The following is a 57,671-nucleotide window of genomic DNA, read 5'->3' as shown; positions in this document are numbered from 1 at the left end:
ACGTTGGACTGGAACCCTTGGTCTTTCAGCGAACGGGTTTTTCACCCGTTTTGTCGTTACTCACGTCAGCATTCGCACTTCTGATACCTCCAGCAGACTTCTCAATCCACCTTCATCGGCTTACAGAACGCTCCCCTACCACGTATACAATGTATACATCCGCAGCTTCGGCACATAGTTTTAGCCCCGTTACATCTTCCGCGCAGGCCGACTCGACTAGTGAGCTATTACGCTTTCTTTAAAGGGTGGCTGCTTCTAAGCCAACCTCCTAGCTGTCTATGCCTTCCCACATCGTTTCCCACTTAACTATGATTTTGGGGCCTTAGCTGGCGGTCTGGATTGTTTTCCTCTTGACTACGGACGTTAGCACCCGCAGTCTGTCTCCCGGATAGTACTCATCGGTATTCGGAGTTTGCATCGGTTTGGTAAGTCGGGATGACCCCCTAGCCGAAACAGTGCTCTACCCCCAATGGTATTCGTCCGAGGCGCTACCTAAATAGCTTTCGGGGAGAACCAGCTATCACCAGGCTTGATTAGCCTTTCACCCCTATCCACAAGTCATCCCCTGGCTTTTCAACGACAGTGGGTTCGGTCCTCCAGTTAGTGTTACCCAACCTTCAACCTGCTCATGGATAGATCGCCTGGTTTCGGGTCTACACCCAGCAACTATACGCCCTATTAAGACTCGGTTTCCCTACGGCTCCCCTATGCGGTTAACCTTGCTACTGAATGTAAGTCGCTGACCCATTATACAAAAGGTACGCAGTCACATCACAAAGTGGCTCCCACTGCTTGTATGCATGCGGTTTCAGGATCTATTTCACTCCCCTCACAGGGGTTCTTTTCGCCTTTCCCTCACGGTACTGGTTCACTATCGGTCAGTCAGGAGTATTTAGCCTTGGAGGATGGTCCCCCCATATTCAGACAAGGTTTCACGTGCCTCGCCCTACTCGTCATCATTATGTGTGCCCTTTCGTGTACAGGACTATCACCCACTATGGTTGCACTTCCCAGAGCATTCCACTAAAACACACATAACTTAATGGGCTGTTCCCCTTTCGCTCGCCGCTACTGAGGGAATCTCAATTGATTTCTTTTCCTAAGGGTACTGAGATGTTTCACTTCCCCTCGTTCGCCTCAATACACTATGTATTCATGTATTGATACCTACCTTATGGTAAGTGGGTTTCCCCATTCAGACATCTCCGGATCAAAGGATATTTGCCGCCTCCCCGGAGCTTTTCGCAGGCTATCACGTCTTTCTTCGCCTCTGACTGCCAAGGCATCCACCACATGCACTTAATTACTTGACTATACAACCCCAAACAGTCGTTAATCCCTACAAGTAGGATTAAGACAATTAAATAAATAATCAATTATCTATTTAATCTACAGTTCGAAGTCTCGTGCACTTAAGCACCGTACAGCTTCAATCTAAATTCATATACCAAAACGCTTGATTCAGTTAATTTGCTAGTTCTCAATTCAATCTACGTTCATCAACCCGTCATAACAACGCGTTAACGTATATTGATTGAGTGAACAATTTATTTCAGACTCAATTTTGCCAATCTGTTAATGATTCACTGCATCCTCGTCGGACTGCAGTCAACTGTGATAAATCACAGAGATTAATAAGAGTTGCGCATTCTACACAATCTTCTCACTAAGCTCTATAAGCTATCTGTTCGTTTGCTTGTTTCTTAGCTATTTAGCTATCTACACATTGCGTAGCAATGTGTGGTGGAGACTAGGAGAGTCGAACTCCTGACCTCCTGCGTGCAAAGCAGGCGCTCTACCAACTAAGCTAAGTCCCCAGCTTATCAATAAGTCAATGTTCTGATTTCTATTCGCTCTGCAATTGCTTGCTTGTCGTTAGTGGTGGGTCTGACAAGACTTGAACTTGTGACCCCACGCTTATCAAGCGTGTGCTCTAACCAACTGAGCTACAGACCCTCAGATACATCGTCATGAAGAACAACTTGTTGTGGATTCTTACTAATCGTCAATCTTTCGTTAAGGAGGTGATCCAGCCGCAGGTTCCCCTACGGCTACCTTGTTACGACTTCACCCCAGTCATCGGCCACACCGTGGTAAGCGTCCTCCCTAAGGTTAGACTACCTACTTCTGGTGCAACAAACTCCCATGGTGTGACGGGCGGTGTGTACAAGGCCCGGGAACGTATTCACCGCGGCATTCTGATCCGCGATTACTAGCGATTCCGACTTCATGGAGTCGAGTTGCAGACTCCAATCCGGACTACGATCGGCTTTTTGAGATTAGCATCACATCGCTGTGTAGCAACCCTTTGTACCGACCATTGTAGCACGTGTGTAGCCCTGGCCGTAAGGGCCATGATGACTTGACGTCGTCCCCGCCTTCCTCCAGTTTGTCACTGGCAGTATCCTTAAAGTTCCCATCCGAAATGCTGGCAAGTAAGGAAAAGGGTTGCGCTCGTTGCGGGACTTAACCCAACATCTCACGACACGAGCTGACGACAGCCATGCAGCACCTGTATCAGAGTTCCCGAAGGCACCAATCCATCTCTGGAAAGTTCTCTGTATGTCAAGGCCAGGTAAGGTTCTTCGCGTTGCATCGAATTAAACCACATGCTCCACCGCTTGTGCGGGCCCCCGTCAATTCATTTGAGTTTTAGTCTTGCGACCGTACTCCCCAGGCGGTCTACTTATCGCGTTAGCTGCGCCACTAAAGCCTCAAAGGCCCCAACGGCTAGTAGACATCGTTTACGGCATGGACTACCAGGGTATCTAATCCTGTTTGCTCCCCATGCTTTCGCACCTCAGTGTCAGTATTAGGCCAGATGGCTGCCTTCGCCATCGGTATTCCTCCAGATCTCTACGCATTTCACCGCTACACCTGGAATTCTACCATCCTCTCCCATACTCTAGCTAACCAGTATCGAATGCAATTCCCAAGTTAAGCTCGGGGATTTCACATTTGACTTAATTAGCCACCTACGCGCGCTTTACGCCCAGTAAATCCGATTAACGCTCGCACCCTCTGTATTACCGCGGCTGCTGGCACAGAGTTAGCCGGTGCTTATTCTGCGAGTAACGTCCACGCATCTAGGGTATTATCCTAGAGCGCCTCCTCCTCGCTTAAAGTGCTTTACAACCAAAAGGCCTTCTTCACACACGCGGCATGGCTGGATCAGGGTTCCCCCCATTGTCCAATATTCCCCACTGCTGCCTCCCGTAGGAGTCTGGGCCGTGTCTCAGTCCCAGTGTGGCGGATCATCCTCTCAGACCCGCTACAGATCGTCGCCTTGGTAGGCCTTTACCCCACCAACTAGCTAATCCGACTTAGGCTCATCTATTAGCGCAAGGTCCGAAGATCCCCTGCTTTCCCCCGTAGGGCGTATGCGGTATTAGCATCCCTTTCGGAATGTTGTCCCCCACTAATAGGCAGATTCCTAAGCATTACTCACCCGTCCGCCGCTAAGCTAAGGTGCAAGCACCCTCGCTCCGCTCGACTTGCATGTGTTAAGCCTGCCGCCAGCGTTCAATCTGAGCCATGATCAAACTCTTCAGTTAAAATCATTTTGTCACTTTATTCGAAGTGACCAAATCTGGCTCATCAATTTTCTGACTTAAATTTCGCTCAAATAAACTTCGAGTAATTTAAACCAATCAATTAATGAAAATAATTTCGATTAATCAACCAGTAAAAATCCACACAAGTTGTTCTTCATAATCTCTTAATGATCTTTCCAACACCTCGTCAGTGCCAGAAGCTGGACTCAAAACACTTGACAACTCAGCGATCCGCTTCGTTCATCTCCGTGTATCTCGTCGGTATGGGGTGCATTCTAGAGGATTTCAGAATCATTGCAAGCCCCAATTCACTTTATTTTTCACGTATGTATCTTTTTTCTACGAAACGGCTAAAAAAACCGGTTTTTCACTTATTTTTTGCACAATTCAAAAGAAAAAATCCCACGAACGGGATTTTTTGCTGGCTTTCTTTTTATCTTATTCAGTAAATTTCTGCGTGCTGTAATCCGCTGTTGGCAATTTACCGAGCGATTTTTGTCCGGTTGTTCCCGGTAAACGCTCGGCATACTGTAAAAACGCTTCGGCATAATCGAGGCCCACATCCATACGGCGCTCGCCTGTCACCTCTTTCATGCTGCTATAGTAGTCCTGTCCATTGGCCAGGAAGTCGATAGTCACCACTTTATAGGTTCGATCCAAGACCAGTGCTTCATAACTACCGCTTGCATTACGCACTTCCAGCTGGCTAATACGCTGCCCTTTGGCCTGGGTTAAATCTACCTGCCAACGTAAACCACCAGTATATGGATAACTGCCGGTATTTCTCTGCTCAACCACACCGCTAATCGCATCTTCCAGCGTGGCTTTAATTTCTGCACCGGTCATATCCAGACGGACCAGTGTATTTTTAAATGGCAGTACCTGATAGATTTTCTCAACCGTAACTGGACCTGCTGCGACATCTACACGCACCCCGCCACCATTCTGGAATGACAGATCGGCATCAAAGTACACTTTACCTTGTTGCAAGAAGGCTTCGGCAATCATCTGCTGAATATCGCCGCCATGAGCAATGACATGCGGATTCTGGTTACAGATATCGCCCAGACTAGAACGGCTGGTATCGCGCTGCGTCCCCGGTACACGGCGTAAACACAGGTTATCGGTTGCCTGAGCCACCACCGTGCTGGCAAAATTCTGTTTCTGTTGTTGATATGGCAGCAGCACATTTAAGGTCGCGGTATATGGGCTGACCACCTGCATCGGAATATTCGCCGCTTTAAAACGCTCCAGCAGCGCCGCCTGTTCGGTTGCATTTAAGGCTTCAAACTGTTTGCTCTCGGTATTTTCACGCTTAAAGTCATCGCCCACTAAAATGTGCGGTGTACCACTACACTGTTCCACCTGACCTTGCGGATTGAACCTGACCTTTAAATCACCCACTACATAGCTGTACTGCCAGGCCTGGGCAATACAGACCAGATCACCATCTTTATTTCGCGCTTGGGTCGGATATGCACCACTCGGACTCAGGCCGACCGCCTCTAAACTGTCCGGACCTAATAAGGTATGTGAATCACCGCCAACAATTACATCAACATCAGTTAAAGCCGCAGCCAGTTGCTGATCCAGGGCAAAACCGGTATGGGTTTGCAGGATAATCTTGTGAATACCCTGAGCTTTCAGGCGATCAATTTCCTGTTGAGCCGCTTCAATTTCATTGGCAAACGTAGTGTCACTGTTCGGCTGAGAGGCATTTTTGGTTTTGTCGGCAATGGTCAGACCAATAATGGCAAACTTTTCACCGTCACGTTCAAATATAAAAGACTTTTCAATGCGCTGAGTCTGATACAGCGGCGAAGATGAGCCGAAATTCACATTGGCCGACACAATACGGGTTGGTGTGGCACAGTTACCGGCATCCAGATAGTTAATAAATTTCTGTAGGCCTGTATCTTTGGCATCAAATTCATGGTTACCCAGCACAAAACTGTCAAAGCAGACCGTATTCATGGCATCTGCATCGGCCTTACCTTCAGAAAGGTTAAAGTATAGATCGCCAGTAATCGCATCCCCACTGTGTAGTTTGATCACATTCGGATATTCCTCTGCCAGACGGTTGATTAAACCGGCGACACGGGCAAAACCACCCCGGCTGACGCTATAATTTTCTTCCTCAGCCCCTTGTGCCAGGCTAAAGTTCCAGTGCTCTTCATCTAAATGGGAGTGATGGTCATTGATATGCAGAATATTCAGTTCAACGGCTTTGCCCTCGACTACTGGCGTCGGTGCAGCAGTATGACGGTCATTATCCCCGCAGGCTGTCATAAAAACAGAAAGACAGGCTATTGATAATATGGTTTTTTTATTCAATATATTCATCTGGCAATTACCCTGAGACTCAGTGTTTTAATTGGAATTGTCTGATTGAGTCTGTGGCCTGAACATGTAAGGAAGATGAAAAAACGATCAAGATTTCATGACAATAGTTAAACCCGTTCGCGAATATGCTGCATGACCTCTAAGACCAGTGCCTGTTTACCGCGATAATCTTCGGCCGCAAACAGTAGTCTGGCTTTGCGCGGCAGTTGCTCGTGAATCAGGGCAAATAGCTGATACATGGCCGACAGCTCTAATTGCTCAAACAGCGTCTTGACCGGTTGATAGGCAAACTGCTTTTCACTTTGCGGCTGATATTCAAACAGGAAACGTAAAATGGCATCCAGCTGCTGATCATGAGTATCGGTATTATAGGAATACATGCGCTCCCTCTGGCTCGAGTTTATTTTTTATATGGAAATGATGATCCGGATTTATTTATACGCCGGATTTTTGCAGCGGGCAACCATGGGCAGACACCGCTCCAGCTGCTCAAAAAACCGCTTTTTTCAGGTCAAAGGCTAAATTTTGGATAAAAAAAAGAAAGAGATCTCTCCCAAAATCTCTCCCTCGGAGTTGAATCTTTTACGGATCCATATGTTATTGTCATTATTATTTTCGGCTATTTCCGCGCTTCTTGGGGATGAAACGTCATCAAATAGCAATTTACCCTCTAGATATGTAGACACCACATATTTAGACGGATAAATCTTAAACATAAAATATGACAAAATCAAGACAATCGGAAAAATTTAATTCTTGTTTTTATAAGGTTTTTTTTAAATTTAAATATTTAAATATCTTATAAGCAATATCATAAAAAAAGCAGACCGAAGCCCACTGCTGTCCCATAGTTTGCTTTAAATAAAAAACCTGAGTCCTAACAGTTAAAATATGAGTGCAAACAAACACTTTAACGACCAGGATTCAGGTTTTGTCACATCAGAATACCGTATTTCATGAGCTAATTAAACCTGTTGTGCGACAGGATTTTGAACAACTTACTAAAGTACACCATGTTGGACAGAAATTTAGAGCGGCTTCCCGGTGGGATCAGTTTATTGCCATATTGATGTCTCAATTCTCTTGTAGGCAAAGTCTGAGAGATATTCAATCCAATTTGGAGTGCCAACAGGAAAAGCTGAGTCATCTCGGAGCAAAGTCTATTCCCCGAAGCACGCTGGCACGAATCAATGAGCAGCAGCCTGCTGCCTTGTATCAACAGCTATTTTACAAGTTGCTTAAATACTATGAACACTCAAAAGTAGCTCATAAATTTCGCTTTAAGAATCCCTTGTATTCCTTGGATGCCAGTCATATTGACCTGTCGCTTTCCTTATGTGAATGGGCCAAAGTTCACGACTCAAAAGCCAGCATGAAACTCAGTATAGGATTGAATCACAGCAATGATATTCCTGAGTTTGTTGCAGTTGAAAATGGCAAAGAAAATGACATGGTACAAGGCCGCAAATTCCAGTTTCCTGCTGGCAGCATTGTAGTTTTTGATAAAGGCTATGTCGATTACCAATGGTATGCAAATCTGACTGCTCAAAACATTGGATTTGTCACACGTTTTAGGCCTAAATCTGTGTATCAGGTGATCCAGCAACATCCAGTGCTTGAATCCAAAGGTATTCTAAAAGATGAAACCATTCAGCTGAATAGCGCACATGCCCTAAAAAGAAAAGCCCCAGTGTTAAGAAGAATTGAATATAGAGATCAGCAAAGTGGCAAGCACTTTAGCTTTCTCAGCAATAACTTTCATTTAGCCGCCTCCACCATTGCGGCGATTTATAAAGATCGTTGGAAAGTTGAGCTGTTCTTTAAGGCGATTAAGCAGAATCTCAAATTAAAAGCGTTTCTAGGCCGCAGCAGGAACGCAATTCAGACACAAATCTGGATTGCGATGATCGCCTATTTATTGGTGAGTTTCGCTCAACATTTAGGGAAAACAGGTTGGACAGTTCAACGTTTACTCAGAATAATTCAAGTGAATTTGTTTGAAAGAAGAACTTTAAAAGCTTTATTTTCACCCGATAAAATACCCATAAAACAAGAGGAAGCTCAAATGAGCTTCCTCTTGTGAAAAATTGTGGGACAGCAATGGACCGAAGCCTGCTTTTTAATTCAACTACTTAACTGCATTTTTAGTCGGTAAAGGTGACTTTGGCAATGGCCTTTTTACTGGCCTGCACAATCAAGGTCACGTTTTCTTTTACCGAGAATGAGGCATCGACTGGTTGCCAATCAACTTTCACTGCACCACGACCGACAGCATCTTTAGCCTGTGCCGCGTTTTTGGTTAAACCTGCTGCACGTAAAATAGAAGCAATGAAAATCTCGCCGCCATATTCGCCACGTGAAATGGTCACTTCTGGTGTACCTTCTGGCAATTCACCTTCGGTAATCAGGTTACCGGCACCTTTATGCGCATTGGCTGCAGCTTCCGCACCGTGGAAACGCTCGACCAGTTCCAGCGCCAGAATCTTTTTCACATCCTGCGGGTTACGGCCTTCAGCCACTTCTTTCAGTAACTGCTGGATTTCTGCCACAGACTTGAAGCTGAGCAGGTCAAAATAACGCTCAATCAGTGAATCCGGCATAGACAGCACTTTTTGATACATCGCGCCTGGGGCATCAAATACACCAATATAGTTGCCTAATGATTTCGACATCTTGTTGACGCCATCTAAACCTTCCAGAATTGGCACGGTAATACACACCTGTGCTTCCTGGTTATAACGGCCCTGTAAGGTACGGCCCATTAGCAGGTTAAAGGTCTGGTCGGTGCCACCCAACTCTACGTCAGCTTCTAAAGCCACCGAGTCATAGCCTTGTACCAGCGGATACAGGAATTCGTGAATCGCAATTGGTTGCTGATTGTTATAACGCTTGGTGAAGTCATCACGCTCCAGCATACGCGCCACGGTTTGCTGTGAGGCCAGTTGAATTAAATCGGCCGCTGTTTTACTAGCAAACCATTCCGAGTTAAACACCACTTTGGTTTTGTTTGGATCGAGAATCTTGAACACCTGTTCCTGATAGGTTTTGGCATTTTCCAGTACCTGCTCGCGTGACAACGGCGGACGGGTCGCGCTCTTACCGGTCGGGTCACCAATCATGGCAGTATAGTCACCAATCAGGAAGAAGACCTCGTGCCCCAAATCCTGGAACACTTTCAGCTTGTTAATTAAAACCGTATGACCCAAATGCAGGTCAGGTGCAGTCGGGTCAAAGCCCGCTTTAATTTTTAAAGGACGGTTCTCTTTTAATTTCTTTAGAAGATCTTCTTCAGAAATAATTTCATGCGTACCTCGTTGGATGAGGGCAAGTTGTTCTTCAGCTGGCAAGAAATTTGACATCACAAAACCCAAACACATCAGTTATTCAATTTGTGCGATATACTAACACTTTTTCAGCACATTGCAGGCTTAAGAATAACCATGACAGCGATCTATATTGGAGTAATGACCGGCACAAGTATGGATGGTGTCGATATTGTTGCTGCTTCTTTTGATCCTTTACAGCTTCATGCCACCCTGACCCTGAGCTTCGATCCCGATTTACGCGATGAACTGATGGCCCTGACCCTGCCGGATGACAATGAAATTGACCGGATGGGCAAGGCCGATGTGGCGCTGGCGCAAATGATTGGACATGGCATTAACCGCCTGATTGAAGAACACCAGCTTGATCGCAGCCAGATTCGTGCCATTGGTTCACATGGCCAGACCATCCGCCACCGGCCTGAACATGGCTTTACCCTGCAAATTGGTGATCCAAATATTATTACCGAAATAACCCAGCTGCCGGTGGTCTCGGATTTCCGCCGGCGTGATATGGCTGCCGGTGGACAAGGTGCCCCTTTGGTACCAGCTTTTCATCAGGATGTGTTCCAGCATGACAGCATCCACCGGGTGATTCTGAATTTGGGCGGGATTGCCAATGTCAGCATGTTGCCTGCCGGACAGCCGGAAAAAGTCTATGGTTTTGATACCGGCCCGGCCAATATCCTGATGGATGCCTGGTGTGAACGCTACACCGGCCAGCCTTATGATGAAAACGGCAACTGGGCGGCTTATGGCCAGCCAATTCGCAGCCTGCTGGACCGTCTGCAGGCACATGAATATTTTTCCAAAGAGCCGCCAAAAAGTACTGGCCGTGAAGATTTCAACCTGGAATGGCTGGATGAACAGATTGCCGACTGGCGCAATGACCTAGCCTATCAGGAACTGGAAGATACCCCGGAAAATGTGCAGGCCACCTTGTTAAAGCTGACTACTCGGGCGATTAAAAAAGCCATTTACCGCTCGGGCATGGACACCGGTGAAGTCTATGTTTGTGGGGGCGGTGCCTATAATTCCTATTTACTGGAACAGCTGCGCTGGCGCTTACGCAAACATGAGTGGAGTGTACAGACCACGGCGGATTTAGGTATTAACCCGACCTGGGTGGAAGCCACTGCTTTTGCCTGGTTGGCGATGCGTTTTCTGAACCAGCAAAGTGGCAATTTCCCGGCTGTGACTGGGGCCAAAGGCTACCGGATTTTAGGAACATTGACCGCAGTCTAGGCCAATCTCTTTGTATTAAAAAAGATATTCAAAAAGCCCTCAAAATAGAGGGCTGAGTATTTTAAAATTCTGCTTAAATCGAGAAAGAAGAACCACAGCCACACGTAGTCGTGGCATTCGGATTTTGAACCACAAAACGTGAACCTTCCAGACCTTCTAAATAGTCCACCACTGAACCGACCAGATATTGATAGCTAAGTGAATCGACCAGCATTTTTACGTCACCATTCACGAATTCAGCATCATCTTCATTCATGCTTTCAGCAAAGTTAAAGCCGTAAGAGAAGCCCGAACAACCACCACCGGTCACATAAACGCGTAACATTAAATCTTGGTTGCCTTCACTGTCACGCAATTGGCGTACTTTGTTCGCAGCATTGTCAGTCAGCACAAGGGCTTGGGCATTCATGTCGGATTCCTCGTTCGATTCAAATGTCTTTTAACAGAAAAGACCACATATCAAGTATAACATACCCAATATATGGTCAGTCATGTTCAATTCAAAGTCAATTCAGACTAATTTTATCAGGATTATTTGTAATTCTCATCCTGCAGGCCGCATTCGAAGTTTTTCGGGTCCTGCTTACAGCGGAATTGCCACAGCAGCTTCATCATGCGTTTGTCATAAATACCTCGTTTGGTCAAGTCAATCCGTGCCTCACGCATCATCTTCTGATAGCCCGGTTTGTCGGCTGCCGGAATATTCATCCAGTATTTTTGTGGAATATCGGCTTTCATTTTACCCAAGATGTTAAAGGCACGTGGCAATTGACCTTTGACCCATTCCCGTGATTTCTGGCCAAAACCGGCCGGGAACTTGTTCGGGCGAATAATAATATTGCCAGTTACCTGTAAAATCGGATAATTCACAATCGCGCCTTTACTGCCCAGGCCCTTATGCAGCTCTAGCGGCTTAAACACGGCGGCCGGTGCACCAATAATATCGACCTGACCATTATTAAACTTGCTGCCGAAGTTGGTGACATCGGAACTGACCGCCTGCGCACCAATCTGCTGCACCATAATTTTTTGTGCCTGGTCATAATCCAGGACCGCAATTTTTTTACCGGCAGCTTTGGCCACAGTATTAATGCTGCGGTCATTGACCATTAAAAAGGCATCACCAACAGGCACTACACCTGCCACTTCATACTGGCCCTGAGTCATGAAACGGGAAAATTTCGGGCTGGCCAGCCCCTGCATGACTTTGACCGCCAGATTTAAGTCGGGAATTGCACCAATTGCATCCAGAGAACCGGTAAAGCTGTTAAATTGACGCCCGCGCATACCGGTGACACTAATCCCGTCACATTTACCGGCTTTAAAATCTTCGGCAATTACCGCTTCATTCTGCCCGACGCGCAGTTCAATATCGGCGCCCCAGGCTTTGGCCGCCAGCTGATAGTCCAGCATCAGCGCATACACATCACCACTTTTTCCCACCAAATCAAAGACACACACTGTCTGCTTGGCCTGTGCTGCAGTCGCACCGAGTCCCATCACTGCAGCCAGTGCGATGCCTTGAGCATAATATTTCATTGATCTTTCCTTTATCGCTGTTCTTGTTGTTTTCAGTTGTACTGAATCGTGTTTAATGTTTTAAAAAGCTATTTTAGCGCATCCATCCTTGTTCTTTTTACCCTTGGAGATCACGCTCTCCTGCTCCTCCTGTCTGTATGCCTTTGATGAAACAACTCATCTCTATTTTTTTAGGCTTGGACAAAGATGAAGCTATTATTTTTGATTAGCTTACGTGATTTGACCTGAACTGCAATGGCCCAAGTGACAAGGTTCCAGATGCAACAACCCGGCACAGATGCCGGGTTGTTTTTCCTTAAAAATGAAGCTTATTCACCGCCCAGTGAACACTCGAAGTTGGCTTTATCGACAGAACAGCGGGCACGTTTGAGTACGTTCATCATCGACGCATCATAAATACCGCGCTTGGTCATATCCATCCGCCCTTCACGTAACAGTTTCTGGTATTTGGTTTTCTCTTCCGCGCTCAGGTTCATTTTGTATTTGGCTGGAATGCCTGCTTCCAGACGTTTAATCATGCCCAAACTTTTTGGCAGGTTTTTCGAGAACCAGTCACGCGATTTCTGGCCAAAACCAGCCGGGAATTTCTCCGGACTAATTACTAAATCAGCCGTGACATGCAGTACCGGGAAATTAAACATGGCGCCTTTGCTGCCCAAGCCTTTATAGATTTCCAGCGGCTTATAGGCATAGGCTGGCGCACCAACCATATCGACCTGGCCATTATTAAATTTCGCCACAAAGTTAGAGACATCGGAGATTACCGCCTGAGCACCGACACGTTGCACCATAATTTTTTGTGCATCGTCATAGCCCAGTACCGCAAATTTCTTGCCGGCAGCTTTTTCAATTGAATCAATATTCTTGTCACGGACAAAAATAAAGGCTGAACCTAAAGGTGCAATTCCCGCCACCTCATATTTTTTCCCCCCCAGATTGGTGACCATTTTGCCGGCATTACGTTTGTCCAGTGCAAAGGTAATTGCACGTTGGGCAATGGCATTGCTTGGCACACCGCCCAGCGCATCAATTGAACCGGCAAATTTATTGTACTGACGGGCACGCATCGCAGTCAGGAAAACCGCATCACATTTGCCAGCTTTAAAGTCATTATCGGCCACGGCTTCATCCTGACGGGGAATCAGGTTAATGTCTGCGCCCCAGCCTTTTGCAGCCAGCGCCCATTCCTGGGCCATTTGATAAGATTCACCAGATTTGCCGAGTAAATCGAAGATACATACATCGACCTTGGCTGCCTGAGCATTGCTGGCCATACCCAAAGTAGCCAGTGCAGAAAGCGCGAGAATTGTTTTTTTCATTGTATTTGTCCTTACAGAATCGTCTTTCATCAAGAGTGTCCATACACTTGCTGAATATTAAGCAACTTGTTTTTAAAAAAATAGAGCTTTTACTCCAAATATTTTTAAATCGTGACCAATTCAATTTATACAGCTGCTGATCTCAAACCCACAAATTGCAGAGATCAGCAGTATTTTCAATGGCTTAAAAATTTCAGGCAGCGCGGTGAAAATTTACACATCACGGCCACTTTTTTACAAACTTATAACCATTTTCTCTATTCGCCACCAAGTGAACATTCAAAATTGGTACGTTCTACCGTGCAACGTGCCCGTTTCAGGACCCGCATCATTGAGCCATCATAAATGCCTTTTTCGGTCAGTTCGATGCGGCCATCACGTAGCAGTTTCTGGTATTTGTCCTGATCTTCCTTGCTGAGTCGGGTGCGGTATTTATTTGGAATTTCCGCTTCCAGACGTTTCACCATGGCAAAGTTTTTCGGAATCTGCTGGACAAACCAGCGCCGGGACTGCACTGCAAAACCATCTGCGAATTTTTCTGGCCGGATAATCAGGTCCGCCGTGACATTGACCACCGGAAAATCAATCATGGCACCGCGTGTGCCCAAACCTTTTTCAATTTCCAGCGGTTTAAAGGCATAGGCCGGTGCGGCCACAATATCAACCTCGCCCTGATTAAACTTGCGTACAAAATTGGAAATATCGGAATCGACTGCAATACCACCGACCCGCTCCACCATCATTTTTTGTGCCGGATCATAATGCAGAATCGCAAATTTCCGGTTTTTGATGTGCTCAACCGAGTTCATGGCCCGATCTTTAACAAAAATATAGGCCGAGCCAATCTGGCCGATGCCAGCCACTTCAAAGGTTTCCTGGCCAATCCGGGTCACCAGACGGCGGTTATTGCGCCGGTCCAGCACATAACTAATGGCTTTCTGGGCAATGCTATTACTTGGCACACCGCCCAGTGCATCAATCGAACCGGCAAATTTATTGTATTGCCGCGCCCGCATTGAGGTCATATAGGCACCATCACACTTGCCCGCCTTAAAATCGCGCTCGACCTGGGCTTCATCCTGATAGGCTTTCAGACTGACATTGCTGCCCCAGCGCTTGCTGGCCAAGGCCCATTCTTCCAGCAATTTATAGGATTCTCCGGCCCGTCCCAACAGATCAAAAACACAGACCTGCGGATTGGCCTGAGCCAGGCCACTGACGCCACACAAGGCCAGTGTCGACAACAACAAAACTCCGTTTTTCATTTTTGTCACCGTACATTTGTTTTTGTTTTTTATCAGAAATTTTAATATATCGGGCTTGGTTTTATAAAAAAACCCTGCATAGCCGCTTTCCGATAGATGACACGGCGCCCGCTTTTTCATTATTTTTTTCGATGTGTTGCTGTAGCACCTGAAATAAACTGCGCCAGCTTTTTGTTTTCCAGAGCGCATCCTTTAGAATAGGCGCATTCTGTTCCTGAGTTTAGTGAGTCCAATGATTCAATTTGACCAAGTCTCTTTACGCCGTGGTGGTCGTGTCTTATTTCAAAAAGCGTCCATGCAGATCCATCCGGGTTGGAAAGTTGGCCTCACCGGAGTCAATGGCGCCGGCAAATCGACCTTATTTGCCGCCTTATTGGGAGAACTGGGGGCAGATGAAGGCAGCCTGACCCGTCCATCGGGCTGGACCGTTGCGCACATGGCCCAGGAAGTCAAAGCCCTAGATATGCCGGCGCTGGATTTTGTGTTATCGGGCGATGAAGAATACTGGCAGATTCAGAAACAGCTGGCACAACCTGAACAGCTCAGTAACAGCGAACTGGCACAATTACATGGCCGTTTTGATGAAATTCATGGCTATTCTGCCCCATCTAAAGCCGCCCAGTTAATGGCCGGTCTCGGTTTTATGGAACATCAGCTACGTCTGGATGTCTCCAGTTTCTCCGGTGGATGGCGCATGCGTTTAAATCTGGCACGCACCCTGATGAGCCGCTCCGACTTACTACTTCTGGATGAGCCAACCAACCACTTGGATCTGGATGCCATTTTATGGCTTGAAGACTGGCTCAATGCCTATGAAGGCACTTTAATCCTGATTTCACATGACCGCGATTTTCTCGATGCAGTGACCGATCATATCCTGCATATTGAAAATCAGGAACTGACCTTATATACCGGCAATTACTCGACCTTTGAAGTGACCCGCAGCGAACGTCTGGCCCAGCAGCAACAGGCCTTTGAAAAGCAGGTTGAAGCCCGCGCACATCTGCAAAAATTTATTGACCGTTTTAAAGCCAAAGCCACCAAGGCGCGTCAGGCGCAAAGCCGGATTAAACAGCTGGAAAAAATGCAGTTGCTGGCACCGGCGCATGTCGATACCCCGTTTACCTTCAGTTTCCGTGAACCCACCAAAATGAGTTCACCCTTACTGACTCTGGATCAGGCAGAAATTGGCTATCCGGGCAAAAGTATTGCCAGCAAAATCAGTCTGCAGATTACCCCAAGCTCGCGTATTGGCCTGCTGGGCATGAACGGCGCCGGTAAATCTACTCTAATTAAATCACTGGTTGGTGATTTAGCGCTTTTAAATGGCCAGCGCAAAGCCTCTGAACTGCTGAATATTGGTTACTTTGCCCAGCATCAGATGGATGCACTGGATGCGCAGGCCAGCCCGATGCTGCAATTGTCACGTCTGGCCGACAAACAGATCAGTGAAGCCACCCTACGTTCGTTCCTCGGCAGTTTTGGTTTTAGCGGCGAACGTATGGATACGCCGTGCGAAAGCTTCTCCGGCGGTGAACGCGCCCGTCTGGCCTTGGCCCTGATTGTCTGGCAGCGCCCGAATGTACTGATTCTGGATGAACCGACCAACCATCTGGATTTAGACATGCGTCATGCCCTGAGCATGGCCTTACAGGACTTTGAAGGCGCAGTGGTACTGGTATCGCACGAACGTCAGCTAATCGCCAGTGTCTGTGATGACCTGCTGTTGGTGCATGCCGGACGCTGTACTGAATTTTCCGGTGATTTGCAGGATTATGCCAAATGGTTACGTGAGGCCCGTCAGCAGCAGATCAATGCCCAAACCGCATTGGCACAGGCCAGCGCAAGTACCAACAAGACTGCCGCACCGGCCAAAGTTGATAAAGAAGCACAGCGCAAACTGGCGGCGCAGCGCCGTGAAGAAACCCGTCCGCTGCGGAAAAAAATTGAACAATGTGAAAGCCAGATTGAAAAAATCCAGCCCCGTCTGGCCAGTATTGAAGAACAGCTGGCTGACAGCAGCCTGTATGAAGCTTCGCGTAAAGAAGATCTGCTCAAGCTGATGAATGAACAGACCAGCTTAAAAGCCACGCTGGAACAGGTCGAAGAAACCATGCTGGAACTGATGATGGAACTGGAAACCCTGGAACAATCATTCCAGAACAGTTAATCCCGTTTCTTCCGAAACCTTCCCCTCAAGATAGCCCCAGTGGCTATCTTTTTTATTTCCACTTTATGATCACTCCTCTTTTTAGCCCGTCTGTTTTCTTTAAAAAGATCAAGGAGGATGCTCACCAATAGCTGTTTTCCTCTCCGTTTTAGCTCTGATTGCACTTACTGAACTGCAATATAAAGCCCTCTTGCACACAGCTTGGCCGGTTTTTTTATACATAAATTTACAGCCGCGCATCTCATCATGAAGAAATGTGGCCGGCTCAATGCGCGGGTCTGGCCTTCTGCTAGCCAAGAGAGGAAATTCTATGCGTGCCTTAACCTATCATGGAACCCGAGATGTAAGAGTTGAATCGGTGCCTGACCCAATTATTCAGGAACCGGATGATGTCATCCTTCGCGTCACCGCCACTGCCATTTGTGGCTCAGATCTGCATTTATATCGCGGTAAAATTCCGGCCACAGAACACGGCGATATTTTTGGACATGAATTTATGGGCGTGGTCGAAGAAGTCGGCCCCGAGGTCACAGCGGTAAAAAAAGGCGACCGGGTAATTATTCCCTTTGTAATTGCCTGCGGTCACTGCTTTTTCTGTGAACATGAGCTGACCGCTTCCTGTGAAAATACCAATACGGGCCGCGGCGCCATTCTGAACAAAAAACAGATTCCACCGGGTGCAGCGCTGTTTGGCTACAGTCATCTTTATGGCGGCGTGCCGGGTGGACAGGCCGATTATGTGCGAATCCCCAAAGGCAATATCGGTCCTTTTAAAGTTCCCGGTTCACTGCCAGATGAAAAAGTGCTATTCCTGACCGATATTCTGCCAACCGCATGGCAGGCGGTGACCAATGCACAAATTGGCAAAGGCTCCAGTGTAGCCATTTATGGTGCCGGACCAGTGGGATTACTGTCAGCGGCCTGTGCACGGATGCTTGGCGCTGAACAGATTTTTATGGTCGATCATCACCATTACCGGCTGCAGTTTGCCCATGAAACCTATGGCGCGATTCCAGTCAATTTTGATGAAATGGATGCGGCCGAGTTTATTATTGACAATACTCCCGGCCATCGGGGTGTCGATGCGGTCATTGATGCAATTGGTTTTGAAGCCAAAGGCAGCATGATTGAAACCGTGATGACCAACCTGAAACTGGAAGGCTCCAGCGGCTTTGCCCTGCGCCAGTGTATTGCCGCAGTGCGCCGTGGCGGCGTGGTCAGTGTGCCGGGCGTCTATGCCGGTCCAATTCACGGTTTCCTGTTCGGTGATGCCTTTGATAAAGGCCTGACCTTCAAGATGGGCCAGACCCATGTGCATCGTTACCTGCCCGAATTACTGGAACGGATTGAAAATGGCGACCTGTCCCCCGAAGTGATTATTACCCACCGTATGAAACTGGCCGATGCTGCCGAGGGCTATCGTATTTTTGATCAACGCGAACAGGATTGCCGCAAAATTATTCTCACGCCCTAATCCATCGCGCCAACAAAAAAGCGCCCGCAGGCGCTTTTTTTAAATCATGCCCTTAGGCATCAATATCGGCATTCAGGGCGTTCTCTTCAATAAAAGCACGACGTGGTTCCACATCATCGCCCATTAAACATGAGAACATCCGATCTGCTTCAATCGCATCTTCAATGGTCACCTGCAGCATATGACGGTTTTCCGGGTCCATGGTGGTTTCCCAAAGCTGCTCGGCATTCATTTCACCCAGACCTTTATAACGCTGGATCATCATGCCGCGGCGTGAGTCCTGCAGAATATGCTGCCAGACCTGATGGAAGCTGTTGACCTGAATCTTGCGCTCGCCTTTTTGCAAGTACGCGCCTTCTTCAATCAGGCTAAACCAGCTCTTCGAGTTCTTCAGCAAACGTGCGTACTCACCCGAACCGAGTAAACCGGCATCCAGCAAATAGGCATGTGGCAGGTTATGCACATAAATGGTAATACGTGGCCAGTAAATCGCAGACTTCTGTCCTTCCGCATCTTCTTTGTCAAAGGTTTCGATGCTGAGTTCAGGACGTAAACTGCTTTGAGTGGCCGCGATATAGGCACACAGCTGCTCACCCCAAGCCTGTACATAATCCAGATCATGCGCCTGATCCAGCTTGAACGCCTCTTGTGCCAGCAAACCATCTAACAGGCTGGCTGGATAACGCAAGGTTAAACGGCTCAGGCTCTTTTGCGAGGTCTGATAATCGGCAATCACCGAAGCCAGTGCTTCACCACGAATCGCCGGTGCATCTGCGCTGACATGCAGGGCCAGTTCATCAATGGCATTGGAAATCAGATAGGTTTCCAGTGCTTCATTGTCTTTAATGTACTGTTCCTGCTTACCTTTTTTCAGCTTGTACAGCGGTGGCTGGGCAATATAGATATGACCACGTTCCACCAGCTCCGGCATTTGACGAAAGAAGAACGTCAGCAGCAAGGTACGGATGTGCGAACCATCGACGTCGGCATCGGTCATGATAATGATTTTGTGATAACGCAGCTTGTCCGGGTTATATTCTTCACGGCCAATTCCGCAGCCCAGTGCAGTAATCAAGGTGCCGACTTCTGCCGATGAAATCATCTTGTCAAAACGGGCACGTTCCACGTTCAGGATTTTACCTTTTAGCGGTAAAATCGCCTGCATTTTACGGTTACGGCCTTGCTTGGCTGAACCACCCGCAGAGTCACCCTCGACCAGATACAGTTCAGATAAAGCTGGATCTTTTTCCTGACAATCGGCCAGTTTACCCGGTAAACCGGCAATATCCAGCGCGCTCTTACGACGGGTCATTTCACGTGCTTTACGCGCTGCATCACGGGCACGCGCTGCATCAATAATCTTGCCGGCAATCGATTTGGCCGCTTGCGGGTTTTCCAGTAAATATTCCGAGAAGGATTTATTCATGGCCTGCTCGACCGCAGGTTTTACCTCACTCGACACCAGTTTTTCTTTGGTCTGTGAAGAGAATTTTGGATCAGGCACTTTCACCGAAATAATTGCGGTCAAACCTTCACGTGCGTCATCCCCGGAAACCACCACTTTCTCTTTTTTGAGCAGGTTTTCGTTTTCCATGTAGCTGTTTAAACCACGGGTCAACGCGGCACGGAAACCGGCTAAATGGGTACCGCCATCTTTTTGCGGAATATTGTTGGTAAAGCAGCGTACATTTTCCTGATAAGAATCATTCCATTGCAACGCAACTTCAACTTCAACTCCAATGCCATTTTCTGCCTGCACGGTAAAATGGAAAATATCATTCAGATGGTTTTTGCCTTCGTTAATATATTTCACGAACTCAGACAGACCACCTTCATAGTCATAGATATGTTCCAGGTTAATACGCTCATCTTTCAGGACAATACGTACACCGGCATTCAGGAACGACAGCTCACGTAAACGGCGCGCCAGAATATCAACATTATAAATGGTCTGGCTAAAGGTTTCAGCACTTGGCCAGAAACGAACCATGGTTCCGGTCTCTTCTGTTTCACCAACCACGGTTAATGGATATTGCGGATCACCATGACGGTATTCCTGCTGATGAATCTGACCGGCACGTTTAATGGTCAGTTCCAGTTTGCTCGACAGGGCGTTTACCACCGATACCCCGACCCCGTGCAGACCGCCCGACACTTTATAACTGTTGTCGTCGAACTTACCGCCGGCGTGCAGGATGGTCAGAATCACCTCAGCAGCCGATACGCCTTCTTCCGGATGAATGTCGGTTGGAATACCACGACCATTATCGGCCACAGATACCGATTCATCTTCGTGAATAGTAACTAGAATCTCGTCACAGTGGCCGGCCAGCGCTTCGTCAATCGCGTTATCGACCACCTCGAACACCATGTGGTGTAAACCGGTACCATCATCTGTATCACCGATATACATGCCCGGGCGTTTACGAACAGCATCTAGGCCACGTAATACTTTGATACTAGAGGAATCATAAGCCTTTTCATTGGTTTGTTCTGTTTGAGTGGCAGATTGATCTTCTGAACTCATGGTTTCTCCCTAGTAAAAACTGGTCTATCCAAAGATAAAAAACTATTGCACAACAACTTGAACAGTACCGTTTTCAACATTGAATAATTGATAGGAAATAGACAAATCATGTAAGTGATTCTGCACTGATTCATGGTCTAAGGTGGTAATAAAAACTTGACTACCAAGTTGGCTCAATCGCTCAATTAAACGTCGTTGTGCGGTTAAATCTAATTCTGCTGTCAGATCATCTAATAATACCACAGTTTCCTTATTGCACGCATGCAGCATTGCAATCTGTGACAGTTTTAAAGCCATGATCAATAACTTTTTTTGTCCGCGTGACAGCACCACATCGGCATCGCCCGTCGCTGTTTTTAAACGTAAATCTGCGCGATGCGGTCCATATTCGGTATAGCGGCGTTCCACATCTTTCTGATGATGATTGACCAAATCGCTCATTAAACCCGGTTCCGGATGAAATCCCGGATGGTATTCCAGGCGAATGTTTAAATCAGGCAACAACTGCTGTAAATCCTGCTGAAAATAGTGCTGCCACTGCTCGATAATACTGTAGCGTTGCAGATGCAGCATTTCACCATACTGGCTCAGCATCTGGTTCCACGGTTCTAGTTCTGCCAGGCTTAAATGACGCCGGGTTTTTAGTAAGCTGTTACGCTGTTTTAAGGCCCGCGAATAGTATTGCCAGGCATGATAAAATTCTGGTTCCACGTGGAACATCATCCAGTCCAGCAACTGCCGGCGCGGTTTGGCGCCGTGGTCGATAATATCAGTACTTTGCGGATCAATCAGTTGTAGCGGCAGCAGTTTGGCCAGCTGCCCCTGGGTGGCAATATGATCACCATTGACCTTAATCAGTTGTTCCCCAGACAGCAGTTTTTGCATGCCGATTTTTTCGGTGGGCGACTGGGCAAATACAATCGCATCTTGGGCATCATGCTGAATATAGTTTTTGGGGATATGGGTACGGAAGGAACGACCGGTGGCTAGTAAATGAATGGCTTCCAGAATCGAGGTTTTACCGGAGCCATTGGCACCATAAAAGACATTAAACGGCTGCAACCCGACGAGTGCAACCGCTTTTAAGTTTCGAACACGTTCTATATTTAAACGCGTAATATGCATAATCGTGTCAGATCACATACAAGCTTAGACACGCATCGGCATCACAACATAGGTTTGATCTTGCTGCGCTGGGTCTTGCACCAGTACCGACTGGTTGGCTTCGGTCATGGTCATCGCCACATCATCACCATCCAGTGCACCTAATACATCCAGCAGATATTGAGCATTGAACGACATTTCCAGCGGTGCATTGTTGTATTGCACGGCCAGGTCTTCAATCGCTTCATCCTGCTCCGGGTTGTTGGCGCGTAATTGCAGTGAATCTGCATTAAAGTTCAGGAATACGCCGCGTAATTTTTCATTACTTAAAATCGCCACACGCTGTAACGACTGCTTGAACACGTCATGTGCAATCATCACCACTTTATCACCACCACGTGGAATCACACGGCGGTAATCCGGGAATTTACCGTCAATTAACTTGGTGGTGAAACGTACGGTAATATCGCCCTGCTCTTTGTCACGGCTCGGCACGGAAATGGTTACATTTAACAGTTCACGGCCAATTAACAAAGACAATTGCTCATCTTCAATACTCAGCAAACGCTGTAATTCACCCACAGCTTTACGTGGCACAATCGCCTGAATCGGTTGTGTCGCATTTGAAGAGGCACCGGTTTCACATAATGCCAAACGGTGGCCATCGGTAGTCACAGCGCGCAGCTGTTTTTCATCAATTTCCAGCAAGGTGCCGGTCAAATAGAAACGTACATCCTGCACCGCCATGGCAAAGGCAGTTTTTTCAAATAAACGTTTTAATTCACGCTGAGTCACCGCTACCTGTGTGCCTTGAGTATTTTCAGTGGCCAATAACGGATAATCTTCGGCTGGTAAAGTCCCCAACACGAAACGGCTGTTGCCCGATTTTAAAATACAGCGCTGATCTTCAGTAATCTGCAGGTCAATTAAAGCCGCAGTCGGCAAAGATTTACAGATATCCATCAGTTTACGTGCCGGCACCGTGGTCTCACCCGCCTGTAAACATGCACCTTCAGCCAGAACCGTACTGGCCACCAGCTCCACTTCCAGATCGGAACCGGTAATGGTCAGTGCCTGTTCGGTCACCTGAACTTTCACGTTAGATAAAATGTTTAACGTATGGCGACGTTCAACCGCTCCTACAACATGTGATAGAACATTGAGTAAGCTTTCTTTGGCGATTTTTAAACGCACGGTACATTCCTCTAACAACTGAAGATGATGAAGATAAAAATTAATTTTTTAGCAGTGTACTATGCGGCAGAATATGCCGCATTGCAAGAACAGAATTTGACCAAACCGGCCTAACTTTGCAACAGGCGTTGCAGGTTTTTATAGTCCTCGTTGAAGATTGGATCTTCTTCGCGCAGGCTTTGTACTTTCTCGCAGGCATGCATCACGGTACTGTGGTCACGACCACCAAAAGCCATGCCAATTTCGGGGAAACTGTCACCGGTCAGTTCACGGGCCAGCCCCATCGCCAGCTGCCGTGGACGGGCATAAATCCGGGTACGTTTTGGCCCGACCAGCTCTTTGAGTGGAATACGGAAATATTCACTGACCACACGCTGGATATTTTCGGTACTGATGGTACGCGCACGAATCGCCAGCACATCTTTTAGAGATTCACGCACCACATCCAGATCAATCGCGGTGCCTTTAAAACGGGAAATCGCGACCACCTTGTTTAAGGCGCCTTCCAGTTCACGCACGTTGGCGACCACCTGCTGGGCAATAAACAAGGCACAGTTGCGCGGTAAATCGACGCCACTGCTTTCGGCTTTCTTTAATAGAATTTCAATCCGGGTTTCAATATCGGGCGGTTCTACCCCAACTGACAAGCCCCAGGAAAAACGTGACACCAGACGCGGGTCCAGTTCGGTCAGTTCTTTTGGATAACGGTCCGACGTCAGAATAATCTGCTTGGATTCATCCAATAAGGCATTAAAGGTATAGAAAAACTCCACCAGACTGGCTTCTTTACCGGCCAGCAAATGAATGTCATCCACCAAGAGCAGATCAAGTGAACGGCAATTTTTCTTGAATTCTTCAACCTTGCCCTGCTGTAGCGAGCTAACAAAGTCATGTACAAAGCTTTCAGCAGTCATATACATGACCCGGGCATTCGGCTTGGCCTGCAACAAGGCATTCCCCACCGCTTGCATCAAGTGGGTTTTACCCAGACCGGTCGGGCCATATAAAAATAGCGGGTTATGTTGTGAAGCGCCCAGATGGGTCAATACTTTACGGCAGGTTTCTGCCGCCATCTGGTTAGAACGGCCTTCTACAAATAAAGAAAAGGTAAATAAAGGGTTTAACTGACGCTTGCGGCTGTTTTTGCTGCCACTCTCTTCTTTGTCCTTTTTTGGACGGCTGACCGGTGCCGGTGCTGACTCTAAAGCAGCGGTGGTGGTCGCTGGCTGTTCACTGGCCGATAAAATGGCGCCCGGACGGGAATCGACCAGGATTTCAACTTTACGTACCCGTCCTTCAGACAGTTGTTCGGCCAGAATCGTGATCAGCTCAAGATGATGTTCCTGAATATAGCGGGTCCAATACGGGTTCGGTGCATATAAACGTAAAGTATCTTCTGATTCTTCTGCAACTAATGGGCGAATCCACATCGTAAAGACATTCCCAGAGAGCTCTTGTCGCAAGCGATTTAAGCAGTCCGTCCAAAGCATGTGAAAACCCCTATTTATTCCATTTTAAATTTAAAACGCATTCGTCCGCTGCAAGCGGGTCGCCATTCTAACCAAGTTATCCACATCTGTCATGAGAAATTGAGCGAATTTAGCCAAAAAACAAACATCAAGATCTAAATTTAAATTTAAAAGCTGGTGTGGATAAGTTTATCCGCAAGCTGTGGATAAAATATAGCATAAAGTTATCCACAATGTATTAAAAATATAAAAACACAGTTATCCACATGCAAAGTATATGTTTTTAAAATTTAAAAATTGCTTTTCCACATAAAAAAGCCACCCTAATAAGAATAAATTTAAATTTATAAATTTGAATTTATATATTAGAGCGTGCTCGGATGTGGATAAACTGAAAATAAATTTAAATTCGAATTTAAACCTGCAGAGAATAAATTTATTCACATGGTCTTGTGGATAATTATGTGAATAATATTGTTTATAACTTATTTTATATGTTTTAACAATAGGATAGCTTGTGAATAAGCCAGAATATGTACAATTGCCTATTCCTGGATAAACTTAAGGCCTTTTATAAAAATTAGGCTTATTTAAAGGAAAACCGTGTTTTTGATTGACAGCTCAAGCAATGAGCACTAAAATCGCGGACCTTTATAGAAAGATCATTTTTGGAGTTTCGACATGAAACGTACATTCCAACCATCTGAATTAAAGCGTAAACGCGTTCATGGTTTCCGTGCTCGTATGGCTACTAAAGCTGGTCGTCAAGTATTAGCTCGCCGTCGTGCAAAAGGTCGTCACAGCTTAACTGTTTAATCAGTCACGCTGCATCGACTTGGGTGTTATGACATCACTTTATGGCTTCAGCACAGAGCTTCGTATACGCTGTGCTGCCGATTATAAAGATGTGTTTGATGGTGCGCTTTTTAAAGTGCATCAACCCCATTTCTTATTTCTGGCAAAACCGTCCGAACTGCTGAACAGCCGTTTGGGTATTGTTGTTGCCAAGAAAAAAGTGCGTCGTGCACACGAAAGAAATCGAGTAAAACGACTTGCTCGCGAAAGTTTTCGCCTGCATCAACAGCAATTGGCTGTACTGGATATTGTGGTGATGCCCAAAATGGGGATTGAAACAGTGCCAAATGCAGAGTTACATCAGCAATTACAATTTGCTTGGCAGAAATTGCACCGCCTTGCCAAAAAGCATTCTAAAATAGCTCCCTCCCCACATCAGTAGAGATGACCAATGGTACGTTTACTGCATTGGTTGATTCGTTTCTATCAGATTGCGATTAGTCCGCTTCTTGGACCACGTTGTCGCTATATTCCAACCTGTTCTCAATATGCCCTGGAAGCAGTTCAGATCCATGGGGCCGGACGTGGTGTGTGGCTGGCGACCAGACGTATCTGTCGTTGTCATCCGTGGAGTGGTTCGGGCTATGACCCTGTACCGGCCAAAGCAATTCGTTTTATTTCATTTCAGCAAATAGATTCTCAAACGGGTCACATTGCTGTACCCTTTCGTGAACGTTTATTGAACCAAAATCACTCTAACCACTTGGGGTAATAGATATGCAACAATGGGCCAGGATTGCAATTCTCGGGGCCATGTTTGTTGTCGCTTATTTGCTCATTTTGGCTTGGCAAAAAGATTATGGAAATGCTGAAACCCAACCACAGCAACAGGCTGCGGTGGTTTCACATGAAGTATCTGCAGATTTGCCAAATGGCCAAACCGCTACAGCAGCTTCTGATGTACCGCAGGCAAATATTTCAGCGCAGCAGACTCAAACCACAGATGCCACTGCACCTGTAAGTCAGCAGCTTATTTCAGTACAAACTGACCTTTATCATCTTTGGATCAATCCAAAAGGTGGTGATATTGTTCGTGTTGAATTACTCAATCATGACAAAAATAAAGACAGTGATGCACCGTTTGTAATGCTTGAAAGCGATGACAAACGTACCTATGTCGCTCAGTCAGGCCTGATTGGTCTGAATGGACCAGACAGCAGCCGTAATGGTCGTCCAAGCTATGAAGTTGAAAAATTAAGCTATAGCCTGGAAGATGCCAAAGCCGTTCAGAATCAGGACGGTGAAGCGGTGAAAGTGTTAAATGTACCAATGGTGTACAAAACTGCTGACGGTGTAGAAATTATCAAGACCTTCAGCTTCAAGCAAGGCGAATATCCGATTGTGGTCAACCACAAAGTGGTAAACCGCAGTGGCCAGAACTGGCAAGGTCAAATGTTTGGTCAGATCAAACGTGATAACTCGGATGATCCGGGTAAATCGGACCAGGGCATTTTCACTTTGGGTACCTTCCTGGGCGGCGCCTGGGGGACACCGGATGAACACTACAACAAGCTGAAATTCGACAACTTCACTGAAGAAAAGCTAAATGTTGAAGCGACTGGCGGCTGGGTTGCGGTGGTACAGCACTACTTCGTGAGTGCATGGGTGCCGGGTAACCTGAAACTGACCCAGGCCGATGGCCAACCGTATAGCGCCAAGCTGGAATCGCGTAAATCAGGCGATAATATGAATATTATCGGCTTTACTTCGCCAACCATTAATGTACCGGCAGGTACAGTGGCAGAAGTCGATGCGACCTTCTATAGCGGTCCAAAAATCCAGTCAGAGCTGAAAGATCTGGCCACTGGTCTGAATCAGACTGTGGATTATGGCTGGTTATGGCCAATTGCCAAACTGCTGTTTGTAGGCTTGGAATTCTTCCACGGCTTAGTGGGGAACTGGGGCTGGGCAATTATTCTGTTGACCATTCTGGTGAAGCTGATTCTGTGGCCATTATCGTCGAAGAGCTACCGTTCTATGGCGAAAATGCGTGTGATTGCACCTGAAATGCAGCGCATGAAAGAAGAGTTCGGTGAAGACCGGATGCGCTTCTCGCAAGAGATGATGGCGCTATACAAACGTGAACAGGTTAATCCGTTGGCCGGCTGTTTACCGCTGTTACTGCAAATGCCAATCTTCCTGGCCCTGTACTGGGTACTGATGGAATCTGTAGAGCTGCGTCATGCGCCATGGTTACTCTGGATTCAGGATTTATCGGCAATGGACCCTTGGTTTATCTTGCCGCTGATCATGGGTGCGACCATGTATATTCAGCAAATGCTGAACCCGCAGCCGACCGATCCTATGCAGGCTAAAGTCTTCCGCATTATGCCGGTCATCTTTACCGTATTCCTGCTGTTCTTCCCGGCGGGTCTGGTGTTGTACTGGATTGTCAACAACCTGATCACCATCTTGCAGCAAGGCCTGATCAACAAATCTGTTGAGAAAGACCGTGCCAAACGTGATGAAGCGACCCCAGTCAACTAAGTTGTACTGACGAGCTGAATAAATCCGCTTAAGATGATACTCTTAGGCGGATTTTTTTTGGCCCGACTTTAAGCATTGCGACAGGTGAATTTATGCTGACCCAAACCACAACAATTGCTGCGATTGCCACTCCACCCGGGCGTGGCGGTGTGGGGGTAATTCGCCTGTCTGGTCCCAAATCCTATGCTATTGCTGAAGCCTTAACCCAAAAGCAGCTGCCGAAAGCCCGTTTTGCCGGCTTCCGTCAGTTTTATGAGGCTAGCGGTGAGGTGATGGATGAAGGTTTGGTGATTTGTTTCCCCAATCCAAACTCCTTTACCGGTGAAGATGTGGTGGAACTGCAAGGTCATGGTGGCCCGGTCATTCAAAATGCCCTGCTGGCACGTTTACTGGAACTCGGCGCGACCGCAGCCAAAGCGGGTGAATTTTCCATGCGCGCCTTTGAAAATGGTAAGCTGGATCTGGTACAGGCTGAAGCGATTGCCGACCTGATTGACGCCACTTCGCAGGCCGCAGCACGTTCAGCGGTACGTTCTTTACAAGGTGCATTTTCAACCAAGGTCAATACGGTTTTAGAAAAACTGATTCATCTGCGTTTGCATGTGGAAGCAGCGATTGATTTTCCGGAAGAAGAAATTGATTTTCTGGCCGATGGTAAAATTCTGGCCCTGCTGGATGATGTTGCCAGCTCAGTCACCGCGGTACAGCAATCGGCACGTCAGGGACAATTATTACGTGAAGGCTTGCAGGTGGTGATTGCCGGTAAACCGAATGCCGGAAAATCATCTTTACTGAATGCTTTAGCCGGGATTGAACGGGCGATTGTGACCGATATTGCTGGTACCACCCGTGATGTGCTGCATGAAAAAATCACCTTAAATGGCTTGCCGATTACCCTGACCGATACCGCCGGTTTACGGGAAACCGGTGATGTGGTGGAAAAAGAAGGCATCCGCCGCGCGATTAAAGAAATTGAACAGGCCGATTTATTGCTGCTGGTGTATGACCTGAGTCAGGGTGAAGATCCGCTGCAATTGGCCCAGGAATATTTTGCCGATCATCTGGAACCCAAACGTCTGATGCTGATTGGTAATAAAGCAGATTTGACTGGTGCTGAAGCCGTTATTGGTGATTATCAGGGTTTTCGTCATATTACCGTGTCGGCCAAGCAGGAAACCGGTGTTCAATCGCTCATAAATGCGATTACAGCCCATGCAGGCTTCCAGCCGGAAGAAGATACCTTCATTGCCCGAACTCGTCATTTAGACGCAATGAAGCGCACCCAGTACTATCTGGCCGAAGCGCGCGAGCAGCTGGTAGATTATCATGCCGGTGAGCTAGTGGCTGAATCCCTGCGTCTGGCGCAAAATGCCCTAGGTGAAATTACCGGAGATTTTAGTGCCGATGATCTGTTGGGTAAAATTTTCGGTTCTTTCTGTATTGGAAAATAAGCGCAGCACGCTCTGAGCTTGCTAAGCATTTAAAAGCATCAGGTGTTAGCCACCTGGTGCTTTTTTATTGCTTTTTATCAGGCAATCTCGTCATTTCAGCCTAAAGGGTTTCGTATACTCTAAGGGAACAGCCTGTCACATCGTATGCGGCAGTTTACATCTTGCCATCCGCCCTTCTATTGCCCGATATTCAGGCTATGATGAGTGAATAACCTACAAGTTGTTCCAATAAAATCCTGAATGCAGTTCAACAAAAACACTGCCGGAGGTGTGGCATGCTGGAGGTGGTTGATTTACGTGAGTCACTGGTTGCTTTAGTGAGTGTGCTGCAGCTGTTGCTCGAGTTTATCTCGGTGGTCTGTGTGGTGATTGGTCTGGTCAAAACCTTAATGGTGCTGGTTCAGCTAAAATCCGGCCGCAGTGCGCGCTATTGTTTTGGCAATTGGCTGGCCACTGCGCTGGAGTTTCAGCTGGCCGCGGATATTCTGGCCACCACGGTCGATCCGGATATGGACAGCCTGATCAAACTGGCGATTATTGCGGTCATTCGGACCTTTTTAAACTACTTTTTAATGAAAGAGCTGGAACATCAACCCGGTACAGAGAAATAAAACTATTCAATCATCTGGTGGATGTTGATATGGTCAGCATCTGATTGGCAGCGCAGTCTGTCCGCACCCAGGATCAGGCCGAGGGTGCCTGATCATCCCCGACTCAACAGCATTAATTTAAAAGGTTAGCACTTTACGCTGCTGCCAGATCAGGCTGAGGCAAAGCAGCCCAATCAGCATGCAGAAGCTGATAATACCCACACTTAAGCCAAAATGGTCTGATAAATAGCCCACCGCAATAATCGGTACAATGGTGCCCAGATAGGCAATAAACAGATAACTGGACATAATTGCAGCGCGGTTGTGCGGCTGACTCATCTGGTGAATCAGGCCAAAGGCGCCCAATAAGCTCAAGCCATGCCCAATTCCGACCAGCACATCACTGACAAAGAACAGCGGGCTCCATTGCAGCGACATACATAAACCCAGCAGAAGCAGACTGCCGAGCAGCGCATAGAGCCCCCAGCGCAAGGCCGTGGCAGGCAGCACGCTACGGGCAAAAAACTGGACGATGGCTGAAATAATTAAAATCGCAGAAATTGCTACACCACTGACCAGTGGTCCATGCCAAGGCAAAATATCCTGCACAAACGACGGCGACAGCGAAGCAAACAGACTAAAGCCGGCAAAGGCACAAAACGCAGCGAAACTGACCAGAAAAAAAGCAGCCTGATACGGCGCATCCGGGGTTTGTAATTTGGGATAAACCGAAAAGGGCTGCTGTTCAAAGGCAGGCTGTTTTAGCTTGAACAGGCCCAGCCCACAGAAAATGGCACTGACAATCACCGGAAGATAAGGCGTGACCAGCGGTTGCTCGGCAAACTGGGCAATCACACCGCCCAGAAATGGCCCTAAACCAAAGCCAATTGCGGTAATAATCGAGCTGAGCTGTGGCGCCAGCAGTTTATGGCTATCGGGCACTACATTCATCAGCCCCAGCATGGCAGAGGTGGTAATCAGTCCCGAAGCAATCCCAATAATAAAGCGGCCGAGGCCCAAATACAGTGCTGTCGGCGCCCAGGCTGACAGTATCAGTCCAATCGTGACCAGGGCAATACCGACCTGCAAGCTGCGAACAAAACCAAAGCGGTTACTGGTTCGCCCCAGAAACAGTAAAGTGGCCAGACAACCGAACATATAGGCCACAAACAGATAGGTAATATGACTCGGCAGCAGCTGCCACAGCTCCTGATATAGGGGATATAAAGGGCTGGCCAGTGCGGTTCCAACGGTACCAATACACAGCGCCAGGCTGACCATTAAAAACGGCTGCCACGATTGAGCGTTTGACATGAGAGAATAAAAAAATACCTCAGCTTTTTGGCTCAGGTATCATGATATGAGAAAAGATCGTTTCAGTGTAAAGGCAGGAATTTCGTGGGTCAATCGAAAGATGGGCTTAGGTATAGCGTTTTAACAATTTTAAAAATTCATCCAGTTCGACTTCATTGACCTCGACCTCATCGCCAATGACATGATGGCGCAAATGCGATTCAATCAGCTCATTCATCAGCCCGTTAACCGCGCCTTTAATCGCAGCCACCTGCTGTAATACTTCGATACAGCTTTTTTCCGGATCATGGATGGACTGTTCCACCGCACTGATCTGACCTTGTAAACGCTTGATGCGATTTAAAACTTTTTTATCTGTATGTAAATGGCCCACACTTCACCTTAATTTCAAATATACTATGGGGGAGTATATTGGACGATTCTCCCCATGCAAAATCATGTTTCTCACCGTACCCATCACCATCAGTTTGATGAAGGCAATCCACTGGCCCAGAAGCGTATATTATATGCTGCGATATTAACCGGTGTCATGATGCTTTTAGAGATTATTGGCGGCTGGATTTTTAACTCGATGGCACTTCTGGCCGATGGCTGGCATATGAGCTCGCATATGCTGGCTTTGGGGCTGGCCTATGTGGCTTATCGGGCGGCGCGTCATTATGCCCAGGATGCCCGTTTTAGCTTTGGTACCTGGAAAATTGAGATTCTGGCCGGTTATAGCAGTGCAATTTTATTGCTGGTGGTGGCCGGTTTTATGGCGTTTCATTCGGTAGAACGCTTATTTTTCCCGGTTAATATTCATTATAACGAAGCCATTCCCATTGCGATTTTAGGCCTATTGGTCAACTTGATTTGTGCCTGGTTACTGCATGATGATGGTCACCATCACCATCACCATCACCATCACCATCACCATCACCATCACCATCACCATCACCATGAGTCGGGGCATGGACATGCGCATGCACATACAGCTGGAGCACATGATTTAAACCAGAAAGCTGCGTTTATGCATGTGGTGGCCGATGCTGTGACCTCCATTTTTGCCATTGTGGCCTTAATTGCCGGCAAGTTCTGGGGCTGGGATTTTCTTGATGCGGTACTGGGTATTGTGGGTTCGATTCTGGTGGCGCGCTGGGCCTGGGGCCTGATTCAGGAAACTGGACGCACCTTGCTGGATGCCGAAATGGATCATCCAGTGGTGGAAGAAATTCGCGAGGTGATTGCCGAGCTGCCAGGAATGGTCAATATCACCGATCTGCATGTCTGGAAAGTCGGTCGTGACAAGTTTTCCTGTATTCTGGCTGTAGAAACTGAAGATGAGCTAAATGCCGATCAAATCCGCATGGCCCTGTCAGTGCATGAGGAAATTGTGCATGTCTCAATTGAAATTAACTCGATTCATCCGGTTTATGTTCCACGTGAAACGTCGTTGTCGATGCTGTAGTGATTCGGTAAATTTCTCTGATAAAAGTGGAATCTTTGTCCCGATTTAAGATTAGAATCGGGCAAGGATTGATAAAGACAAGATTTCACTATGTTTAAACATGCATTCTTGCTGGCCGCGCTCGCGATGAGCTCAATGCTGGCACTGGCCAATGTCGACACGGTCAAAGCCAATTTAAAGCAGCAACATCCAAACCTGGACATCCAGAATATTCAGGCCACCGAAATGCGCGGGATTTATAGTGGTTCAATGCAGGGTCAAGTGGTCTATCTGAATGAAGATGCCAAGCATATTTTGGCCGGTTCCATGATCCGTTTAAGCGACCAGCAGAATTTGACCAAAGCGCTGCTGGTGCAACAAAACAGCATCGACTGGAAAAAACTGCCGCTGCAAGATGCCTTAAAAACGGTTCGAGGGACGGGTAAACGTCAGCTAGCCATCTTTTCTGACCCAAATTGCCCGTATTGCAAACAGCTGGAAGTAGAGCTGAAAAAACTCAATGATGTCACCATTTACACCTTTATTTTACCGTTAAAGGCACAATCGGTACGCCCTTCGCAGCAGGTGTATTGTGAAGCCAATCCGGCCCAGGCCTGGGAAGACCTGATTGCCAAAGGTCTTAGCCCGCGCACGAGCCAGTCCTGTGCCAATCCGATTCAGCGTAATCTGAAACTGGCGCAAAGCCTGGGATTAAACGGCACACCGGCCATTATTTTCTCGAATGGTTTTAAGGTGATGGGCGCCTACCCTGCTGCGCAGATCGAGCAGATTTTCAAGGAATTTGGACTCTAAGCTCAGATTGTTAAAAGTCAGATTTTAGACCATAAAAAAGCACCGGCGAATGAACGGTGCTTTTTTATTGATTTAAACGCGATGTGAGCGTTTGGAAATCATGTTATAGATAAACAGAATAATCAGCGCACCAATCACCGAGGCAATAAAGCCGGCAGCTGAGTTTTCATCATACAGACCGAGGAAGCGACCGCCGTAAGTGGCCAACAGTGAACCGGCGATCCCGAGTAAGGTGGTCATAATAAAGCCTGCTTTATCATCACCTGGATGGATGGCACGGGCGATAAGACCTGCAATAAAACCAATCACGATAGCCACAATAAGTGTCCACATCTCCTGTCTCCTTCTTGTTATGGTTTATCAAGTTGAGTTGTTGCTATTTGATTTATTTTTCAGGATTTTTGAGAGGACAAACAGTAGAGTCCTGCTACAGATTGTAGTTTTTTTGTCCGCTTTGTCGTAAAAAAAGTGGCTGAACGCCACTTTCTTTTGCGGTTGCTTACAGACCGATTTCACCAATAAACGGGATATGGCGATATTTCTGGTCATAGTCGAGGCCATAACCGACAATAAATTTGTCTTCTACTTCAAAGCCCAGGAATTTAACTTCCAGTTCAATTTCACGGCGTGACGGTTTGCTGACCAAGGTACACAGCTCAATCGAATTTGGTTCACGGGTTTGTAGAATTTCCAGTACTTTGCTCAGGGTATTGCCAGAGTCGATAATATCTTCTACCACCAGCACATCTTTGCCACGAATTTCGCCGTCGAGGTCTTTCAGGATTTTTACATCACGCGAAGACACAGTACTGCCGCCATAACTTGAAACGGTCATAAAGTCCAGTTCATGCGGTTTTTCAATGGTCCGGCATAAATCGGCCATAAACAGCACAGAACCACGCAGTAAACCGATTAACACCAGTTCCTTGTCACTGTTGGCGTAGTGCGCATTAATCTGTTTACCAAGTTCTTGAACTTTCGCATGAATTTCTTCAGCAGAAATCAATACTTTCATATCAACGGTCATGGGTAGATCCCTAAAAGAGCAAAAAATAAAAAAGGTGTTGACCTGCAACACCCCAAAATATGCCTTAATTTTAATACATCTTGCGGTCAGATGCATCCTCTTTGCTGTCTAAAAAAACAGCATTTTTGACTGGGTGGTCTCTTTTCAGCAATAAGGCCAGACCAATCAGCGTGAGCGCCACCCGCCATTTCGGTTGCGCCCGGCGTATAGGTTTAGTCGCGGACATAGGCACATTGTCCATAAATATAGGTGGCCTGAATATTACGTTCATCGCCCATGGTCATTAGCGCAAACAGGCTGTCTTCCAGGCCTTTGCTGTGCTGCTGGCGCAGGGTCTGCAAGGCGGTGGCGTTTAAATCCAGCACAATAAAATCCGCTTCTTTACCGATATTGAAATTGCCGAGCTTGTCATCCAGATCCAGTGCTTTGGCACCGCCTAAAGTGGCATGATACAGCGCTTCATAGGCCGACAGGTTTTGCTTAAGCAACTGCTGGACTTTATAGGCTTCGCTAATGGTACGCAGCTGGCTAAATGAGGTCCCTGCCCCGATGTCGGTACCTAGACCCATTTTGACCTGTTTCTGCCAGGTCTGATGGATCGGGAACAGGCCACTGCCCAGGAACAGGTTGGAGGTCGGACAAAAGGCAATCGCGGAATCGGTCTGGTGCATACAGTCCCACTCCTGCTCTTCCAGATGCACACAATGCGCAAATACCGAACGTGAACCGGTCAGCCCATAATGATGATAGACATCTAGATAGCCCTGCTGCTCCGGGAACAGGCTTTTGACCCAGGCAATTTCATTTTTGTTTTCACTTAAATGGGTATGTAAATACACATCCGGATATTCAGCTTTTAGCTGCTGCGCTTTTTCCAGTTGTGCCGGCGTTGAGGTCGGTACAAAACGCGGGGTAATCGCATATAAATTACGGCCTTTGCCATGCCACTTTTCAATCAGTGCTTTAGATTCCTGATAGGCGCGTTCTGGTGTGTCACAAAGTTCCTCGGGTGCATGACGGTCCATCAGCACTTTACCGGCAATCAGGCGCATCTGGTGCTGTTCTGCGGCTTCAAACAGGGCATCGACAGATTCAGGATGCACGGTACAGAACACCAGTGCCGTGGTGGTGCCATTTTTCAGTAGTTCCTGCACAAAAAATGCGGCTATCTTGTCGGCGTAGCTTTTATCGGCAAACTGCATTTCGGTTGGAAAGGTATAGGTATTCAGCCATTCCAGCAGCTGGGTGCCATAGGCGCCCACCATTTCGGTTTGCGGGAAATGAATATGGGTATCAATGAAGCCGGGTATAATCAGCTGATCGGGATAATGTTGCACTGAAACACCAGCCGGAATATGCATCTGCCCCTCTTCCCAAGGACCAAACCAGTGAATTTTCCCGTATTGGGTAATTAATAAACCATCTTCTACATAGCGCACTTGGTCGTGAATATCACGCGCTTGGGCAACTGTATTCTGAATATCGAGGAAGCGGCCGCGGATGGCTGTCGTCGCAATGTGAGAAGACATTGAAAACCTGCACTTGTTTAATTTTTTCGGTTGATTGTAGCTGAAAAGTGCTGCCCTGTATGGAAAATCCAACATTCAGTCACAGACATCGGGTGTCATGCAAAACTGTTGCCAGTTTTGGGGAAACACAAGATGTCCACTGGGTCAATTCTAGAATATTCAGTTAAATCGCGTTCTTATACGCTGATATTCAAGAGTAAGTCCTGAATGTAGAAAATAAAAAAAGCCCGTATGCAACGGGCTTTTTGATCAATCAGTCCACTTTAGAGCGTGGTTTCATGATGCTTGCGGCTATGACGAATCGACAAGATCGCAGTCACTGTCAAGACAATCACAATAAAGCTCAGTGAAATCCAGATCGGCATATGGAATACATCCAGCATCAGCATCTTAAAGCCGATAAAGACCAGAATTAAACCTAGGCCATAAGGCAGATAATGCATTTTTGAGGCGGCACCTGAGAGCAGGAAGAACATTGCACGCAGGCCTAAAATTGCCATCAGGTTGGCAGTAAGCACAATGAAGGGGTCGGTGGTGACAGCAAAAATAGCAGGAATAGAATCGACTGCGAAGATCACATCAGAGGCTTCGACCAGAATCAGCACCAAGAATAACGGCGTTGCCCAAAGCAAACCATTTTGACGGACAAAGAATTTATCGCCCTGAAGTTGCGGGGTGATACGCATATGTTTACGTAGCCATTTCAGAATGGCCATATCTTCAATATTGCTGTCTTCTTCATGCTGACCACGCAGGAATTTGAAGCCGGTATACACCAGGAACGCACCGAACAGATACAGAATCCAAGAGAATTCCTGTACAAACCAGGCACCAATAAAAATAAAGATGGTTCTGAGCACAATTGCACCCAGTACGCCATACAACAGCAATTTACGTTGTAACGCTGGTGGAATGGCAAAGGCGGCAAAGATCATCAGCCAGACAAAGACATTATCAATTGCCAAGGATTTTTCCAGCAGATAACCAGCAAAGTATTCCATGACCTTGGTATTGGCAATTGCCGCACCTGCAGTCTGCTCCAGATACAGCCATAATCCACCACCAAATAAAGTCGCGACACTGACCCAGGCAATACTCCAGTAGGCAGCAGTACGGACTTTGACTTCCTGATGTTTAAAGCCGACAAAATCGATCACCAGCATGACGGCGACAATTGCGAAAAAGACAAGATACAGCCAGAGCGTACCAATTGTTTCCATGTGAATTCTCCACATCGGACGACTGGCCATAAAAAAACCTTGACCAGCTGCCAGATGAAAAACATCTATAACAACATGATCAAGGTCTTGCCTACATCTTAGTGTTTCACTTTTTTATATCAAGTGTGACCTAAAGATGCTCAGATACCGACTTTTTGCAAAGTGTAATGACGATATTCTGACACGTTCAAAAACTGAAATTTCATTCTTAAACGTTTGGAGGAGGCTACTCCCCTTGTTCAACAATTCTGTGTTGGGGTAAGACCCCCAAAGTCGACATAGAATTGCATATTTTTAAGTAAAGTGCAAATGGCCGAATGTAAATGAGTGCATGCTGCAGCGTATTCCTCTTCAAGAAAAAAAGCGACTGTAGGCAATTGTTTCAACATGCAGTGAAAATGTTAGATTACAGATCAGATGCTATATTTTTTTCTGCAGAAAGCAGATACTCAAAATTCAGATGCGAGGATATGATAAAAATGATGGTGCAACACGAAAACAATGACAGCAAAGGGGCCTTTTTTGTTGAAGCCAATGGCGAGCGTCTGGCAGAGATGACTTATTCACGCGCCGGCGAAGATAAAATCATTATTGACCATACCACGGTCAGTGAACAGTTACGTGGTCAGGGTGTGGGACGTCACTTAGTTGAAGCTGCGGTCAATTATGCCCGCGAACAGCAGATCAAGATTATACCGCTCTGCCCTTATGCCAAAGCGGCTTTTGAAAAAGACCCGTCGATTCAGGATGTACTTCAACCCTAATTCATCAGATGACACATAAACTTTAAGGCAGGACAGCAATGGATATTCAACATCAAGAGGCAAAACGTGGCGGCGCATTTTTTATTGAACGGGATGGACAGCGGATTGCTGAAATCACCTATCAATGGCAGGACGCACATAAAATTGTCGCCGACCATACCTGGGTAGATGATTCATTGCGTGGCCAAGGCATTGCTCGTCAATTACTGGATGTACTGGTCGAGTTTGCCCGGGAAAAACAGCTCAAGATTGTACCGGTCTGTTCTTATGTTGAAGTCATGTTTCGACGTGAGCCCAGCCTGGCCGATGTCGCCGCTTAAATCTGGCACTTGAACCTGCAGCTGACTTTGTAATGCCAGCTGAAATATAAAAACCACGAGCATGGACTCGTGGTTTTTGATTGCCGATAAAGACCTTAGCTGTAATCAATGATCACTTTCAGGGCTTTTTCATCTGAAGCGTGTTTAAATACCTCATAAGCCTTTTCAAACTGGTCAAATGTAAAATGATGGGTGGCCAGACGTTCCATCGGCAGTTTGCCGGCACAGCAGCTTTTGAGCAGCATGCCGGTGGTATTGGCATTGACCAGACCGGTGGTAATGGTCAGGTTTTTAATCCACAGTTTATTTAACTCAAAATTCACCGATTTACCGTGTACCCCGACGTTGGCCAGATGACCGCCCTCTTTGACGATATGCTGGCAAATATTCCAGGTGGCTTCTACCCCCACGGCTTCCATGGCGCAATCGACCCCGCGGCCATCGGTAATTTCCAGAATACGCTGAATGGCATCTTCTTTGGCCGAGTTAATGGTGTGGGTCGCGCCAAGTTCCTTGGCCATGGCCAGCCGGTTATCATCCATATCTACCGCAATAATTTGCGCCGGTGAATAGAATTGTGCAGTCAGCAGACAGCCCATCCCAATCGGGCCGGTACCAATAATGGCAATGGTATCGCCGGGTTTGACATTGCCATATTGCACGCCAATTTCATGCGAAGTCGGCAATACATCTGATAAAAATACCGCGACCTCTTCATTCAGTCCTTCTGGCAGCGGATACAGCGAGGTATCAGCAAATGGGGTGCGTACATATTCGGCATGGGTGCCGTCAATCATATAACCCATGATCCAGCCGCCTTCATTGCGGCAGTGTGCATAGAGCTGTTTCTGGCAGTTTTCACAGGTACCGCAGCGGCTGACGCAGGAAATAATCACCCGGTCGCCCGGTTTGAAATTTTTGACTGCCGTACCGACCTCTTCAACAATCCCGATGCCTTCATGGCCGAGAATACGGCCATCAAACTGGCCGGTTTTTTCGATTGCGGTGCTTTCAATTTCCGGGTTTTTGCCTTTCCAGATACCAAGGTCGGTACCGCAAATCGTTGACTTGGTCACGCGGATGATGGCATCAGTGGGTTGCAGAATCTGGGGACGTGGACGCTGTTCAAAACGGATATCATTGGCGCCATGATAAACCATGGCTTGCATTGTTTGGGACATGGTGGTCATCCTCTTGTTGTGCTTATTGTGGGACAGCCTGCGCCTTTTCACCTCATCAGGAACCGTTATGGCACAGGATGTGATCGTTCTAACTTAACAGGAGTTGATGACAAGTTCATCTATAAAAAACCGTTTTTATTCAGATATTTGTATATTTATTTTAATCTATTGCATTGTATGATAATAAAACAGGGCTGCAGTATCTGGACTGTAGCCCCGTTGAATGATGTTTCAGGTCAATAAAACGTGTTTAAGCCGATTTTAATGCGCTTAATAATTTCTGGTGCAGGCCACCAAAACCGCCATTGGACATGATCACCACCGCATCGCCCTCACCTGCTTCCTGGCTGACGGTATGAATAATATCATCCAGCGTCCGGGCAATTTTGGCCTTGTTTGGTGCCGCAGCCACCACCGGTTGTAAATCCCAGTCCAGCCCTTCCGGTTGATACCAGATCACTTCATCGGCCAGACGCGCTGAATGTGCCAGTCCATCTTTATGGCTGCCCATACGCATGGTATTGGAACGAGGCTCAATAATCGCCCACAGTTTACGTTCACCTAGACGTTTACGCGCGCCTTCCAGAGTGGTGTCAATTGCCGTCGGATGATGGGCAAAGTCATCATAGACCTCAATGCCGCGTACGGTATCGAGCAGTTCCATACGGCGTTTTACCCCGCCGAAATTGGACAAGGCCGCACAGGCCGTTTCAATCGATACACCAACATGCGCTGCCGCGGCAATGGTTGCCAGGGCATTGGCCACTGAATGCTGGCCGGTCATGTTCCAGCAGACTTCGCCCTGAACCACACCATCTTGCAGCACTTTAAAATGTGAGCCATCGGCCTGTAACTGCTCGGCAGATAGCGCGGCCTGGGCATGTGCAGTCAGTGAGGTGCGGACCACCGGTGTCCAGCAGCCCATTTCCAGCACTTCATCAATATGGGTTTCGGTAACCGGTGCAATAATGCAGCCTTCACTTGGAATGGTACGCACCAGATGATGGAACTGTTTTTGAATCGCCGCCAGATCATCAAAGATATCGGCATGGTCAAATTCAAGGTTATTTAAAATGGCAGTTTTCGGATGGTAATGCACGAACTTGGAGCGCTTGTCGAAGAAAGCAGAATCGTATTCATCGGCTTCAACACAGAAGTATTTGCCACCACCTAAACGCGCGCTTTCTTTAAAGCCAAGCGGAACACCGCCAATCAAAAAGCCCGGTTCCAGACCGGCCTGATCCAGCACCCAGGCCAGCATGGTGGTGGTGGTGGTTTTACCATGGGTGCCGGCCACGCCCAGAACATGCTTGCCTTGCAGCACATGATCGGCCAGGAATTGTGGACCTGAAACATAAGGCAGACCGGCATTGAGCATATATTCCACCGCATCAATACCACGTTTCATGGCATTACCGACAATCACCAAGTCCGGATGCGGCTGTAAATGGCTGCGGTCATAGCCCTGCATTAAGGTAATGCCTGCATTTTCCAGTTGGGTCGACATCGGCGGATAAACATTCTGGTCGGAACCGGTCACGGTATGTCCCAGATCACGCGCCAACAAGGCCAGAGAGCCCATAAAAGTGCCACAAATACCCAAAATATGCAGATGCATCCGCTGTTACTCCACTGCGTGTAGGACCGTACCATTCTTGTTGATGGCCTGGTCATGATGTATTGAATTGTCAGCAACGATAGCAAGGCTGTTTCGGAAAAGATAGTCATTCTTGTAGGGATTCGTTGACTGGAATCCGAAAAAATCAGGCATTTTCCAGGCGGATGCTGACCGTGAAAAAAATCCGCACGGCTGCACTGCTTTTTTGGCCTGAAACCGTACAATAGGCTGACATTTTCTGGATACTGCCGCCTATGTCCTTCCCTTTACTGCTGTTAATTATTTCCAACTGTTTTATGACTTTGGCCTGGTATGGACATCTGAAATTTTTGCATGGCGCGCCGCTGTGGCAGGCCATTTTGTTTGGCTGGATGATTGCCCTGCTCGAATACGCCTTTATGATTCCGGCCACGCGCTTGCTGGCCCAGCATGGCTGGTCACTTGGGCAAATGAAAATTACCCAGGAAGTGGTGACCCTGCTGGTCTTTGTGCCGTTTATGCTGTATCTGTTCAAGCAGCCGTTTAAACTGGATTATCTCTGGGCCGGTTTATGCCTGCTCGGTTGTGTTTACTTCGTTTTTCGCAGCAGTTAAGTCTTATTCAGGCTGTGGCAGATGCGGAAAAAGCGCGGCGAAATCCGCTTGAATCAGCGCCCGTTCTGGTGCGAAATCAAAGTGATGTAAACAGCGTTGTAGCACCTGCATCGCCATCTGCGTGGCCGCCTGTCTGAGTTCCGGTTCCGGCACATTCTGCGCAATCATCGACAGGCATTTCAGCAGGCGCTGATTTAACTCCAGATTCTGGGCACAATCGCGGGCCAGCGGCATAAAGCTGCCATAAATCAGGTCTTGCAGATCAAAGCACTCAATACTGAGATGCGGATAATCACAGCGCGTCGCCTCCGGGTCAGGGCGACTGTCAATCAGAATCCGGGTCAGCGCATTCAGCGCGCTAATGCCGGACCCGACATCATTAATTGCACTCGACATGGCTTTTTGCCCGACCTCACTCATCACCAGCAGACAAAAACGCGGATCCTGTAGAAAACTGCGATTGGTTTCAATAATCAGATGCTGCAGAATCTGATCGCGGATCTGCTGTTGCTGTTCTTCGGACAGCGCCTGCGGGCTATAGACCTCGACCAGCGCAGTCATCGGATCTAAAAATTTGCCCGGCATAGATGGCAGATGTAAATGCAGTTGCTGCTGCGCGGCAATCTGCTCCAGTCCGGCCAGATCGACATGGTTAAAATAGCCGGTTGTGCTGCTATAGACGCAAAAGCTGGGCGCAAAGGCAGGCTTCTGCCCTGTTGCCCCCAAATCCGGTTGATGCCGGAACTGGCCCAAGGCCTTTTTGGCCGCAGTTTCAATCTTGTCGATGGTGGTGGTTAAATTGCCGAGTTTGGACAGGGTTTGTACCCAGTGAATCAGGGTATAAATCAGGTACATCAGCACCAGAATGGTACTGATAAACAGCACAAAACGTCCGGATGGACCGTAGTACTCCAGCCCCAGGGCAATTTTGGCAATCACTGCATAAATAAAAGCGGAAATAAAACTGGAAATGGCCAGCCGGGTGTTGTCATCGCTCATCATCAAGCTATAGGCACGTGGTGTGCCGCTGCTTGAAGCCGAAGCAAAAGCTGCCACCATAATCGACAATGAGAAGGTCGTCACTGCCAGCATGCTGGAGGCAATAATATCCAGCAAGCTGCCCAAGGTGTCGATGCTGATATTCGGTACCGTACTGGCCGGAATAAAATACTGGCTGGCGATGGCAAATAATGAAAAAAATGTCGCAAAGATGGCACCCAGCGCCGGCATCAGCCATAAGTTTTCTGAAGGGTTTTGTAGCCAGATTTTAAGTTTGAACCACATGGAAACTGCCCTGAAAATATCTTTAATCTAATCTTAAGTTATTCATTACAAAAAGCTTTATCTTGATAGTTATAGCGTTTTTTTCACCGCTGTATGCCCTCTTTTTGTATTTTTGGCCTATTGCCATCATTGTATTTTCTTCAGTTTTACAAACAGATAATTTTAATCTTTATTCTTGCGCCGAACTTTAGCCAGCCGGTTTTTCAGTCTATAATACGGAGCTTATTCATTAAAGCTTGGCTCTCGTCGAGATTTATCTTTTTTCACTTAGTCTCTGGAACATTAGCAATGAATGCGGCCGCAGCACAAGACGCTCCTCTCGTTGGAATTATTATGGGTTCTCAATCTGATTGGGCAACTCTCGAACACACTGCCAATATGCTCAAGCAGCTTGGTGTCCCATTTGAAGCGGAAGTGGTTTCTGCGCACCGTACCCCAGACCGTTTATTCGAATATGCCGAAACTGCGCGTGATCGTGGTATTCAGGTGATTATTGCCGGTGCGGGTGGCGCTGCCCATTTACCGGGCATGTGCGCAGCCAAGACTGATCTTCCAGTGCTGGGTGTGCCGGTTAAATCTTCTATTTTAAATGGCGTCGATTCACTGCTGTCGATTGTACAAATGCCGGCCGGAATTGCGGTAGGTACCTTGGCAATTGGTCCGGCCGGTGCCACCAATGCTGCCATTATGGCTGCCCAGATTCTGGGTTTAACGCGTCCAGAGATTGCGAAAAATGTCGCTGATTTCCGTGCAGCGCAAACCGATAAAGTGGCCAGCAACAATATTCCGGGTCAGGCTTAATACGGGACATTCCTTATGAATAAAACCATTGGTATTTTTGGTGGTGGGCAGCTTGGTCGTATGATGGCGCAAGCCGCGTTACCACTCAATATTCAATGTACTTTCTTTGAAGCCAGTGCAGATTGCCCTTCTGCAGCTTTAGGTACAGTCTATTCAAGCGCAGCTGAACACGGTTTGCAGAATTTTATCCAGAGTGCAGATGTATTTAGCCTGGAATTTGAAAATACCCCACTGGCCGATGTTGATGTCTTGACCCAAAGTAAAGCGTTGCATCCGCCGCGTCAGGCGCTGGCGATTGCGCAAAACCGTTTGCAGGAAAAAGCCCTATTTGATGCGCTGCAGATTCCGGTGGCGCCGTATAAGGCGGTTGATTCGCTGGACAGTTTACAGGCGGCGGTGGCTGAATTAGGTCTGCCGATTGTACTGAAAACCGCGACTGGCGGTTATGATGGTAAAGGCCAGTTTGTGCTGCGTAGCGCCGATCAGATTGATCAGGCCTGGGCAGAACTTGGCCCTGCCGGCTCACTGATTGCAGAAAGTTTTGTCACCTTCTCGCGTGAAGTATCAATTATTGCAGTACGTGGCCAAAATGGCGATGTCAAAACCTGGCCATTGGCTGAAAACCATCACCATCACGGGATTTTATCGCACTCGATTGTACCGGCACCGAACAGCACTGACTTGCAACCGGTGGCGCAAGACTACATCACGCGCCTGCTGAATCATCTGAACTATGTTGGTGTGTTGACACTAGAACTATTTGTCACTGAAAAAGGCCTGTATGCCAATGAAATGGCACCACGCGTGCATAATTCAGGGCACTGGTCGATTGAAGGCGCAGTCTGTTCACAGTTTGAAAACCATGTCCGTGCAGTGGCTGGTTTGCCGCTCGGTTCGACTGAGGTGGTGCGCCCAACGGTGATGGTGAATATTATTGGTCAGCATCCAAAGTCGGAAGATGTGTTGGCGTTAAATGGTGCACATCTGCATTTGTACAATAAAACTGAACGCGAAGGCCGTAAAATCGGGCATATTACCCTAATGCCAAACGACAGTCGCGAACTGACGTCACTCTGCCGTCAGCTGGCGAAAATTTTGCCAAATCCGCTGGCCTTGAGTGAAGATATGAGCATTTAAGTGCAGATTCGTTTATGAAAACAGCGGTCCCTCAGCGGGCCGCTTTTTTTATGCCAGAAATTCGGGCAAGATTGCGCTCTTTTTTCGCCAGCTGCCATTGGTCGGCTGGTTCAACAACAGGCTTGATTGCTTCAGTCCAGATCTTTTATAACTATAAATGGCTAAAAAACAAACATAAATACAGAGCATCTGAAAAATTAAAAATGAATTCAAACACAGATTTTATTTTAAATTTAAATCTGAATATGCAGTTTGAATTTAAAATATCCGCTGAACTTTAAATTCAAAAATATGAATTCAAATCCGGTTGTAGTTTTAAATTTAAAATTTGAATTTAAAACCTGCGAAATAAATTCAAAAACTGCAATTTAAATTTAAAAAGTACAGATTTACGGTCCGGTAGATGGGTTTTGTGGATAAGTTTTGCTGAAATAAATTTAAAAATGATGATTTAAATTTAAAACTCGTGTTGTTTTGTGGGTGTGGATAACTTTTACTGGTTGAAGTCTGAAAAAATGAATTTAAAAGAATGAATTTAAATTTAAAAAATAAGAAAACCTAGATTTGAATTTAAAAATACTCAAGATTAGATCTATGGATAAAATTTTTTAAATTCAAAACTGAAATATGAATTTAAAATGAAGCAAAATAAATTTAAATTTACGTTTTTACCCTGTCATTTTATGGCTCAGCTGTTATGGTAAAACCAGTTTTAAATTCAAATGACATAAGGGATAGTATGCATCGCTTTGCTTTTGTTTTCGGATCTTTGGCATTGGCTGCATCTCAGCTACATGCAGAACTGATTATTAATGGTCAGCCGGTCACCACTACGGCGCCGGTGCCAAGTACCATCCAGCCTCAAAATAATTTCCAGGTCTGTCTGGCCAATTTGCGCGGCCAGGCCATGGCCAAGGGCGTCAGTGGCAGTACTTATGATCGCTACACCCAAAATTTAACGCCAGATTATTCCGTGATTGAACGCCTGAATTATCAGCCGGAATTTTCGACGCCAATCTGGGATTATCTGTCTGGTCTGGTCGATGAAGAACGCGTACAATTGGGCCAGCAAAAACTGGCCGAGCACCGTGAGGTGCTGAACCGGGTTGCAGCAGCTTATGGTGTACCGCCAGAAACCGTGGTCGCGGTATGGGGTGTAGAAAGTAATTTTGGTGATATTTCTGGCCGTTATCCGTTATTGCAGGCTTTAGGTACTTTAAGCTGTGAAGGCCGTCGTCAGAGTTATTTCCGCGGCGAATTCTTTGCCGCCATGCGTATTTTACAACGCGGCGATGTGCGTGAAGATCAGCTCAGAGGCTCATGGGCCGGGGCATTTGGTCATACCCAGTTTATGCCATCGACCTATGAAGAACTGGCAGTGGATTTTGATGGTGATGGCCGCCGTGATCTGGTCTCAAGCACCACTGATGCCTTGGCATCAACCGCCAATTTCCTGAAAAAACGTGGCTGGCAAAGCGGACAACCGTGGGGCTTTGAAGTGAAATTGCCTGCAGGCATGTCGGTCAGTGGAGAAGGGCGCCGCAATAAAAAATCCTTAAGCAGCTGGGTCAATCGTGGGCTAGTACGAGCCGATGGCAGTGCCTTGATTCAGGGCAATCTTTCAGGCAGCAGTCAGGCCGGTTTGCTGACACCGGCAGGCGGCAATGGCCCGGCTTTCTTGGTGTTTAAAAACTTTGATGCCATTTACAGTTATAACGCCGCGGAAAGTTATGCCTTGGCCATTGCGCATTTATCCGACCGTTTACAGGGCAAAGGCCCGTTTGTGACGGCATGGCCTACCGATGATCCGGGCACTTCACGCACAGAACGTCGTGAAATCCAGCAGTTTTTATTAAATCGCGGCCATGATATTGGTGCGGTAGATGGCCTGATTGGTGATAAAACCCGTCAGGCCATTCGTCAGGAACAGATCCGCTTGGGCTTAAGTCCAACCGGGCGTGCCGGACAGCAGGTGTTACGCGCTTTTCGTAATGAAAATGCCAAACTGATGATGCTGCAATAAATAAATATGCAATAAAAAGGGCGCCTTATGGCGCCCTGATGTTTATTCAATATCTGAGGTATCAATCTTCACGGCTTCTAAAATATCAAAAATGACCGTGGTTACATCCTGACTCAAATCACGGTTGTTAAACACCTCATAGGCCGTAATGGTGACATCGGTGTCGCTTGGCAGCAGTTTTTGTTCTTCTTCAATCAGGTGATTAACCGGCAACAGGGTCTGTTTAATTTCTAAATGCAGGATATCTTCAAACTCGACATTTTCTTCTTCGAGTTCAATCATCTGCTCATTAAAATATGGCAATAGAATAGAGTAGAGATACGGCTGAATATCGACGATATCAAACAGTTCAATATCACGCGTTTGTTCAATCGTGCTGATGTGGTCATTTACTTCAATCAAAATATGGTAGTAACTCACATTAATCTCCACAAACATTCCTGTTGAAATTGCGGCTTTCACAATAACATGAAATAGTCAGAGAGGGCAGTGCTGTTGGCGATAAAGCCCCGGTTTTCTAGATTAACTTGTAATGAAAAGCATCAAATGTATTTAACGCTGCTGTAAAAGTGCCAAATCGGCGGCAGTTAGCTGAAAATGATCCAGATTTTGCTCTTGCATGAGAGGATGCATCAGGGCATGTGGATCATGGGTATGCCCCAAGCCCAAGGCATGACCGAATTCATGTGCCAAGGTTAAACGCAGGTCGGCAGCTGACTGAAACTCATAGATGCGAATACTTTTACCATCAAAACTGCCTTTATCAAATAAACGCGGCTGAAAGCGCTGGTTAAATTGCTGCACCGAAGCATCAATTGACTGATTTAGCTGGTTGAGGGCATCGACCTGTTGGTTCAAGCCTGCAATACGCACATTAAACTGTTGAATTTCAGCCTGTAAACTGGCGGTTTGCTGTTCAAGTTGCTGGCGCTGCTGGTTTAAAGAGCTGTGCTGTGTGGCCGATGCACCGCCTTGCTGGTTCAGCTGCTGCACCTGCTGGTTATAGGCATTCAGCTGTTGCTGTAACTGGGCATTTTTAAAAGCCAGCTGCTGGTTCAGTTGCTGAATCTGCTGTTTGACTGCCTGCACTTGGGCCTGCTGGCGTTCCCAATGTTGCTGCTGTTGCTCAATCTGGCCCATCTGCAGACGACGCTGTTCCGATTCATGTTGGCGTTCATCATAAATCAGGTGGATTGCCAGTCGCGCTTGTGGATCATAGACAAAATAGTCCTGACCAGTACCCTCTGTCCAGATTTGTGTGGCCTGTTGGGCGAGTTGCACTACTTCGGCATGGCTTAAACCAAAGCGCGGATCAACCTCGGCAATCCGGTAACGCAGCCGGGTATCCAAAGGTGCCTGAATCCGGGTCAGCAGGCTGTTGTGCTGCAACTGCGGATGCTGCTGCTTCTGATACCACAGCATGGCGGCAAACAGCAGTAACACAATCAGGATTAAGGGACGCATCACGCAGATTGGGCTTCCTGTAGAGAGGGGATAATTAACTGCACATCCGCATCTGTGATTGACCGATTTTCTTTCCTTCATATAACAGGGAAAACGGTCAAGCAGAGTAGGCCAGATGGGGGTGCCTAACTAGCTTAAAAAAGCCGCAGGGTGGAAACAAGTCTTTTTTTGCTTTCAATCAGATATAAAAAAACCGCGCTTACGCGCGGTCTTTTTGTTTAAAGCGACAAATTATTTTTTGTCATCTTTCACTTCAGTGAACTCAGCATCTACAACGCCATCGTCCGCTTTTTGCTGTTGACCTGCATCGCCACCGAAGGCATTCGGGTCAAAACCTTGCGCACCGCCTTGGCCTTGAGCTGCTTCATACGCACGCTGTGTAATTGGCATGATGATGTTTTGCAGCGCTTCAGTTTTCGCCTTGATCGCGTCAACATCATTTTCTTTGGTTGCTGCTTCAAGTTCTGAAACTGCTGTTTCTACCGCAGTTTTCTCATCAGCAGTCACTTGTTCGCCAAGATCTTTTACTGCTTTTTGAGCAGAAGAAACCAGGGCATCGGCTTCGTTACGTGCTTTTGCCAGTTCTTCAAACTTACGGTCTTCTTCAGCATTCGCTTCAGCGTCTTTGATCATCGCTTCGATTTCAGCATCAGACAAACCTGAGTTTGCTTTAATCTGGATCGATTGCTCTTTACCAGTACTCTTGTCTTTCGCAGAGACTTTCAAGATACCATCGGCGTTGATGTCGAACGATACTTCAATTTGTGGCACACCGCGTGGCGCAGGTGGGATGTCACCCAACTGGAAGTTACCCAACAATTTGTTTTGTTGAGCCATTTTACGCTCACCCTGGTAAACCGAAATGTCTACGGCAGGCTGGTTATCTGCCGCTGTAGAGAACACTTGTGATTTTTTCGCAGGGATGGTGGTGTTTTTCTCGATGATTGGAGTTAACACGCCACCCATTGTTTCAATACCAAGTGTAAGCGGTGTTACGTCAAGTAAAAGAACGTCGTTCTTGTCACCCGAAAGTACAGCACCTTGGATTGCAGCACCCATTGCCACAGCTTCGTCAGGGTTCACGTCTTTACGTGGCTCTTTACCGAAGAACTCTTGTACTTTTTGTTGTACAAGTGGCATACGAGACTGACCACCAACCAAGATTACGTCAGAGATGTCAGAAGTCGAAAGACCTGCATCTTTCAGTGCAATACGGCAAGGTTCGATGGTACGCGCAACCAGGTCTGCAACCAAACCTTCTAATTTCGCACGTGTTACGTTGATCACCAAGTGTTTAGGACCAGTCGCATCAGCTGTGATGTATGGCAGGTTGATTTCAGTTGCATTTGAAGAAGAAAGCTCGATTTTTGCTTTTTCAGCCGCTTCTTTCAAACGTTGTAACGCCAGTGGATCATTTTTCAGGTTGACATTTTGTTCTTTCTTGAACTCTTCAACCAGGTAATCGATCAATGCGTTATCGAAGTCTTCACCACCTAAGAAGGTATCACCGTTAGTCGACAATACTTCGATTTGCTGGTCGCCATCAAGATCCGCAATTTCAATGATGGATACGTCGAAAGTACCACCACCCAAGTCATAGACTGCAACTTTACGGTCGCCTTCTTTCTTGTCCATACCGAACGCTAACGCCGCAGCAGTAGGTTCGTTGATGATACGTTTAACGTCTAAACCAGCAATTTTACCGGCATCTTTAGTCGCTTGACGCTGTGCATCGTTGAAGTATGCAGGAACGGTTACAACGGCTTCAGTAACAGTTTCACCGAGGTAATCTTCCGCAGTTTTCTTCATTTTTTTCAGAACTTCTGCAGAGATTTGCTGTGGTGCTAATTTTTTGTCGTTAACTTCAACCCAAGCATCACCATTGTCTGCTTTGATGATTTTGTATGGCACCAGACCGATATCTTTTTGTACCGCTTGGTCTTCATAACGACGACCGATCAGACGTTTGATTGCGAACAATGTGTTTTTCGGGTTAGTTACTGCTTGACGTTTCGCAGACTGACCGACCAGGATTTCGCCATCTTTATACGCAATAATAGATGGAGTTGTACGCGCGCCTTCAGCGTTTTCAATTACTTTAACTTTATCGCCTTCAAGTACCGCAACACATGAGTTGGTTGTACCTAAGTCAATACCAATGATTTTAGCCATTTGGATGTTTCCTCAAAAATTTTATTGTGCTTTACACTTGTTATCCGATATGAGAGCCGTTCAATTTTTTTCAAGTTAAAAATATGAAAAAATTTCACCAACTCCCGAATTTATGAGGCTTAAGCGCCGACCATAACCATTGCAGGACGCAATAAACGGCCATTTAAGCTATAACCTTTTTGCAGTACGTTGCCAATTTCGTTGGCTTTGGCTGTTGGATCAATGCCCACCGCCTGATGTAAATCTGCATTGAAACCGTTCGCGGTATCTACCGCCACAATGCCGAATTTCTCTAAAGTCGTCAGCAATGATTTCAGCGTCAGTTCCACCCCTTCAGACAGCGGGGTTTTTTCTTCGCCAGCTGCGGCAATAGCACGTTCCAGGTTATCTACGCTATCGAGCAGTTCTTTGGCAAATTTCTCCAGCACTGCTTCTTTATGCTTTTCAGATTCACGCTGAATACGCTCGACACTCTTTTGCGCTTCATACACTGCATTGGCGGTACGCGCTTTTTCAAGTTTTAAATCGCCTTCGAGCTGCGCAATCTGTTCTTGTAAAGACTCAACGGAAACGTCTGCCTGCTCGGTTTCAGCTTGAGTTTGGGTAGTATCTTGTTCTACTTGCTCTTGTTGCAGATCTTGAGCGTCTTGGTTGTGCTCGGTTGCCATTGATTTACTCCGTTTAAATGGGTTCTTAAACATGTACAGTCCTTCTGGCATCAGTATTGACTGGTTCATTCTGAACTGCCATGAGTGATGAATTTCGTAATTATTAAAGAAGTCGGGGCAGGGGATAAAAATTCAAGCGGTGCCAGTCATTAAATCTGCAGAAATTTGCTGAAAAAACATACATTCTTTTAATTTTTGATCTTTTTAGCAGGGAGGGTGCAGGAAGATACTACGAGGCTGAAACCCCAATTTATGGGAAAATGATTTTAATTTTAAGTCCGGATAAATTCTGTAGATGCTGTTGAGTTGTCTATACAAAATTTTTAAGTTGATTATTCTTTATACATAAAAACGATCAGTATGAGTGAAAAATACTATTTTACAGGGCAAGGTCAACTTTGTATGATTGCGCCCAGATTCTATCGCTGTAGTTTCTTTTGATATTTTCTTGAAATGTGTTTTCTGGCTTATCCGCCCTCTGGATAAGCCTTTTTTTTGCCCTAAAGATTTAAAAGTGCCGCATTTACACTGTTATCTTTTCGCAAAACTAGCTGTATGTTGTGTAGAGCACGCTGTTTTCTCCCTCTAAAATAATTCTGCACTTTTGTCTTTTTTTATTGCTGTAATCTATAATAAAAACAGCAGATTAATCCTGCTGATTCCTTCCATTGGCTGTAAAAACAGCTGCATCTTCACGTTTATAAAAAACTGCATAACTCGTACCGGTGGATATAAAAATTTAACTTTTTATCTGCCGAGCCAGCACCAAAATTTTGAAAGTATAGCCAGCGCAAAGTTGGACTTTGTATTTTTCAATGAATGAGGATCGAATGATGAAAAAAATGGGTGTATTGGCTGTGGCCTTGTTTGCTGGACTGGCGGTGGTAGGCTGTAGCAGTCATGAAGCGGCACAGGCGCCAGAAGTGGCACAAAATCCGGAGCAACCTGAAGCGGTACAGGTGACTACCATGCCGGTAGAAGCGGGGGCTGAAGTGGGCGTAGCCGCAAAAATTACTGCACCGGCCGCTGCTGCACCAGCAGGGTCGGAAGCACCGGCAGTCGAGGCACAGCCACAGCCCTAAATTCAACGCTGTCTATTTCAAATGAAACAGGACCATCATTTAAATCAGGGAGGAAGATTTAATTTCTCAACAGGGATATTCAACGAAAACCGGCCAGGGAAGGCCATGCTATTTTCACTAGTATTATGGAAGGCTGTTATTTTTCTATTCCAGCGCTTTTAAATAAATGCATACGGCAAAATAAAAACCCGAAAGCTAGGTTTTCGGGTTTTTAAACTGTGCATCGCACGCACGCTGTCAAATACAGGATTAATCGCGACGGTCGCGTTGCCGTTTGCGATATTCTTCCATCCGTTTACGCTGTTCTTCGACCCGTTTTTTACGCTGCTCTTGCTGTTTGCGTTCGACTTGCTGGCGTTTACGGTTCAGTTCGGCGCGTCGTTCGCGTTCCCGTTGTAACTGCTGACGGCTTTGTTCGGCACGTTTACGTTCCAGTTCACGTTTTTGTCGATCCCACTGCGCTTCGCGTTGGCGTTGTTGCTGTAAGCGTTTCTGACGTTGTTCATATTCCCAACGCTGACGTTCTGTCATGCGGCGATAATCATAGTTACGGTCGTAATCCCGGTCATAACGATGATCATAGCGGCCATTGTAGTGGCCATCTTCAGGGAACGCGACACAACCGACCGCTAAAAATACGGTCGCACAGGAAACCAAGAGGAGTTTTCTAGACATGGTGAGCGTCCTTTTTCTATCCGGATTAGCAAAATCAATCCCTCTGTATCATCAAAATTGTCAATGACACCTTATAGAAATAAGATTAGCGTATATAAATTCTGAATATGTAGGTCGATGACTGGACTTCTATAACGAAATAGTCACTAAACTACTGATCATGTAGAAAATGTGAAGAATGAATAAAAAAGGAAGATGATAGATGAGTGCGTATCAACAGAAACTGCAAAAAATCATTGATAACAGTCAGGGTACGGTGGTGCGAACACTCGATCATTTACCGTGTGTGGCGCAGGAATCACTGGCGCGCGCCTTGGGCTATCCTTATCAGTATCCGCAACTTGATCCCCTCATTAAATGCATGATGGCGGCCCAAATCAAGCAGGGGCGTATCGGTTTTATTGGCGAAAATCCGGCGCAATCACGTCAGGCTTTTGATACTCAGATGAAGGCGATCCGTAAACAGCCGACCTATGTCAAACGGGTCGAAGATTTACGTTTAAGCCTGCAAAGTGGCACTATTTCAGCCCGTTATTATCATCCTGCACCGCATAAAAAACTGCCGTTGATTGTGTTTTATCATGGTGGTGGTTTTGTGGTGGGCAATCTTGATACCCATGATGAAGTTTGCCGGCTATTGGCGCATGCCGCTCAGGCGCAGGTGGTCAGTGTCGATTATCCACTGACCCCCGAGGTTTCACCGACACAGCTGATTCAGTGCTGTGAAGATGCTTTGGCTTGGGTGTATCAGCATCGCCGTCAATTTAATATTCTGAAAAACCGTATTGCCGTGGCGGGTGACAGTGCTGGTGCCAATATTGCTACCGTGGTGTCACAGCGTAGTAAAAATACCGCCTATGCACCGCATGCCCAGTTACTGATTTATCCAGTGGTGGATTTTAAAAGCCGTCATCCGTCGTTCTTTGCCTATAAAGATGGTCTGGTGCTGACTGAGCAGGATATTGATTTCGTCACCGAGTATTATGCGTTACAGCACAATATGGCACTGGATGATGCCCTGATTTCACCAACCTACGGCAATTTAAGAAAACTGCCGCCGACCTTTATTGTGACGGCCGGGCATGATGTGCTGCACGATGAAGCGGAAATTTATGCGCACAAGCTGCGTCAGCAAGGGGTCAAAGTCCAATATAAGGAATATACCGACCAGACCCATGGTTTTATTAATTTAACCCCGGTTTCGCGCCGTGCTAAAAAACTCACGCTCGAGCTGGGCAAGAATTTCAGAAAATTTTGGGATCGACCACGCTTCTTTTAAAAGGGGTAACTTAAAAAGGCCGACTCAGATTTTTTCTGGTTTCACGTGGAACAGCGGTTTTGGTTTTAATCTGCGCTTCGGGGAATAACAGATCAAACTCCGGTACATAAAAACTTTGTAATAGTCGGGCCTGGGAAAAATCAGGAAAAATATCCTGGGTATTTTGCCATTCCACCGTTTTGAGTTTAGATAAACGGCCGCGAAACTTCGGACTAAACTGGTAGCGCTGGCCTTGCCAGGCCTGCTGAATGGATAAAAATGAAGCCGGAATATGGTGGCTATTGATATAAAACGAGGTGCTGTTTTTCGGCCGCTCCAGACAAATTGACATCTCTTGCTGCTGATGACGCACAATACAATAGGCGCGACCTTCTTTTTCCAGCCATTCAAATTCGGCCAGCTCTTTCGGAATGCCCCATAACTGCTGGCCATGCACTAAAGAGGCCTGAGTCGAGACATAAATCTTGGGGATGGTCGACAAGCGATGTTTATACAATAAAGGATGATCCATAATTAACAGTTCATCATACGGACCCACTGGCGAATCCTGATAACGGATCAGCATCACATTGACCATGCGTCCTAAAGGAGACGGGGCCAGCCGAAAACGCTTGGCTGTTTTCAGGAAAAAAGGGTTCAGCCAATAATTCAAAATAAAAGCATCGCCCTGTAAGCGCCAAGGCGGATGCGCAAAAATCTGCTTCTGGATATTGTTATTCATCTTATTCTCAGGATTTGAAAGGAACAGCTAATGTTTTCTTCATACTGAACAATTAATATAAGTGAAGCAAAACATCAAACCACGGATTCGTAAAGAAATGTTAAAACGTAGCGTTCTTATGGCCGCCAGCCTTGCCTTTAGTGCCTCTGCATGGGCTGCCAATTCAATGATTGAAATGAAAACTTCCATGGGCAATATTGAAATTGAACTTTTTAACGACAAAGCGCCATTGTCAGCAGCCAATTTTGAAAAATATGTCAGCAGCAGTTTTTATACCGGTACCATTTTCCATCGCGTCATTCCGGGCTTTATGATTCAGGGCGGCGGTATGGATGCAGCCATGGTGGAACGTCCGAATACCCGTCCACCGGTCAGAAATGAATCCTATAATGGCCTGAGCAATCAGCGTGGTACTTTGGCGATGGCACGGACCAATCATCCTGATTCAGCCAAAAGCCAGTTTTTTATTAATCTGGTCGATAACGACTTCCTGAATAAAAGTCCACGCAATGCCGGTTATGCCGTGTTTGGCCGTGTTACCAAGGGGATGGATGTGGTCGATAAAATTGCCAAAGTACCGACCCGCAATGTTGGTGTGCACCAGAATGTTCCGGCTCAACCGGTGAAAATCCTGAGTGTGAAGATAAAACCGGCAACGGCAAAAAATTAACGAAAATAAAAAGCAGAAATATAAATTAAATATTTCTGCTTTAAAATTAGAAGTTTATTTCAAAGATCGGGTAAAAATGCTCCATATTGGTGCATAAAAAAGAAACACTCGATAAAACAAGATGCTAAAAGCACTTGCGTGTGTAAGAAATTGTCCTATAATGCACCCCATACCGACGAGATACACGGAGATGAACGAAGCGGATCGCTGAGTTGTTGAGTGTTTTGAGTCCAGCTTCTGGCACTGACGAGGTGTTGGAAAGATCATTAAGAGATTATGAAGAACAACTTGTGTGGATTTTTACTGGTTGATTAATCGAAATTATTTTCATTAATTGATTGGTTTAAATTACTCGAAGTTTATTTGAGCGAAATTTAAGTCAGAAAATTGATGAGCCAGATTTGGTCACTTCGAATAAAGTGACAAAATGATTTTAACTGAAGAGTTTGATCATGGCTCAGATTGAACGCTGGCGGCAGGCTTAACACATGCAAGTCGAGCGGAGCGAGGGTGCTTGCACCTTAGCTTAGCGGCGGACGGGTGAGTAATGCTTAGGAATCTGCCTATTAGTGGGGGACAACATTCCGAAAGGGATGCTAATACCGCATACGCCCTACGGGGGAAAGCAGGGGATCTTCGGACCTTGCGCTAATAGATGAGCCTAAGTCGGATTAGCTAGTTGGTGGGGTAAAGGCCTACCAAGGCGACGATCTGTAGCGGGTCTGAGAGGATGATCCGCCACACTGGGACTGAGACACGGCCCAGACTCCTACGGGAGGCAGCAGTGGGGAATATTGGACAATGGGGGGAACCCTGATCCAGCCATGCCGCGTGTGTGAAGAAGGCCTTTTGGTTGTAAAGCACTTTAAGCGAGGAGGAGGCGCTCTAGGATAATACCCTAGATGCGTGGACGTTACTCGCAGAATAAGCACCGGCTAACTCTGTGCCAGCAGCCGCGGTAATACAGAGGGTGCGAGCGTTAATCGGATTTACTGGGCGTAAAGCGCGCGTAGGTGGCTAATTAAGTCAAATGTGAAATCCCCGAGCTTAACTTGGGAATTGCATTCGATACTGGTTAGCTAGAGTATGGGAGAGGATGGTAGAATTCCAGGTGTAGCGGTGAAATGCGTAGAGATCTGGAGGAATACCGATGGCGAAGGCAGCCATCTGGCCTAATACTGACACTGAGGTGCGAAAGCATGGGGAGCAAACAGGATTAGATACCCTGGTAGTCCATGCCGTAAACGATGTCTACTAGCCGTTGGGGCCTTTGAGGCTTTAGTGGCGCAGCTAACGCGATAAGTAGACCGCCTGGGGAGTACGGTCGCAAGACTAAAACTCAAATGAATTGACGGGGGCCCGCACAAGCGGTGGAGCATGTGGTTTAATTCGATGCAACGCGAAGAACCTTACCTGGCCTTGACATACAGAGAACTTTCCAGAGATGGATTGGTGCCTTCGGGAACTCTGATACAGGTGCTGCATGGCTGTCGTCAGCTCGTGTCGTGAGATGTTGGGTTAAGTCCCGCAACGAGCGCAACCCTTTTCCTTACTTGCCAGCATTTCGGATGGGAACTTTAAGGATACTGCCAGTGACAAACTGGAGGAAGGCGGGGACGACGTCAAGTCATCATGGCCCTTACGGCCAGGGCTACACACGTGCTACAATGGTCGGTACAAAGGGTTGCTACACAGCGATGTGATGCTAATCTCAAAAAGCCGATCGTAGTCCGGATTGGAGTCTGCAACTCGACTCCATGAAGTCGGAATCGCTAGTAATCGCGGATCAGAATGCCGCGGTGAATACGTTCCCGGGCCTTGTACACACCGCCCGTCACACCATGGGAGTTTGTTGCACCAGAAGTAGGTAGTCTAACCTTAGGGAGGACGCTTACCACGGTGTGGCCGATGACTGGGGTGAAGTCGTAACAAGGTAGCCGTAGGGGAACCTGCGGCTGGATCACCTCCTTAACGAAAGATT

General features: G+C 46.8%; 49 protein-coding genes, 2 tRNA genes and 3 rRNA genes (1 of these 54 cut by a window edge). 23 read left to right on the top strand and 31 right to left on the bottom strand.

Translation table 11 applies throughout. From position 1 onward, the window contains the following. The 6 genes from F905_RS12115 to F905_RS12090 form a co-directional block, all read right to left on the bottom strand. A 23S ribosomal RNA gene (locus F905_RS12115) occupies nucleotides 1-1,313 on the bottom strand; it reaches 1,468 nt to the left of the window's first position. Nucleotides 1,314-1,741: 428 nt separating this feature from the next. Then, nucleotides 1,742-1,817 (bottom strand) — tRNA-Ala (locus tag F905_RS12110). Between the two features lie 62 nt (nucleotides 1,818-1,879). Continuing rightward, a tRNA-Ile gene (locus tag F905_RS12105) sits at nucleotides 1,880-1,956 on the bottom strand. Between the two features lie 61 nt (nucleotides 1,957-2,017). After that, nucleotides 2,018-3,554, bottom strand: a 16S ribosomal RNA gene (locus F905_RS12100). 438 nt (nucleotides 3,555-3,992) lie between these two features. After that, nucleotides 3,993-5,897 carry a bifunctional metallophosphatase/5'-nucleotidase gene (locus tag F905_RS12095; RefSeq protein WP_034598075.1) on the bottom strand — a complete coding sequence of 635 codons (1,905 nt, stop codon included), beginning with the start codon at nucleotides 5,895-5,897 and terminating at the stop codon, nucleotides 3,993-3,995. A gap of 107 nt (nucleotides 5,898-6,004) precedes the next feature. After that, the gene (locus F905_RS12090; protein ID WP_005181154.1) at nucleotides 6,005-6,277 is read right to left on the bottom strand and encodes a hypothetical protein; all 273 of its coding nucleotides are present in this window, start codon (nucleotides 6,275-6,277) and stop codon (nucleotides 6,005-6,007) included. 551 nt (nucleotides 6,278-6,828) lie between these two features. On the opposite strand from F905_RS12090, the gene F905_RS12080 reads away from it, so the two are divergent. Then, nucleotides 6,829-7,980, top strand: coding sequence for an IS4-like element ISAbe18 family transposase (locus F905_RS12080; RefSeq protein WP_005181152.1), 1,152 nt, complete (start codon nucleotides 6,829-6,831; stop codon nucleotides 7,978-7,980). A gap of 61 nt (nucleotides 7,981-8,041) precedes the next feature. Here the strand turns inward: F905_RS12080 and tyrS are convergent, their stop codons facing one another. Further along, nucleotides 8,042-9,274, bottom strand: coding sequence for a tyrosine--tRNA ligase (gene tyrS, locus F905_RS12075; RefSeq protein ID WP_005181149.1), 1,233 nt, complete (start codon nucleotides 9,272-9,274; stop codon nucleotides 8,042-8,044). Nucleotides 9,275-9,337: 63 nt separating this feature from the next. On the opposite strand from tyrS, the gene F905_RS12070 reads away from it, so the two are divergent. Beyond that, entirely contained in the window at nucleotides 9,338-10,465 is a 1,128-nt protein-coding gene (locus F905_RS12070; protein WP_005181147.1) for an anhydro-N-acetylmuramic acid kinase, read from the top strand. A 73-nt stretch (nucleotides 10,466-10,538) separates the two neighbouring features. Here F905_RS12070 and erpA read toward each other — a convergent pair whose 3' ends face one another. From erpA to F905_RS12050, 4 genes are all read right to left on the bottom strand, one after another. Beyond that, nucleotides 10,539-10,874, bottom strand: coding sequence for an iron-sulfur cluster insertion protein ErpA (gene erpA / locus F905_RS12065; RefSeq protein ID WP_005181144.1), 336 nt, complete (start codon nucleotides 10,872-10,874; stop codon nucleotides 10,539-10,541). Nucleotides 10,875-10,996: 122 nt separating this feature from the next. Then, entirely contained in the window at nucleotides 10,997-11,965 is a 969-nt protein-coding gene (locus F905_RS12060; RefSeq protein WP_171065126.1) for a putative solute-binding protein, read from the bottom strand. 347 nt (nucleotides 11,966-12,312) lie between these two features. Further along, complete coding sequence (locus tag F905_RS12055; protein ID WP_005181139.1) at nucleotides 12,313-13,323, bottom strand: putative solute-binding protein; 1,011 nt, start codon at nucleotides 13,321-13,323, stop codon at nucleotides 12,313-12,315. A gap of 257 nt (nucleotides 13,324-13,580) precedes the next feature. Beyond that, entirely contained in the window at nucleotides 13,581-14,588 is a 1,008-nt protein-coding gene (locus F905_RS12050) for a putative solute-binding protein (RefSeq protein ID WP_034598267.1), read from the bottom strand. Nucleotides 14,589-14,820: 232 nt separating this feature from the next. Here F905_RS12050 and F905_RS12045 point away from each other — a divergent pair, with 232 nt between their 5' ends. Then, nucleotides 14,821-16,758 (top strand): ATP-binding cassette domain-containing protein, encoded by a 1,938-nt coding sequence (locus F905_RS12045; RefSeq protein ID WP_005181134.1) that lies wholly within the window; start codon nucleotides 14,821-14,823, stop codon nucleotides 16,756-16,758. Between the two features lie 310 nt (nucleotides 16,759-17,068). Beyond that, on the top strand, nucleotides 17,069-18,232 hold the full coding sequence (locus F905_RS12040; protein WP_005181133.1) for a zinc-dependent alcohol dehydrogenase: 1,164 nt from the start codon (nucleotides 17,069-17,071) through the stop codon (nucleotides 18,230-18,232). A gap of 52 nt (nucleotides 18,233-18,284) precedes the next feature. Here F905_RS12040 and gyrB read toward each other — a convergent pair whose 3' ends face one another. The 4 genes from gyrB to dnaA form a co-directional block, all read right to left on the bottom strand. Further along, nucleotides 18,285-20,759: a DNA topoisomerase (ATP-hydrolyzing) subunit B gene (gene gyrB, locus F905_RS12035; protein WP_005181130.1), complete on the bottom strand. Its 2,475-nt coding sequence runs from the start codon at nucleotides 20,757-20,759 to the stop codon at nucleotides 18,285-18,287. Between the two features lie 42 nt (nucleotides 20,760-20,801). Then, nucleotides 20,802-21,884 (bottom strand): DNA replication/repair protein RecF, encoded by a 1,083-nt coding sequence (recF, locus tag F905_RS12030; RefSeq protein ID WP_005181126.1) that lies wholly within the window; start codon nucleotides 21,882-21,884, stop codon nucleotides 20,802-20,804. A gap of 24 nt (nucleotides 21,885-21,908) precedes the next feature. Beyond that, on the bottom strand, nucleotides 21,909-23,057 hold the full coding sequence (gene dnaN / locus F905_RS12025) for a DNA polymerase III subunit beta (protein WP_005181124.1): 1,149 nt from the start codon (nucleotides 23,055-23,057) through the stop codon (nucleotides 21,909-21,911). Between the two features lie 110 nt (nucleotides 23,058-23,167). Beyond that, nucleotides 23,168-24,547 carry a chromosomal replication initiator protein DnaA gene (gene dnaA, locus F905_RS12020; protein WP_005181121.1) on the bottom strand — a complete coding sequence of 460 codons (1,380 nt, stop codon included), beginning with the start codon at nucleotides 24,545-24,547 and terminating at the stop codon, nucleotides 23,168-23,170. 660 nt (nucleotides 24,548-25,207) lie between these two features. Between dnaA and rpmH the strand changes: the two genes are divergently transcribed. From rpmH to F905_RS11990, 6 genes are all read left to right on the top strand, one after another. Continuing rightward, a complete protein-coding gene (gene rpmH, locus F905_RS12015; RefSeq protein WP_000831329.1) occupies nucleotides 25,208-25,342 on the top strand; it encodes a 50S ribosomal protein L34 in 135 nt (44 codons plus the stop codon). A 28-nt stretch (nucleotides 25,343-25,370) separates the two neighbouring features. After that, nucleotides 25,371-25,763 (top strand): ribonuclease P protein component, encoded by a 393-nt coding sequence (rnpA, locus tag F905_RS12010; protein ID WP_005181120.1) that lies wholly within the window; start codon nucleotides 25,371-25,373, stop codon nucleotides 25,761-25,763. A gap of 9 nt (nucleotides 25,764-25,772) precedes the next feature. Then, nucleotides 25,773-26,093, top strand: a complete 321-nt coding sequence (yidD, locus tag F905_RS12005) for a membrane protein insertion efficiency factor YidD (protein WP_005181116.1) — start codon at nucleotides 25,773-25,775, stop codon at nucleotides 26,091-26,093. A gap of 5 nt (nucleotides 26,094-26,098) precedes the next feature. Continuing rightward, on the top strand, nucleotides 26,099-27,868 hold the full coding sequence (gene yidC / locus F905_RS12000) for a membrane protein insertase YidC (protein WP_005181113.1): 1,770 nt from the start codon (nucleotides 26,099-26,101) through the stop codon (nucleotides 27,866-27,868). Nucleotides 27,869-27,963: 95 nt separating this feature from the next. Beyond that, complete coding sequence (gene mnmE, locus F905_RS11995) at nucleotides 27,964-29,319, top strand: tRNA uridine-5-carboxymethylaminomethyl(34) synthesis GTPase MnmE (protein ID WP_171065125.1); 1,356 nt, start codon at nucleotides 27,964-27,966, stop codon at nucleotides 29,317-29,319. Nucleotides 29,320-29,594: 275 nt separating this feature from the next. Continuing rightward, entirely contained in the window at nucleotides 29,595-29,930 is a 336-nt protein-coding gene (locus F905_RS11990) for a DUF1622 domain-containing protein (RefSeq protein ID WP_005181102.1), read from the top strand. 117 nt (nucleotides 29,931-30,047) lie between these two features. Here F905_RS11990 and F905_RS11985 read toward each other — a convergent pair whose 3' ends face one another. Then, nucleotides 30,048-31,190 carry an MFS transporter gene (locus F905_RS11985; protein ID WP_005181100.1) on the bottom strand — a complete coding sequence of 381 codons (1,143 nt, stop codon included), beginning with the start codon at nucleotides 31,188-31,190 and terminating at the stop codon, nucleotides 30,048-30,050. A gap of 139 nt (nucleotides 31,191-31,329) precedes the next feature. Beyond that, a complete protein-coding gene (locus tag F905_RS11980) occupies nucleotides 31,330-31,596 on the bottom strand; it encodes a metal/formaldehyde-sensitive transcriptional repressor (RefSeq protein WP_005181098.1) in 267 nt (88 codons plus the stop codon). Nucleotides 31,597-31,650: 54 nt separating this feature from the next. Here F905_RS11980 and dmeF point away from each other — a divergent pair, with 54 nt between their 5' ends. After that, a complete protein-coding gene (gene dmeF / locus F905_RS11975; protein WP_005181096.1) occupies nucleotides 31,651-32,670 on the top strand; it encodes a CDF family Co(II)/Ni(II) efflux transporter DmeF in 1,020 nt (339 codons plus the stop codon). A gap of 90 nt (nucleotides 32,671-32,760) precedes the next feature. Continuing rightward, nucleotides 32,761-33,462 carry a DsbC family protein gene (locus tag F905_RS11970; protein ID WP_005181093.1) on the top strand — a complete coding sequence of 234 codons (702 nt, stop codon included), beginning with the start codon at nucleotides 32,761-32,763 and terminating at the stop codon, nucleotides 33,460-33,462. A gap of 72 nt (nucleotides 33,463-33,534) precedes the next feature. Here F905_RS11970 and F905_RS11965 read toward each other — a convergent pair whose 3' ends face one another. From F905_RS11965 to F905_RS11950, 5 genes are all read right to left on the bottom strand, one after another. After that, nucleotides 33,535-33,795, bottom strand: coding sequence for a GlsB/YeaQ/YmgE family stress response membrane protein (locus F905_RS11965; protein WP_005181091.1), 261 nt, complete (start codon nucleotides 33,793-33,795; stop codon nucleotides 33,535-33,537). Nucleotides 33,796-33,961: 166 nt separating this feature from the next. Then, the gene (gene hpt, locus F905_RS11960; protein ID WP_005181088.1) at nucleotides 33,962-34,489 is read right to left on the bottom strand and encodes a hypoxanthine phosphoribosyltransferase; all 528 of its coding nucleotides are present in this window, start codon (nucleotides 34,487-34,489) and stop codon (nucleotides 33,962-33,964) included. 70 nt (nucleotides 34,490-34,559) lie between these two features. Next, nucleotides 34,560-34,715 carry a hypothetical protein gene (locus F905_RS15535; RefSeq protein WP_005181085.1) on the bottom strand — a complete coding sequence of 52 codons (156 nt, stop codon included), beginning with the start codon at nucleotides 34,713-34,715 and terminating at the stop codon, nucleotides 34,560-34,562. Further along, nucleotides 34,702-36,018, bottom strand: coding sequence for a guanine deaminase (guaD, locus tag F905_RS11955; protein WP_005181083.1), 1,317 nt, complete (start codon nucleotides 36,016-36,018; stop codon nucleotides 34,702-34,704). The genes F905_RS15535 and guaD overlap by 14 nt, the downstream gene beginning before the upstream one ends. Nucleotides 36,019-36,281: 263 nt before the next feature. After that, on the bottom strand, nucleotides 36,282-37,238 hold the full coding sequence (locus tag F905_RS11950; protein ID WP_005181081.1) for a TerC family protein: 957 nt from the start codon (nucleotides 37,236-37,238) through the stop codon (nucleotides 36,282-36,284). 470 nt (nucleotides 37,239-37,708) lie between these two features. Here F905_RS11950 and F905_RS11945 point away from each other — a divergent pair, with 470 nt between their 5' ends. Together F905_RS11945 and F905_RS11940 are read left to right on the top strand one after the other, a co-directional pair. Next, entirely contained in the window at nucleotides 37,709-38,002 is a 294-nt protein-coding gene (locus F905_RS11945) for a GNAT family N-acetyltransferase (protein WP_219605518.1), read from the top strand. Nucleotides 38,003-38,040: 38 nt separating this feature from the next. Further along, nucleotides 38,041-38,322 carry a GNAT family N-acetyltransferase gene (locus F905_RS11940; RefSeq protein WP_005181076.1) on the top strand — a complete coding sequence of 94 codons (282 nt, stop codon included), beginning with the start codon at nucleotides 38,041-38,043 and terminating at the stop codon, nucleotides 38,320-38,322. 95 nt (nucleotides 38,323-38,417) lie between these two features. On the opposite strand, the gene F905_RS11935 is transcribed toward F905_RS11940, so the two are convergent. Next, a complete protein-coding gene (locus tag F905_RS11935) occupies nucleotides 38,418-39,503 on the bottom strand; it encodes a zinc-dependent alcohol dehydrogenase family protein (protein ID WP_005181074.1) in 1,086 nt (361 codons plus the stop codon). Nucleotides 39,504-39,753: 250 nt separating this feature from the next. Further along, nucleotides 39,754-41,121, bottom strand: coding sequence for a UDP-N-acetylmuramate:L-alanyl-gamma-D-glutamyl-meso-diaminopimelate ligase (gene mpl / locus F905_RS11930; protein WP_005181071.1), 1,368 nt, complete (start codon nucleotides 41,119-41,121; stop codon nucleotides 39,754-39,756). A gap of 254 nt (nucleotides 41,122-41,375) precedes the next feature. On the opposite strand from mpl, the gene F905_RS11925 reads away from it, so the two are divergent. Beyond that, the gene (locus F905_RS11925) at nucleotides 41,376-41,714 is read left to right on the top strand and encodes a DMT family protein (RefSeq protein WP_005181069.1); all 339 of its coding nucleotides are present in this window, start codon (nucleotides 41,376-41,378) and stop codon (nucleotides 41,712-41,714) included. A gap of 3 nt (nucleotides 41,715-41,717) precedes the next feature. Here F905_RS11925 and F905_RS11920 read toward each other — a convergent pair whose 3' ends face one another. Then, entirely contained in the window at nucleotides 41,718-42,998 is a 1,281-nt protein-coding gene (locus F905_RS11920) for a DUF2254 domain-containing protein (RefSeq protein WP_005181067.1), read from the bottom strand. Between the two features lie 288 nt (nucleotides 42,999-43,286). Between F905_RS11920 and purE the strand changes: the two genes are divergently transcribed. From purE to F905_RS11900, 4 genes are all read left to right on the top strand, one after another. After that, nucleotides 43,287-43,799 carry a 5-(carboxyamino)imidazole ribonucleotide mutase gene (gene purE, locus F905_RS11915; protein ID WP_005181065.1) on the top strand — a complete coding sequence of 171 codons (513 nt, stop codon included), beginning with the start codon at nucleotides 43,287-43,289 and terminating at the stop codon, nucleotides 43,797-43,799. Between the two features lie 15 nt (nucleotides 43,800-43,814). Beyond that, a complete protein-coding gene (locus F905_RS11910; RefSeq protein ID WP_005181063.1) occupies nucleotides 43,815-44,936 on the top strand; it encodes a 5-(carboxyamino)imidazole ribonucleotide synthase in 1,122 nt (373 codons plus the stop codon). Between the two features lie 14 nt (nucleotides 44,937-44,950). Beyond that, a complete protein-coding gene (locus F905_RS11905) occupies nucleotides 44,951-45,217 on the top strand; it encodes a hypothetical protein (RefSeq protein ID WP_034598048.1) in 267 nt (88 codons plus the stop codon). A 458-nt stretch (nucleotides 45,218-45,675) separates the two neighbouring features. Beyond that, nucleotides 45,676-46,959 carry a lytic murein transglycosylase gene (locus tag F905_RS11900; RefSeq protein ID WP_005181060.1) on the top strand — a complete coding sequence of 428 codons (1,284 nt, stop codon included), beginning with the start codon at nucleotides 45,676-45,678 and terminating at the stop codon, nucleotides 46,957-46,959. Nucleotides 46,960-47,001: 42 nt separating this feature from the next. Here F905_RS11900 and F905_RS11895 read toward each other — a convergent pair whose 3' ends face one another. The 4 genes from F905_RS11895 to grpE all read right to left on the bottom strand — a co-directional run bounded on the left by F905_RS11895 (nucleotide 47,002) and on the right by grpE (nucleotide 51,263). Next, a complete protein-coding gene (locus F905_RS11895; RefSeq protein WP_162182855.1) occupies nucleotides 47,002-47,391 on the bottom strand; it encodes a hypothetical protein in 390 nt (129 codons plus the stop codon). A 120-nt stretch (nucleotides 47,392-47,511) separates the two neighbouring features. After that, a complete protein-coding gene (locus F905_RS11890) occupies nucleotides 47,512-48,423 on the bottom strand; it encodes a matrixin family metalloprotease (RefSeq protein ID WP_005181055.1) in 912 nt (303 codons plus the stop codon). 231 nt (nucleotides 48,424-48,654) lie between these two features. Next, on the bottom strand, nucleotides 48,655-50,595 hold the full coding sequence (gene dnaK, locus F905_RS11885) for a molecular chaperone DnaK (RefSeq protein ID WP_005181052.1): 1,941 nt from the start codon (nucleotides 50,593-50,595) through the stop codon (nucleotides 48,655-48,657). A gap of 119 nt (nucleotides 50,596-50,714) precedes the next feature. Next, the gene (gene grpE / locus F905_RS11880) at nucleotides 50,715-51,263 is read right to left on the bottom strand and encodes a nucleotide exchange factor GrpE (protein WP_005181051.1); all 549 of its coding nucleotides are present in this window, start codon (nucleotides 51,261-51,263) and stop codon (nucleotides 50,715-50,717) included. 830 nt (nucleotides 51,264-52,093) lie between these two features. On the opposite strand from grpE, the gene F905_RS11875 reads away from it, so the two are divergent. Further along, nucleotides 52,094-52,345 (top strand): hypothetical protein, encoded by a 252-nt coding sequence (locus F905_RS11875; protein WP_005181050.1) that lies wholly within the window; start codon nucleotides 52,094-52,096, stop codon nucleotides 52,343-52,345. 249 nt (nucleotides 52,346-52,594) lie between these two features. Here the strand turns inward: F905_RS11875 and F905_RS11870 are convergent, their stop codons facing one another. Next, nucleotides 52,595-53,020 (bottom strand): hypothetical protein, encoded by a 426-nt coding sequence (locus tag F905_RS11870; protein WP_005181048.1) that lies wholly within the window; start codon nucleotides 53,018-53,020, stop codon nucleotides 52,595-52,597. A gap of 202 nt (nucleotides 53,021-53,222) precedes the next feature. On the opposite strand from F905_RS11870, the gene F905_RS11865 reads away from it, so the two are divergent. Further along, complete coding sequence (locus F905_RS11865; protein ID WP_005181046.1) at nucleotides 53,223-54,299, top strand: di-butyl phthalate-hydrolyzing esterase; 1,077 nt, start codon at nucleotides 53,223-53,225, stop codon at nucleotides 54,297-54,299. 10 nt (nucleotides 54,300-54,309) lie between these two features. Here F905_RS11865 and F905_RS11860 read toward each other — a convergent pair whose 3' ends face one another. Beyond that, nucleotides 54,310-55,020 (bottom strand): acetoacetate decarboxylase family protein, encoded by a 711-nt coding sequence (locus tag F905_RS11860; protein ID WP_005181045.1) that lies wholly within the window; start codon nucleotides 55,018-55,020, stop codon nucleotides 54,310-54,312. Nucleotides 55,021-55,117: 97 nt separating this feature from the next. On the opposite strand from F905_RS11860, the gene F905_RS11855 reads away from it, so the two are divergent. Further along, nucleotides 55,118-55,690, top strand: coding sequence for a peptidylprolyl isomerase (locus F905_RS11855; protein ID WP_005181044.1), 573 nt, complete (start codon nucleotides 55,118-55,120; stop codon nucleotides 55,688-55,690). A 434-nt stretch (nucleotides 55,691-56,124) separates the two neighbouring features. Beyond that, nucleotides 56,125-57,661: ribosomal RNA gene (locus F905_RS11850) — 16S ribosomal RNA — on the top strand. The last annotated feature ends 10 nt before the right edge of the window (nucleotides 57,662-57,671 follow it).

It is taken from the genome of Acinetobacter sp. CIP 53.82 (assembly GCF_000369465.1).
Taxonomy (GTDB): Bacteria; Pseudomonadota; Gammaproteobacteria; order Pseudomonadales; family Moraxellaceae; genus Acinetobacter; species Acinetobacter indicus.
The sequence above is the reverse complement of the archived record's forward strand: the minus strand, read 5'-3'. Positions and strand labels throughout refer to the sequence as shown.

Bases quoted from the DNA above. Each gene is read 5' to 3' on its own strand.
- F905_RS12095 (WP_034598075.1), bottom strand. From the start codon at position 5,897: ATGAATATATTGAATAAAAAAACCATATTATCAATAGCCTGTCTTTCT.
- F905_RS12090 (WP_005181154.1), bottom strand. From the start codon at position 6,277: ATGTATTCCTATAATACCGATACTCATGATCAGCAGCTGGATGCCATT.
- tyrS (WP_005181149.1), bottom strand. From the start codon at position 9,274: ATGTGTTTGGGTTTTGTGATGTCAAATTTCTTGCCAGCTGAAGAACAA.
- F905_RS12070 (WP_005181147.1), top strand. From the start codon at position 9,338: ATGACAGCGATCTATATTGGAGTAATGACCGGCACAAGTATGGATGGT.
- erpA (WP_005181144.1), bottom strand. From the start codon at position 10,874: ATGAATGCCCAAGCCCTTGTGCTGACTGACAATGCTGCGAACAAAGTA.
- F905_RS12060 (WP_171065126.1), bottom strand. From the start codon at position 11,965: ATGGGACTCGGTGCGACTGCAGCACAGGCCAAGCAGACAGTGTGTGTC.
- F905_RS12055 (WP_005181139.1), bottom strand. From the start codon at position 13,323: ATGAAAAAAACAATTCTCGCGCTTTCTGCACTGGCTACTTTGGGTATG.
- F905_RS12050 (WP_034598267.1), bottom strand. From the start codon at position 14,588: ATGAAAAACGGAGTTTTGTTGTTGTCGACACTGGCCTTGTGTGGCGTC.
- F905_RS12045 (WP_005181134.1), top strand. From the start codon at position 14,821: ATGATTCAATTTGACCAAGTCTCTTTACGCCGTGGTGGTCGTGTCTTA.
- F905_RS12040 (WP_005181133.1), top strand. From the start codon at position 17,069: ATGCGTGCCTTAACCTATCATGGAACCCGAGATGTAAGAGTTGAATCG.
- gyrB (WP_005181130.1), bottom strand. From the start codon at position 20,759: ATGAGTTCAGAAGATCAATCTGCCACTCAAACAGAACAAACCAATGAA.
- recF (WP_005181126.1), bottom strand. From the start codon at position 21,884: ATGCATATTACGCGTTTAAATATAGAACGTGTTCGAAACTTAAAAGCG.
- dnaA (WP_005181121.1), bottom strand. From the start codon at position 24,547: ATGCTTTGGACGGACTGCTTAAATCGCTTGCGACAAGAGCTCTCTGGG.
- rpmH (WP_000831329.1), top strand. From the start codon at position 25,208: ATGAAACGTACATTCCAACCATCTGAATTAAAGCGTAAACGCGTTCAT.
- rnpA (WP_005181120.1), top strand. From the start codon at position 25,371: ATGACATCACTTTATGGCTTCAGCACAGAGCTTCGTATACGCTGTGCT.
- yidD (WP_005181116.1), top strand. From the start codon at position 25,773: ATGGTACGTTTACTGCATTGGTTGATTCGTTTCTATCAGATTGCGATT.
- yidC (WP_005181113.1), top strand. From the start codon at position 26,099: ATGCAACAATGGGCCAGGATTGCAATTCTCGGGGCCATGTTTGTTGTC.
- F905_RS11990 (WP_005181102.1), top strand. From the start codon at position 29,595: ATGCTGGAGGTGGTTGATTTACGTGAGTCACTGGTTGCTTTAGTGAGT.
- F905_RS11985 (WP_005181100.1), bottom strand. From the start codon at position 31,190: ATGGTCAGCCTGGCGCTGTGTATTGGTACCGTTGGAACCGCACTGGCC.
- dmeF (WP_005181096.1), top strand. From the start codon at position 31,651: ATGCAAAATCATGTTTCTCACCGTACCCATCACCATCAGTTTGATGAA.
- F905_RS11970 (WP_005181093.1), top strand. From the start codon at position 32,761: ATGTTTAAACATGCATTCTTGCTGGCCGCGCTCGCGATGAGCTCAATG.
- F905_RS11965 (WP_005181091.1), bottom strand. From the start codon at position 33,795: ATGTGGACACTTATTGTGGCTATCGTGATTGGTTTTATTGCAGGTCTT.
- hpt (WP_005181088.1), bottom strand. From the start codon at position 34,489: ATGACCGTTGATATGAAAGTATTGATTTCTGCTGAAGAAATTCATGCG.
- F905_RS15535 (WP_005181085.1), bottom strand. From the start codon at position 34,715: ATGTCCGCGACTAAACCTATACGCCGGGCGCAACCGAAATGGCGGGTG.
- guaD (WP_005181083.1), bottom strand. From the start codon at position 36,018: ATGTCTTCTCACATTGCGACGACAGCCATCCGCGGCCGCTTCCTCGAT.
- F905_RS11950 (WP_005181081.1), bottom strand. From the start codon at position 37,238: ATGGAAACAATTGGTACGCTCTGGCTGTATCTTGTCTTTTTCGCAATT.
- F905_RS11945 (WP_219605518.1), top strand. From the start codon at position 37,709: ATGATAAAAATGATGGTGCAACACGAAAACAATGACAGCAAAGGGGCC.
- F905_RS11940 (WP_005181076.1), top strand. From the start codon at position 38,041: ATGGATATTCAACATCAAGAGGCAAAACGTGGCGGCGCATTTTTTATT.
- F905_RS11935 (WP_005181074.1), bottom strand. From the start codon at position 39,503: ATGTCCCAAACAATGCAAGCCATGGTTTATCATGGCGCCAATGATATC.
- mpl (WP_005181071.1), bottom strand. From the start codon at position 41,121: ATGCATCTGCATATTTTGGGTATTTGTGGCACTTTTATGGGCTCTCTG.
- F905_RS11925 (WP_005181069.1), top strand. From the start codon at position 41,376: ATGTCCTTCCCTTTACTGCTGTTAATTATTTCCAACTGTTTTATGACT.
- F905_RS11920 (WP_005181067.1), bottom strand. From the start codon at position 42,998: ATGTGGTTCAAACTTAAAATCTGGCTACAAAACCCTTCAGAAAACTTA.
- purE (WP_005181065.1), top strand. From the start codon at position 43,287: ATGAATGCGGCCGCAGCACAAGACGCTCCTCTCGTTGGAATTATTATG.
- F905_RS11910 (WP_005181063.1), top strand. From the start codon at position 43,815: ATGAATAAAACCATTGGTATTTTTGGTGGTGGGCAGCTTGGTCGTATG.
- F905_RS11905 (WP_034598048.1), top strand. From the start codon at position 44,951: ATGAAAACAGCGGTCCCTCAGCGGGCCGCTTTTTTTATGCCAGAAATT.
- F905_RS11900 (WP_005181060.1), top strand. From the start codon at position 45,676: ATGCATCGCTTTGCTTTTGTTTTCGGATCTTTGGCATTGGCTGCATCT.
- F905_RS11890 (WP_005181055.1), bottom strand. From the start codon at position 48,423: ATGCGTCCCTTAATCCTGATTGTGTTACTGCTGTTTGCCGCCATGCTG.
- dnaK (WP_005181052.1), bottom strand. From the start codon at position 50,595: ATGGCTAAAATCATTGGTATTGACTTAGGTACAACCAACTCATGTGTT.
- grpE (WP_005181051.1), bottom strand. From the start codon at position 51,263: ATGGCAACCGAGCACAACCAAGACGCTCAAGATCTGCAACAAGAGCAA.
- F905_RS11875 (WP_005181050.1), top strand. From the start codon at position 52,094: ATGATGAAAAAAATGGGTGTATTGGCTGTGGCCTTGTTTGCTGGACTG.
- F905_RS11870 (WP_005181048.1), bottom strand. From the start codon at position 53,020: ATGTCTAGAAAACTCCTCTTGGTTTCCTGTGCGACCGTATTTTTAGCG.
- F905_RS11865 (WP_005181046.1), top strand. From the start codon at position 53,223: ATGAGTGCGTATCAACAGAAACTGCAAAAAATCATTGATAACAGTCAG.
- F905_RS11860 (WP_005181045.1), bottom strand. From the start codon at position 55,020: ATGAATAACAATATCCAGAAGCAGATTTTTGCGCATCCGCCTTGGCGC.
- F905_RS11855 (WP_005181044.1), top strand. From the start codon at position 55,118: ATGTTAAAACGTAGCGTTCTTATGGCCGCCAGCCTTGCCTTTAGTGCC.